This window comes from Clavibacter capsici (assembly GCF_001280205.1).
GTDB lineage: Bacteria > Actinomycetota > Actinomycetes > Actinomycetales > Microbacteriaceae > Clavibacter > Clavibacter capsici.
In genome coordinates, this window is the sequence record NZ_CP012575.1 from 55,002 (window position 1) to 112,672 (window position 57,671).

Below are 57,671 nucleotides of genomic sequence, written 5' to 3' on the forward strand. Positions count from 1 at the left end.
CTGCCAGAAGTCGGCGGTCGCGAGCGACTCCTCGCTGTCGATGCCGACCTTCCAGGTGTCTCCGTCGTTGGTCCACCACTCGGCGCCCGCCTGTGCCGCCTGGGCGGCGAAGAACTGGAACTCGCCCGGGTCGAAGCTGGAGATGTAGACCGTGGGGTCCGCGGCATGGATCTTCTCGGCCGCCTCGGCGTACTCGGCCCACGTGGTGGGGACTTCGACTCCGTACTGCTCGAAGAGGTCCTTGCGGTAGGTGAACATGGCGGGGCCGATGTCCTGCGGGACGCCGTAGACGCGGTCGTCAAAGGTCGTGAGGTCCCAGATGTTGTCCGCGACGTCACCCTTGGTGTCGGCGACGTCGTCGGTGATGTCTTTCACGACGCCGGCCACGACGAGTGACGGCAGGGCCCGATACTCGACCTGGACGATATCCGGGGTCTTGTCGGCCCGGTCAGCGGCGAGCAACTTCGAGGAGGTGTCGGCGGTACCGCCGACCTCGGAGAGCTTGACGGTCACGTCGGGGTTGAGCTCGTTGTACCGGTCGACGATGGCCTGCGCTTTGGGGTCGTTGCCCTTGACGGAATAGGTCCAGAAGTCCAAGATCACCGGGCCATCGGCGGCGGTGTCTCCGCTAGCGCCAGCGGAGCAGGCGGACAGCGAGAGGGTAAGAGCCCCAGCCATGGCGAGTGCTGTAACGAGGGGGCGGCGTCGACGGGCCTTCGGGGCCGATCGGCGTGCGTAGGGGCGCGGTGCTGACATGTCACATCTCCTTCGACGTGTGCGGAGCGAAGGCAATGCTCGGCCTCCGAGTGCGTGTTCCCATGATCATGAAAACGTTGCCATACTGTCAAGTGTTCACGTTGTCATCGTCACGTATACGCCGATCAGCGGCGCTTGGAGTCATCCATGAGCACGTTCCACAATCCCGTCCTCCCAGGCATGAACCCCGACCCCTCGATCTGTGCAGTGAGGGAGGAGTACTTCCTCGTGACATCGTCATTTGCCTACTGGCCCGCGATTCCCGTCCATCGCAGCCGGGACCTCGTCCGCTGGGAGCCGATCGGCCATGTGCTGGATCGGGCCGAGCAGATAGATCTGAACGGTCTCGAGATGTCCGACGGGATCTGGGCGCCGACCATACGCCACCACGAGGGCATCTTCTACGTGGTCTTCACCGTCGCCCGAGACCGGCGGGGCAGCGTGAACTTCGTCACTACAGCGACCGATGCCGCCGGCCCGTGGACGCAGCCCGTGATCCTCGACGCCGAGGGCATCGACCCCTCGCTGTTCTTCGACGACGACGGCCGCTGCTGGTTCACCGCATGCCGCGACGCAGAGGACCCCACCCTGCGCGGCCCTGCTGAGCTATACCTTCAGGAGCTCGATCTGCATGACCTGCGGTTGATCGGTCAGGTTCACGTGCTCTGGAATGGCGCCCTCTCAGGCGCTTGGGTGGAGGCCCCGCACATTTACAAGCGCGAAGGCATCTACCACCTGATCGCGGCCGAAGGCGGGACCGAACGGAACCATGCCGTCACGGCCGCCCGATCCACCTCGGTTACGGGCCCCTATCGGACCGATCCCCGGAGCCCACTTCTGACGCACCGTCACCTCGGCGAGAGCGCGACCATCCAGAACGTCGGTCACGCCGACCTAGTGGACACGCCTGCCGGGGAGACCTGGGCGCTAGTGCTGGGTACCCGGCCGATAGATGGTGCGCACACCCTCGGCCGGGAGGTGTTCCTCGTGCCCGCCACATGGACCGACGATGGTCTCGTGCTGGCGCCAGGGAAAGGCCGCGTCACGGAGGTTGAGCGCAGGCCCCTCGGGCCGTACGCCGAGGAGGCACGACTCGGGTCAGCGCTGCCGGAGCGTGAGCGATTCGCGAATGCCGGGCTCCCGTGTGAGTGGCGGAGCCTTCGCGGTCCAGTTCGGGAGCATTCAGGTGCCCCCGGCGAGGGCCTATCCTTGATCGCATCCGTCGACGCGCTCTCGAGCAGCGGGACACCGACCTTCGTCGCCCGCCGGCAAGAGCACCATCGGTTCGAAGCGAAGACATGCGTGTCGTTCCAGCCGGAGACCGCCTCGGAGGAGGCAGGACTTGCGGTCTTCCAGGATTCAGGCCACTACGCCACGCTCGCCGTGAGCCGGGATGAGTATGGGAAGCGGATCGTGCGGTTCCGCCGGTCCGACGTGTCAGGAACAAGCGGCGAGGTCGCACTCTCGCACGACGGTGACGCAGTCCTCCGGGTCATCGGTGACGACGACGCCTATGTATTTTCCTGCTGGCACGACCGCGAATGTGATTGGCTCACGCTCGGCAAGATACCCCGCGCCTGGTTCAGCACGGAGCATGCCGGAGGCTTCGTCGGCGTGCACGTCGGCGTACACGCGACCGGTGCCTCGGAGAAAGGGTCCCGCCCAGCACGCTTCTCATGGTTCGAGTACGCGCCCCGGTTCGATAGTGCGAAGGCGGCGTCTCACTCCGTGATAGCCGCCAACTAGGAGCGTAAGGGCGAGGCTGTCTTACCCTCGGCGCGGAGCGGCGGTGCTCTTCCGCACCACGAGAGTGGGCGCTATCTGCCGGCGCGCGGGCGCCTGCCCTGTCATGGTCGAAATGAGCGTCGCGATGGCGGTGCTGCCCAGTGTCACGAAATCCTGACGCACGGTGGTGAGGGCCGGGACGAAATGATCCGCTCCTGCGATGTCGTCGAAGCCCACAAGGGAGATGTCTCTGGGAACGGATATGCCCAGTTCCGCGAGTGCCGACAAGGCGCCGAGTGCCATGAGGTCATTCCCTGCGAAGATCGCTGTCGGGAGACCGCTAGGGCCCGCCGCTAGTTCGGTGGTAAGCCGATACCCGCTGGCCGCGGTGAAGTCACCCTGCAGCATTTCTTGCGGCGCCCCGGGCGATAACTCCAGCTCGTCCCGCCAGCCCTGGACTCGTGCAACCGCATCGTACGTCTCGGCGTTTCCGGCGAGGTGCACGATGCGCTCATGGCCAAGATCGAGCAAATGCCGCACGGCAAGGCGTGCGCCAAGCTCCTGGTCGAGCTCGACGAAGCTGATCCTGGGGTTCGGTGCGCTACCGGACATGACTACGCTCATCGGGATGTCCGCAACGATGTCGGACAACGCATCGACGGCGACCTGACGTGCGGCGATGACAGCCACACCCTCCACGGACTGGTCAGTGAGGCGACGGACCATCTCCGCCAGGTCAGCGGCCGCGCCTCCCTGCCAGCTCGCCAGGTTGATCTCATATCCGGCAGCTCGTGCGGTCGTCTCGATGCCGAGTAGTACGCGGGGCAATTCATAGAGGCCAGACCCCGCCATGACCACGCCGATCGTGGACGACCGTTTGCTCTTCAGTGCTCGTGCGACGGTGTTGCGCCGGTACCCGAGCTGAGCGATCGCCGCCTCGACGCGCGCGCGTGTCTCCGGGCGCACGGACGGATGCCCGTTTAGTACGCGGCTCACTGTGACGTGCGAGACGCCGGCGAGTTTCGCAACGTCAACCATCCCCGGTGCTCGACCCATGACCTGGACTCCCGCTCTGGACGTTTTCTTGGCGTTGTGCTGATGATCCCACAGCCTCGGGTAGGCGTGCGCGGCGTCAGGGGACAACCCGGTTGCCTCGACGTCCCGTCGACCAAGCCTTCCCCGTCGCCGATGGACTTCACCGCAGAGACGTAGCTCGTGCTTTATGTCTGGTCGGACGAGTGCGACCTTACGGCGCGGGCGCACGGAGTGCTTAGCGGGTCCGCTGAGATGCTGGTCGTCCAGGGCGGCATCGAAGATAGATACCTCATCGCCCTACGGCGACTGATGCCGCGCGCTGTTGCTCGGACTGAGCTAATGGAGAAGAGGCCCTGTTCCGCGTCTCGGGCAGGGCCTCTTGCCGTTTTTGATTAGTGAGATCTAGCGGCATAAGGGTATGCCTGCATACGATATCTCATCTATTACTCGAATGCCGATGGTTTACGCGCACTGTATATACGAGCAGGGGTTATCGGGATTGAACCACGACGAAGGCGCTTCATATGCGGCCATGTCATGTTGCGGCTGAGCGTGTGACTGAATCGGTAGATTTAGCATGCCAAAGGCTATGGCCGAGGTGGCGCTGATTAAGCATGATACTATCACCACAGTCGCGTATGCGATTGATTTATGTATGATATATACTTTCCCGAACATCACAATTACACGTGCCAAAATCGGAGGGAGGGGAAGGCGACTGGATACTTGGCGTCAAAGCTTGATGTGTATTTGTAAATGTAGTTCGTCACCATGGAATCGCAAGGGTCGCCGTTTACGTATCCTATTTCCCTTGCAAACTCCTCACATGTCATCATATAGCGTCGCTCCCGCACATGCGAGGAGCTATAAGCGGCACCATAGTAGGTGCTCATGAAATTGAGCTTTTTTGCACATGTGTCACCGCTATCTTTCTCGACTTTTGTAACGAGACCAGTGCCCACGCGGTCTGAATCGGTGCTTGAGTTGTACGCAACGCATACGCGGTACCCAGATTGCGCATGTGCTGCAGGCGTGACTCCTGCCAGAACCAGGGCCACGGTGAACAGCGCGGCCAGTGGTATCCGTACGATGCGAGTCGCGTAAGTGAACATTCGGCTCTCCTCTCTCCTTCATGTCGTTTCGAAAAGACGCGGCAGTGTGTCCGACTGTTAGAACGCTACCTAGCTGCCGTCTACCGACTGAATTTTGTTCACAGGTGTCCCCTGGCTTAGCAGAGGGGCCGTGTCGGCTCTCCTTGGAGGCGTCCCGCTCCGATCGCATCGTCACGGCGGATCCGACGGGGGAGCGTCCCCCGCGACGCGAGCTCCGCGCGGAGGACCTCGAGATCCCGCACGGTGACCTCCGCCCCGTGCACGCGGACGGATGATCCTCGGGAACGCCGACACGACGGTGTCGCCGACGGCCGTGAGCATGGTCTCGCCGGGTCGAGCGATCCGGCGGAGAGGATCAGCATGGACTTCGCATCGATCAGGATCATCACGGACGACGTCGACCGGCTCGCGCGCTTCTACGAGGAGGTGCTGGGAGTCGTCGCCGCGCGACCGGCCCCCGTCTTCGCGGAGCTGAGGACCGGAGGCGGTGCCGTCGCGATCGGCAGCCGGGCCACCGTCGCCATGCTGGGGGAGGCGACGCCGCAGCCGACGAGCGCAGCTACTGCGGCCCTGAGTCGATGTGGGATCGCCTCGAGTGTCTTGCACCAACCCGACTCGTAGCTTGGACAGGAGTAGTTGAGCGCGCCGTCTGCCTCGTTATGGCACCCAGCATCTGCAGTCGATACGCATCTGCACCCGACGTGGTACTCAATTTCCAGCCCTCCGGTAGTTTGCGGGCCATGGCCATGGCCATGGGCACGGCCCCGCGGTGGTATGACAAGGGAGCACGCGAATAACAATCTACCCTGATGTGTAAGGAGTGCTCTGAGTTGGCGGTAGTGCCCGCCGTTGTCGGTCAGCCCATCTGCCGGAGATAGTCTCTCGGGTTCGCGTCCCACCACTCACGACTGTGAACGATGCGCGTCGGGAATGTTGCGAGCTTTTTCTGGCGGTTGCAGGAACTACCGATTGCGATTGCCGCTGATTGCCCGTTAAGCGGAACGCTGTTCCATCCATAGTGCACGGGAATGCAGAGTGTCGGTGCGGGTCCTTCCGTCGTGTAAACCATGACGGCGTGAACCTTTGGATTTGTGACACTCAGCATGATGGCGTTGTCCCGAGGCGCCGCGTGAGTGGGGTTGGGCAGCTCCGCTGCGTTCGCCGCAACAGTGCCACCTAGTGCGATCGCAGTGCTGAGGATGATAGACAGGGTGCTAGTGCGCAAGGCGCGGTTTTGGACAAAGGTCATGGTCGTCTTTCTATCTGGGGTCATGGGTGGGTACCTACCCTAGGAGCTATCCTGTAATGCAACTCCACTTATACACAGGGTCAGGCGCGGTCCCGAGCTCGGCAGCACTCAGCAGTACTTGACTTCGGCCGCGCGGCTACAACTGCGGCTGAATCGGCGCTGATGATCGTGATGGCGGTACACAAACAGACTGCGCTTGGATCGCTTGAGATCGCAACACGACTTTGCGTGGAATAGTCTCCAATGAACGAGATCGTAGTCGTCCTGTACCGAAACTACAGGTTCCGACGTGCGGAGTTATCCAGCAAAGAAACAGCAGCTGAAGCGGCTGCTGGCTGAGTTTGCATCTGACATAGGTCAGGCTTCCCAAGGGCCGGCCCCTTTCGGTTTGTGCCCGTCAGTCCGTGGTCGACGTAGATCCGTTCAGCCGTAACGCCGAGGGCCGCTACCGCGTCCTGCTGCGCGGTGACGCCCTGTGCGTCCAGCGAGACGGGGGCGATGAGTTGTCCTGTCACACATTGCTCGTCCGATATGGCCTCCACGTTCCTGGTGCTGTGGAACGAGATGCTCTTGGATGTCAGCCTGCCGACCCTCATCGCCGATCTCGCCATCGCCCCGTCAGCAGGCCAGTGGCTGAACACTGGTACCCCTTGACCCTCGCGGACCTGATCTCCGCGACGAGGTTCGTCATGCGGCGCTTCCACCTGTGGGCGATCTTCCGCACCGCCCTATAGGTGTTCGTCGTCGGTACGGCCGTCCCCACCGTCGCACCGGGCTTCGGGGTCCTCCTCTTCGGTCGGATCATCCAGGCCGTCGGGACGGCGGTGGTTCTGCCCCTGCTGATGACCACGGCGATCCGGCTGATCCCGTAGTCGCGTCGCGGCCGCATCGTGGCGCTGGTGATCGCGGTGCCGGCCACAGCCCTCCGGCTGTGGGGCCCGTGGTGTCAGGGCTTGGCCTGACGTTCCTGCCGTGGCGGTTCCTGTTCATCCTTGTACTGCCGCTCGCGGTCATCGCCTGATCGCCGGTGCGCTGGAGCTGAAGAACGTCTTGATCCCGGAGCACGCGCCGCTGGACCTGCTATCCCTCGCGCTGTCCGCTTCGGGGCCCTGGCGCTGGGGTTGTCCCTCATCGGGGAGTCCGCCTCGGGGCACGCTGCGGTGCCGCCGCTGGTGCCCATCGCCATCGGCGTCGTCGGTGTGGTGGCGTTCGTCATGTGCCAGGTGGCGCTGCAGCGACAGGGGGAGGCGTTCCTGGACATGCGCATCTTCCGCAGCAGGAAGTTGTGATTGCGGTGCTGACCACGTCCTCCGATGCCATGAACGGCTTCGGGGTCGCGCTCGTCCTGACGGGTGCGCTGGGGCTCAGGACGCTCGCGATCAGTCTGTTCCTGCTCCCGGGAGGTGTCGTTATCTCGGTCGTGTCCGCGCTCGGCGGGCACGTCTGCGACCGCTTCGGCCCTGTGCCTCTGACTATTCCGGGAGGCGTGATCCGGGCCGCGAGCATCTGGTTCCTCAGCACTCTGGACGACACCAGCAGCTTGGGAGCGCACCTGGGCGGGTATCTCAACATGACGGCGCGCCAGGGGATGATCTGGGGCCCTGTCACCACGCTCGCCCTGCTGTCGCTGCGCTCAGAAATGTATCCCTACGGCACGGAGGCCGGCACCACCGTCCAGCAGCTTGCCGGCACCGTCGGGGGCGCCCGCATCGGTACATCTGATGCGCGATGACTCACGTATCAGCGCTGTGAGTGATGGCGACAGTCTTGTCCTCCTGCCTCGTAGCATCGCGGGCATCGCTATCAACAAGCCAACGGGCCATGGAGGACAGGAGCTTCGACCTGCAGCCTCCGCGGCATCGAGAGGAGACATGTCTATGGTCCGCAAGACGGGTTCAACGCGCGGTAGCGCCTTCAGCCGACGAGGGTTTCTTGCCGCCGCCGCGACGTCGATCGGCGCCGTCGTCGTTCGGGAACCGGGAGCCGGTCCGGCCAACGCTTCCGCTCGCGTGGACGAGTCGAGCGCGGACATCGCGCGCATCCTGCTGGGCATGTCGTTGGAGCAGAAAGTCGGGCAGCTGTTCGTGATCGCCGTGTCCGGTGGAACACCCGCGACCACGGACGCAGCGGCCATCAGTGCAAACCGGTCCGCCTACGGTGTCGGCACCCCGGCGGAGGTAGTGGCGACGCACCGGCCGGGTGGCATCATCTACTTCGCAGGGGATAGGGGCAACCTCGTCCTCCCGCCTCAGATCTCCCAGCTCTCCGACGGCCTGCAGCGCGCCGCTGAGAACGCCGGCGCCGTCCCGCTGCTGATCTCCACCGATCAAGAGCAGGGTGGGTACGTCGTGCGAGCACCGGGGACGCTCCTCCCCGGCCAGATGGGACTCGCATCCAGCCCCACGACCTCATCGGACGTCTCTTCGGCCGCGGCGATCACTCGAGACGAGCTGCGCGCCATGGGCATCAACCAGGCGTTCGCGCCTGTGGTGGACGTGGCGTCCAATCCCGCCAACCCCGTCATCCATGTCCGCTCCTTCGGCGACGAGCCCGGTCGCGTCGCATCGCTGGCCACGACGCAGATTCGCACATTCCAGAAGCGGGGCGGGATCGTGGCCGCGGCCAAGCACTTCCCTGGGCACGGCGATACCGACACCGACAGTCACACCGGACTCCCGGTCATCGGCCGTAGTCGCGCGGAGCTCGAGCGCATCGACCTTCCGCCGTTCGCCGCGGCTGTCCGGGCGGACGTGGGCGTCATTATGACGGCGCACATCGTTGTACCGGCGCTCGATCCCAGCGGTGATCCGGCGACACTGTCCCAGCCGATACTCACGGGGCTGCTTCGCGAGGAGCTCGGGTACGACGGTGTCGTGATCACCGATGCCCTCGATATGGCCGGCGTCCGCCAGCGATACACCGACGCCCGCGTCCCCGTCCTTGCGCTGAAGGCCGGTGCGGATCAGCTTCTCATGCCCCCGGACTTCGCGGCCGCTCGCGACGGGGTGCTCGCGGCCATCCGCGACGGGGAACTGACAGAGCAGCGCATCGACGAATCGGTCACTCGGATTTTGCGCCTCAAGCAGCGCTTCGGGCTCCTCACCGCTCCGCGAGCCCGGGCGGAGGTATCTGTCGTAGGAAGCCCCACGCATCTAGCCATGGGTGTCGCCATCACCGATCGGACCATCACGCTCCTCAAGGACGACCTCCGCCTCATCCCGCTGAGACGAGGTCCGCAAAAAATCCTCGTCACCGGGTGGGGTGACGTCACGACTCGAAAGCTTGGAGATGTGCTCACCTCGCACGGCGCCTCGGTCGCCGTCTTCGCTACGGGCCTCTCGCCAGACGCGACAGCTGTGCAGGATGCTCTGGCGCGTGCACAAGATGTTGACCTCGTAGTCGTGTGTACTCGAAACCTAGGCGTCCCAGGTAGCCAGGGGCAGGTAGATCTCGTGGCCGCCCTAGGCGAGTCTGACACCCCGCTCATCTCCGTCGCGGTGCTCGAGCCCTACGACATCGCCCATGTACCCAAGGTGAGCACGCATCTCCTGACGTACTCATATGCCTTGAATGCGCTGGAGGCGTTGGGCCGCGTCCTTTACGGGGATGTGGTGCCGACGAGCAGGCTGCCCTTGGATATCCCGCGGAGCGACGGCACGGGCGTGCTCTACGCGCGCGGATCGCACGTGAGGCTGCACCGCTCGTGATGTTCCGCTCATGCTCCACTCGGAGTGCCTAGCTCGTTTCAGCGACTCAGCTGGCCTTTTGGATCGCGGACATCCGTCAGGCCGCGCAGTCGGCGGCCCTTGCGACGGTCGTGCTCTCGCAGAGCGCGGAGGAGGGCGCCTCGTTCGCCATCCAGTTGGTGGCGCAGCTCGAGACCTCGCTCGACATGACGAGGAAATTTATCGCCTGCGAGTTGCTCGGGACGATCCGGCTCGTTCGTCGCCGCGGAGTGGCGGGCGATATGAGGGGCGCCTTCGCGCAAGCCTACGACCGCGCGGAATCTACGTTCGAGGCCGACGACGCGGACGCAGATCTACGTCCCGACCTCGATCGCCTTGCCGCTCTGGTTTAGTGGATCGCTGATGTGGCGTCCGACTGAACCCTGCTGCACCGCGCGTGGCGCCGTGGCAGGCCTGCCTCCTGACACCGTGGCTTGGGCAGCGCCTGTCTGGCTGCTTGGCTTCTTCAGCCCCACAACTCTTTATGTGACATAACGCAGATTATCAGTGGTAGAACCGGCTCGGCCGTTGTCCCGCGAGCGTCTGTATTGAGGGCTCCGCAGGCGCCCGAAGGACTTGAGCTTCGAACGGCCGTCGTGCTGGTTCGCCGTTGTACGTCATTCTTCGCCTCGAGGTCGCGCTGCGCTCCGGGCTGGCGCATGTATCGGGTGACGACAAGCGGGCTGGCGAACTCATCCGAAGGCGGCTTCCTCCGGGTCTTGGTAGCCGCGCAACGTGCCCCGATGTGGTCTCGTGGGCGACTTGCTTTCCGCGCGGGCGCACAGCTTCGCGCCTGGGAAGTCCTTGACCCGCAATCTTTCTGAAAGCGCTTGCACAAATGGCCCAGCATGTGCATGATCCCTGATAGCGCTTTCACACAGACGTGACGGCCGGACGAAGTACGAAGGAGTACAGACGTTGTCGATCTTCACCTGGTTCCCCGCTCGGAAGGCGCTACTCAGCTGCACCGCTGCCGCAGGCGTGCTCGCACTCGGCCTGACCGGCACGGAGTTCATCGCCGCGCCACAGTCCGCTTCAGCCGCTACGAGCCGTGTCGTCGTCGACTTCGGGACGACGACCGGTTCGTTCCGCGGCGGTGCCACGGGCACGCTCTACGGCCTCGGTGACGACGGGTCCCCGTCGCCGGCCGTGCTCGAGGGGGCGCGAGTGACCAACACCTCGCAGAAGCCGCCGCAGGGCGCGCAGCACCCGAACGGCGATGCTCTCGACGTCGAGCAGGACTTCTTCGCCGCTGGCGGCCAGGACCTCTACGTCTACGCGCAGGACATGTACCCGGACTGGGCCTACAACGGCGGGCAGCGACCGGGCGACGCGAACCGCGACGGCGAGTGGGACTACCTGCCCATCCTCCGACAGGTCGTCGACTCCATCGCCACCAACTCCGAGCACCCCGACAAGTACGTCTTCATCCCCTTCAACGAGCCGGACGCCGGCAACTGGTACCCGAACTGGAGCACGCAGAAGACGCAGTTCCTCGCCGACTGGTCCGCCGCATACGTCGAGATCCAGAAGATCTACGCTGCACACGGCCTCGGCAAGGCCAAGGTAGGCGGCCCCGGCGACTCCGCATGGCACGCCGACCGTAGCCGCGACTTCCTCGTCTACGCCAAGGAGAAGTCCCAGCTGCCCGACGTGTTCATCTGGCACGAGCTCGGCACCCAGAACCTCGCCACCTTCCGCAGCCACAACGCCGAGTACCGCGGATTCCTCCGCGAGCTCGGCATCCCGGACATCCCCGTCAACATCACCGAGTACGGCATGCTCCGCGACATGGGCGTCCCCGGACAGCTCATCCAGTGGTTCTCCATGTTCGAGGAGCAGAAGGTCGACGCACAGACCGCCTACTGGAACTACGCCGGCAACCTCTCGGACAACAGCGCCCGCAGCAATGGTGCCAACGGCGGCTGGTGGATGTTCAAGTGGTACGGCGACCTCGCCGGCAGCCGCACCGTCAAGGTCACTCCCCCGCAGGCGAACGTCGCCGACACCGTCCAGGCCATCGCCGCCCGGGATGACGCCGACGGCGAGGCGACCGTGCTCGTCGGCGGCGGAGCCTCCGACATCGCCCTGGACCTGTCGGGACTCGACTCGGCGACCTTCGGTACGAGCGTCGACGTCGTCGTGCGTGCCGCACGCCTGAATGGCGCTGAGGGCCTCTCGGGGCAGCCGCCCGTCGTACTGTCGAGCCGTATCTCCCTGGCTTCCGGCGCCGCCTCTGTCACGATCCCGAACTCCGACCGCTATGCCGCGTACGAGGTGCAGATCACCAAGCCGCTCGCGCAGCGACCGGTAGTCGACACGTCCCTCGTCAGCAGCGTCGAGGCAGAGTCCGCCGCCTTGCAGAGTGCTAGCGCATTCACCCAGGACCCCGCCCGCGAATGGTCGTTCATGGCCTCGGCCGGCCGCGATGTCGGCGGCTTCAACCAGGTCGGCTCTTCCGCGACCTGGAACGTGACCGTGCCTCGGGACGGCACCTATCGGCTCTCGGTCCTCGCCGGTGCGAACCAGGCGCCTGGGCAGCATGCCCTGTTCGTCGACGGATCCTTCAACCAGCTCGTGAAGTACTCCGCGGACCTGTCCTACACCTACCGCGGCAGCACGGATGTCCTCGTACCCCTGACCGCCGGCACCCACTCGCTCTCGCTGCGCGCCAGCCGCGACGGCCAGAACAAGCTCCCCGGCAGCGACATCACCCTCGACCGGTTCGAGCTCCGCGACGCCACCAACGGCGAGCCCACCACCTACCCCGCCACAGAGGCACGCCTCGCGTCCGGCGCGCAGCTGGTCTGGGGCCAGTCCCGCACTGCCAGCAACGGTGGAGCGCGCCTCACCGGCTCCGGTACGGCATCGTTCTTCGTGACCGCGGCGGAGAGCGGCTACCACGACGTCGCCGTCCGCTACACGACCACCGGGGCCTCCTCGCTTGGGGTGACGGTCGCCGACCGGAGCGTTCCGGCCGGTAGCGTCACCGCGGCCGGAGCGTGGACGACCATTGTCCGCGTGTGGCTGACGCAGGGCGTCAACGACATCGGCATCTCCTCGAACACGGGCGCCGTCGTCACCGACGTCACCACCACCCGCGGATCCGCGCAGCGCGCCGCGGACACCGCATCCGGCAACGCAGTGCGGGTCGAGGCGGAGCAGCTCACCCGTGCCGGCGGGACCATCGTCCGGACGCTCCCCGCGAGCAGCGGATCCAACGGCTCCGCAGATGCGCAGGGCGCCGTCACCGTCCTCGGCAACCTCGGAGCAGGGGCCGGTAACACCGCGACCATGGCCCGCCCCGCAGGCCTGGGCGCCGGCGACTACGTGCTGACCCTGTCGGCATCCAACGCCGACAAGACGCCCGCGATCAACTACAACCCCCAGGTCATCAGCCGCTTCGTCGACGTCACCGAAGCAGGCGGGACGCAGACGCGCGTGACCGCCCGGCACAACTACTCCTGGAGCAGCTTCTGGGACTACGCGCAGCCCATCACCCTCACCACGCCGAGCGGCGCACTCACCTTCGGCAACGCGACCGCGTGGGCACCGGACATCGACACCGTGACCCTCGCCAAGCGTGCCGTCGGCACACCCACCACCACCTCCCGCTGAGCTCGCCCACCTCCGAGCTACCCACGCCGGCCGGTGACCCACCCGTCGCCGGCCGGCTCCTCGCCCGCATCGCGGGCACGAAAGGACCCCCCCATGACCCTCGACCGCCTCCTCGCCTCCCCGGACGACGCGTCGACCTCCGCCCTGCCTGCCGTCATCCGGTGGAGCGCGCCTGGACTGACCCTCAAGTTCGCGCACGGCGACGGCCCTGTGCGACTCATCCGGGCCACCACCACCGGCGTCGACGTGCACATCCCCGGATCGATCCCCGCAACCGACGTCATCGCCGCCGGACACGGTCGCACCCTCGTCGGATCACGCCTCGTGCAGTCCCGCCTCGGCGCCTCCCTCCGGCTCGCCGCCGTCCTACCCACCAGGGACGGCGGCCTCGACCTCGTCTCCGACTCCCCTGACGGGCTGCGGATCACCCTGCACCTGCGCACCGCCGGACAAGCGGCCTTCACCGCCACCACGACCATCGAGAACACCGGCGACACCGTCATCGACCTGCACGCCGTCACATCCTGGGCCAGCGCCCTCGGCTCCCGAGCCGACACCGGACACGGAGTCGCGGACTGGGACCTCCTCCAGGGGCGCAGCGACTGGCTGGGCGAGGGCCGCTGGTCCACGAGCCAGCTGCGCAGCGTCCTGCCCTCGCTGAACCAGGCCATGACCGGTCACACTCCCCGTTCCGCGAACCGGCGCAGCTCCCAGGGCACCTGGTCCACGGGCGGATCCATGCCCCTCGGCGGAGCCGTGTCCACCGCCCGCGGCATCACCTGGCTGTGGCAGGTCGAGAACAACGGACCGTGGCGGTGGGAGATCGGCGAGCACGTCGACGACGTGTTCATCGCCCTCGCCGGCCCCACCGACATCGACCATCAGTGGCAGCAGCCGCTCGCACCCGGAGAGTCCTTCACGACCGTTCCGGCGACGATCGCGCTCGGCGCCGACCTCGACTCAGCGGCCGCGGCGCTGACGCGGCACCGCCGCCTCACCCGCCGCCCGCACCCGGACAACACGCGTCCCGCCATCGTCTTCAACGACTACATGAACACCCTCAACGGCGACCCCACCACGCAGAAGCTGCTGCCCCTCGTCGACGCGGCAGCCGCGGTCGGGGCGGAGGTGTTCTGCATCGACGCCGGCTGGTACGACGACGGCGGCGACTGGTGGCCCAGCGTCGGCGCCTGGCAGCCCTCCAACGTCCGCTTCTCCGGCGGACTCGCCGAAGTGACCGACCGGATCCGTTCCCACGGGATGGTGCCCGGACTCTGGCTCGAGCCGGAGTCCGTCGGGGTCCTCAGCCCGATCGCCTCATCGCTGCCCCCGGAGGCCTTCCTGCAACGCGCCGGGCAGCGGATCCTCGAACAGGACCGCCTCCACCTCGACCTCCGGCACCCTGCCGCCCGCGCCCACCTCGATGAGGTCGTCGACCGCCTGGTACAGGATTTCGGCGTGGGCTACTTCAAGCTCGACTACAACACCGACCCGGGAGCGGGGACCGACGTCGACTCACCCAGTCCCGGAGCGGGGCTCCTGGGCCATTCCCGCGCCGTGCTCGACTGGCTCGACGGGGTCCTCGACCGCCACCCCGACCTCATCCTCGAGGCCTGCTCGTCCGGGGCCATGCGCGCCGACCAGGCGATCCTCTCCCGTGTGCAGGCGCAGTCCACCTCCGACCAGCAGGACTACCTCCTGTACCCACCCATCGCCGCGGCGGCGCCGCTCTCGATGCTCCCCGAGCAGGCGGCCAGTTGGGCGTACCCGCAGTCATCCATGACGGACGAGCAATCCGCGTTCTGCCTCGTCACCAGTCTCCTCGGCAGGTTCTTCCTCTCCGGCTACCTCAACACCATGGACGACACCCAGATGGCTCTCGTCCGCGAGGCCGTCACGGCGGCCCACGAGATCCGCGGCGATCTGGTCCGCTCCGCACCGAGCTGGCCCTCCGGGTTGCCTGCCTGGGAGGACCGGTTCGTCAGCGTCGCCCTCGTCACCGAAGCCCGCTTCCTGGTGTCCGTCTGGGACCGCGGTGAACCGTCCGACGAGCACACCCTCGAGTTCCCCTCGCTGCGGGGCACGGACGTCGACATCGACGTCGTCTTCCCGCAGCACCTCACCCCCTGGCAGGCCAGCTGGAACGCCGCCACGGGCACCCTGACCGTCCGTTCGACCGCCGACACCGTCGGCGCGCGCACGTTCGCCCTCACGCCGCTCGCGTCGTGAACACCCTCCCCTCCCACCGCACCGCACCCCGAAGGACCGACCGATGAAGCTCACCTGGAAGACCGGCGCGACGGCCGTCGCCGTGGCCGCCGCCCTCACCCTGACCGCCTGCAGCGACCCCGGAGCCGGAGGCGGCAGCTCCGGCCCCGTCACGTGGCCCGCGCAAGACGCCGATCTCACCGGCACCACCCTCACCATCTGGGCCGCCCAGAACAGCTCGAAGACCGCGGACAGCGTCATCGACGGCTTCGAGGCGGCGACCGGTGCGAAGGTGGAGGTGCAGACGATCCCGGATCCCTACGAGCAGGGCATCCAGACCAAGGTCGCCACCGGCGACATGCCCGACCTCGCGTTCTGGCAGCCGACCGCCTCCAGCCTCACCGCTCTCAACGCGAAGCAGAACCTGCAGCCGCTGGACGGTGCTCCCTGGCTCGACACCTACGACGCCAACTACGCGGACATCACCGGACTGCTCGACGACACCCGCTACGCCGCGCTCGTCACCACCCCGGCGGTCGAGGGCGTCTACTACAACAAGCAGGTCCTCGCCGACGCCGGCATCACCGAGATCCCCACCGACTGGGACTCCTTCCTCACCACCGCCCGCGAGCTCAAGGCACAGGGCAAGACCCCCTTCTACGAGATGGGCGCCGACAAGTGGGCCACCCAGTGGTGGGTCTCCGTCATGCTCGCCGACGCCGCGAAGGACGGTCTCTGGGACCGCGTCAACCAGAACGAGGAGAAGTTCACCGACGCCACCATCCAGGGTGCCATCGACGACTACAAGGGACTCATCGACGAAGGCCTGTTCAACGCCGACATCAAGACCGCCACCTTCGAGGACCAGGGCGACGCGCTCCTCGCCGGCGACGCCGCGATGGTCGTGCAGGTCAACTCGTTCTTCGGACAGCTGCAGGCCAAGGCCGACACCGCGGAGCTCGACGAGAAGATCGGCTTCTTCCCCATCTCCCCCACCGGCAACGTCGCCACCTTCATCCCCGACCAGAGCAACGCGCTCGTCGCGTTCGCTACCGGAGACGCCAAGCAGGAGGAGGCGTCGCGCCAGTTCCTGTCCTACTGGCTCGGTGACGGGTACCAGGCGTTCGTCGACGCGCAGCAGACCGTGCCGCTGATCTCAGGCATCGAGACCCCGGCCGGTGTCCCCGAGGCGCTCCGCGCCGCGTCGGCCTCCGTCCCGGACGCCGTCGGCTCCATGCAGGTGTCCGCCATCGCCAACCCCGACCTCTACATCAACCTCGCGGACATGATCCAGGGCACCAAGACGCCCGCCGAGGCCGCCGAGGCCACCCAGCAGCAGTTCGCGGAGCTCGCCAAGGCACAGGGCGCCACCGGCTTCTGACCCGGCACCCGCACGCGCACCACCGGGCGGGGTGCCTGACCGTCACCCCGCCCGCACCATCGACAGGAGACAGCATGACCGCCCCGCACACCGCCCTCCGCGCCCCCTCGGCGCAGACGGTCGACTCCAGGAGGGCGCAGCACGGCCGCAAGCAGGACCACCCCGCCTGGTTCCTCATCCCGGCGCTCATCGTGCTGGTCGTGTTCTTCTTCGTGCCGACCGTCTTCAACTTCGTCTACGCCTTCACCGACTGGTCCAGCTTCAAATCCAGCATCGCGTTCGTCGGCACGGACAACTTCACCTCACTGTTCTCCAACGGCACCCTGGTATCCGGACTCCGGGTCACACTCGTCTACGCCGTGCTCGTGGCGATCTTCCAGAACCTGTTCGGCCTGATCCTCGCCCTGGTGCTCGAAGCCGACACCCGCGTGAACCGCCTAGCTCGTGTCGCGTTCTTCGTCCCCGTCGTGATGTCCGCCCTCGCCGTCGGCTACATCTTCCAAGCGCTGCTCAAGCCCGACGGCGCATTGAACGCGATCCTCAGCGCCGTCACCGGCACCGAGGTCACCACCGCGTGGCTCGGCAGCACCTCCTGGACCATCGTCGTCGTGGCCCTCATCCACGCCTGGAAATGGATGGGCCTGTCGATGCTCATCTACCTCGCGGGACTGAAGACCATCAGCGGCGACGTCCTCGAAGCCGCCCGTCTCGACGGTGCCAGCTGGTGGCAGACCTTCCGCACCATCCGCTTCCCCCTACTCGCCCCCGCCGTCACCTTCAACGTCGCAACCTCGCTGCTGGGCTCGATGAACGGATTCGACGTCGTGCAGGCCACCACCGAGGGCGGTCCCGGCGGCACCACAGAGCTGCTCAACATCTTCATCTTCCGCACCTTCGGCCAGGGCCTGTTCGCGCAGGCCACGACCATGAGCCTCGTGCTCTTCCTCACGGTCGCCCTCCTCGCCTTCCCCGTCATCCGCATCCTCCGCAAGAGAGAGGACGTCCTCTCATGAGCGTCTCCGCCCCCACGCGTCGCCCCACGGTCGACGCGCACTCGTCGTCTACCGGCTCGGCCGCCCCACGAAGCGGCCGTCCCGCCCGCGGCCGCGCATCGCGCCGTCGCCTCATCCAGCCGGCCATCGCTCTCGCCCTGGTGGTCCTGCTCCTCGGGGTGCCGTTCTGGATGGTGGTCGTCACTGCCGGCAAAGACCAGGCCGAGGCCCTGCAGCCGAACCTCGCGCTGCCATCCCGATGGCAGTTGCTCGACAACGTCGCATCCGTCTTCGCCGACGGGCGCATGCTCCCCGCGTTCTTCGGCAGCATGCTGATCATGGTCCCGTCCGTCGTGGGCGTTCTGCTCCTCGGCGCCATGGCCTCATGGGTGCTCGCCCGCCGGACCAGCCGCGGCATGGCCGTGATCTACGCCCTCGCGATCAGCGGCATCGTCCTCCCGCCCGCCGTGGTCACGATCGTGCTCCTGCTGCGCCAGATCGGCCTCGCCGGAACGCCGCTCGGCATGATCGGCGTCTACATGGGGATGTACTTGTCCACCGTCGTCTTCTTCGTCACCGGTTTCGTGCGGACGATCCCCGTCGAGCTCGAGGAGGCGGCTCGCGTCGACGGCGCCGGCCCGGTGCGCGTCTTCTTCCGCATCATCATGCCGCTGCTCGGCCCGACCCTCGCCACAGCGACGATCCTCATCTGCCTCTACGTCTGGAACGACGTGTTCTACGCCCTCTTCGTCATCGGCGGACGCCTCGACACGCTGCCTCTCAACCTGTACCAGGTGGCGTCCAGCGGTCTCTACCTGCAGAACTGGCACCTGATCTTCGCGTACATCATCGTCATGAGCCTCCCGCTGTTGCTCACTTTCATGGTCATGCAACGGAAGATCATCTCCGGCATCACCAGCGGCGCCGTCAAGTGACCGCACTGGTCGTCCCGCCATATGGTGAGACGATCATGCCCACCGCACCCGCCGACCGACCCGCGAACCTCGACGACGTCGCCCGCGCGGCCGGCGTCTCCGCACCCACCGTGTCCCGGGTCATCACCGGCGCGGCTCGCGTGAGCGCGGACAAGACGGAGCGGGTCAAGAAGGCCATCCAGGAGCTCGGCTACCGGCCCAACCCGGCAGCCCGAGCCCTGGCCAACGGAAGATCGCAGGTGATCGCCGTCTTGGCCGGCGACACCTCGCGTTACGGCTACGCCGAGACCCTACGCGGGGTCGAAGTCAGCGCCCGCGCCTCCGGATACCTCGTCAGCATCGCGGTCATCGACTCCGTGGACCCGGCAGAGGTCGGCACGGCCGTCGACTTCGCGCTGCAGCAGGCCGTCGCCGGGGTCGTCGTCCTCAAGTTCGACCCGCAGGGCGTCGCAGCCCTCACCGCCGTCCCACCCTCCCTGCCGACCGTCGCCATCTCGGGCGAGATCGCCGGCACCGTCCCCCAGGCCGTCATCGACGAGGCCGCAGGCTCAGCCGCGCTCACCCGGCACATGCTCGAGCTAGGACACGACACCGTCCACTACGTCCGCGTGCCCCCGTCCGGCAAAGAGGACGGCCGCACAACAGGATGGCGAAGGACCCTCGCGGAGCACGGCATCACCGAGCCGCCCATCCGCGACGCCACATGGGAGCCGTCATCCGGCCGTGTTATCGGACGACAGCTGGCTCAGGACGGGGTGACTGCCGTCCTCTGCGGCAACGATGAGATCGCGATGGGCGTCATCCGCGGCCTGGCCGACGAGGGGCTCTCGGTTCCCGACAATGTCAGCGTCGCAGGATTCGACGACCACCCCATCGCGCAGCTCTTCTCTCCCGCCCTCACCACAGCACGCCAGGACTTTGCCGCTCTCGGCACCCGGGCCTTCGGCCAACTTGAATCTTTGATAGCGGGCGAGGAGACCGAGTTGCTCACGTCAGCCGAAGCGATCGTGGTCGCACGCGAAAGCACGGGGCCGGCTCCGAGGCGCCCTTCAGGATGGAATACACTCGCGCCCTGAGTAACAGAATGAATGCCATCGGCGTTCTTCTGAGCGAGAGGGCCCCACGCGGAGTCGCGCGCAACGTGCGAGTACGTCGAGGCGTGGTTGCAAAGCGAGAAGACGTCGCGCACATGCTGTTCGTAGACTTGGGAGATATGGGACATTACGCTGATGACCTCCGACGGCCAGGAGCATGAGGGGGAACCGTTTTCTCCCTCTGACGTGCACCGCTGCCCCAGTCTGCAGCAAGTCCTGACTCGCATGGCGGCGATAGGCTACAGGCCGAAGCGCATCTCCTATAACAAGGTCAAGAGCATTGCTACAGGTCGGACGTCGTGCCCGTCTAGACCCTCGCGGCCATCCGCGCCTGGCGAGCGATCGAGCAGAGTGCCTCGACCCCTGTTCCAGGGATGCTTACCTAGAACGAATCGTGAGCGGCGCCTAAGTAGTTCGAGGCATGGTGAACAAGCCGATGAACGCATCATTGGTTCCCTGACGCTCAGCTGACGGGAAAGAACGAAGACGGGATTGGGCTACACGGGCTCCGGGCGTCCCACGTTATGGACGTGCTCACGGGTCTCGCCGATCTATGCTCGCCGCAACACCGAGACCTCGTGCTCCTAAGGGCCGGACAGCGCCGCACCCACGCCGCGCGAGAGATCGACGTGGATTCGATCCACATCCTCATCCCCATCCCCAATCCCGTCCACGTCATCGACGGGGACGAATCACCGTCGAGCGGATCGTGTAGGAGGTCATCGAGAACGACCAGGGCCAGGCGCTCACCGATGCGGAGCACACGATCGCGTTCAAGCAGCTGCAGTTGCCGCCGGTGATGCTGCGTAGGCTCGTCCTGCTCGCGGGTCGTGTGGACACTCTGCATGCAAAGGGGGTGCCCGCACCTACCTTCAGACCAACGAACAGTCGGCGTCTTCACTGCGTGCTATTGCCCGCAGTCACTCAGCCTTGCGAAGCACAAGGCTACTGCTCATTAGGTCTACTCGTTTGGAGCTTCCATGATCACCATCAATACCGCAGTTCATTCGTCTTTGCGCCTGTCAGGTGCTGGCTGCCTGGTTCTCGGCATATCATTCGTCATGCTCGTCTCGGCCGTACTCATAGTTAACGCTCCGCAAACCGCTCATGCGACGACACGGCCGGGAGAGACCGCCTCGAGTGATGTGAACACCGGTAGCGTTCCAGTGTCTGTCGGAATGAGGGCCAACAGCCCGCTTGACAAGCGACCAGGATCCGATCAGCTGATCTATGCGTCCACGCCCGTTCCGCCGGTGACTTCGGGTGAGGTAGACCAGTATATTCGAGATAACAAGAGCTGGAAGTCATTCCATCGGTGGTTGAACCACAAGTTCCATCCCGTCATTCATCTCAACGGGATTGCTGTTCGGACGATTTTGGGAACGGTGATCGGAGTCGTCACGACCGCGACCTGTTCGCAACTGTATCTCACTCCTGTCACCTGCACTGTAATAGGAGGCCTGCTCGGCGGCGTGTTCGCGGTCATTGCCTCCAGCAAATGCGGCCAAAAGGGCATTTATATTCCCATTCCGGACTACTGGCATGACTGGTGCGGATGAAGACGGCCGCAGTCGCATCGCGGAGCTATGACGCGCGAGGGTCCTCGGCCTGAGGATGCTCGGCTACTCGCCGGTCTCCGGCTTCACGTAGCCCCCTCGTCACTTGCTTGGGTGAGGATGACTGATCCATTAGATGTGCCGGTGGATCGGTTTCATGCCGTGCCAGTTGCCGCTCGGATCTTCGGGAGGGCCCGCTATCACGCCTCAACGCACGGTCCGACGGAATTCAGGTCGGCACCATCAGCTCGCTTCCGACCTCAGGGAAAGCCGTCGTCTCCTGGATCGTGCCCCATGACAGCGAGGAACATGCCGTCAACAAGAACGCCGACACCTTCGTCGGTTAATGCTCGTGATGGATGCGCAGCTCTACGGGCGCTCAAGGGATCTCCGCCAACTCACCTTGACTACCGCGCGGGCTTTCTGTTCCTTCGGGATCTCCGACATCGACAGCCCGTGCAGCGTGCAGCGACCGGGGGTCGGTGATGTGTCCGCGGACGGGGTCAACGTTGGCGGCCAGGCCTTCGACGTCTACGCCTTCGAAGGCCCCCCACCACAGTTCACCCGAAGACAATCAAGCTCCTAGGCGCCCTCGCGCCTGTCATGCCCGACGCATCCGGCGTCGAACAATCCGACTACCGCGCGACCGCTGGCACGAGTCTCGACCTCCCGATGAAGCAGTTCGCCGACACCTACAACCACCCGACGCACCGGTGAAGCTCACCGATTGCTGCCCTGCCATCTCGAGGGGATTCCCATGCCGACCTCCGAACTGCACCGTCTGGCGATCCTCGGTGCTCTACCGCATGCGCCGCCAACTCTGGTGACGCCGCCGTGGTGCGGTACTACTCCGATGGGATTACGTGGTACCCGTGGAAGATCACGCTGGTGAGGGGCGGCGCCTAGGCGATTGCCTGCGTCGGCGTGCTGCGCTGATCACGATCAGCATGCGCGGAGCTGGGGCGGTCATAGATCGCGCGTCCCTCGTGCCCGCAATAATTTGGACGGCGACGCTCGACACGATCGCGTCGCACATCCTCTTCGAGCCGGCCCTCTTCTGGATTCACCTCGGCGGCATCGTCATCCTCAGGGTCACATTCCTACTTAGCGGGGACGGCGGGAAGTGGGTCTTAGCCGGCGCGGCTGTACTCCTCGTGGTGCAGGGCGTCGGAGAGATGATCCGCCGGCTCTCAGCCGAAGCTCACATGCCCGAGGGGACGTTCCTCGCAGTGGCCGCTGGTGCGGTCATCGGCGTCGCCATACTCGCTTTCGGGAGCAGACGATGACGCCCCGTAGCCGCTTCCTGTTTGTCGGCGTCGCCGTGCTCCCGAGCGCGTGCGGCGTCGCCGGCAGTTGGTGCGGCATGGCCTGCACTACAGGCAGGAGCCGGCCGACGTCGCGACGCGGCCACGGCCGAGCCGGCCGATGTCGCGGTCGCGAGTGGCGCCGTGGTCGACGTCCTCACGACCGCCGCTCTCGTGCGCGGGGGAGTGGTCGACGCGGTCGCGGTGCGGCGGTCGTCGACAAGTTGGCGACACACACGCACGCGCGGACGCCGGTCTACGACCGGGCGGCCTACGGTCCGTCCTGGGCGGACGCCGACCACAACGGGTGCGACCAGCGGATCGACGTCCTGGCTCGCGACCTCACGGCGGTCACATACACGAGGCGGATTCCGGCTGCACGGTGGATATGGGGCATCTGGCCGACGTCGAAACGGGCCGGAGCATTGACTTCACCCGTGGGAGGGCGACGAGCGCGGCGGTGCAGATCGACCACCTCGTGTCCCATGGGTGGGCGTGGCAGCACGTCGCCGCCGGCTAGATGGGGGAGCGTCGCGAGCAGCTGGCGACCGACTTCACTAACTTCCAGGCCGCCGAGGGGCCGAGGAACGAGGCGAAGTCGGGCCGGGGGTCGGCGACATGGGTCCCGCAGGCCGCGGGCTATGACTGCCTGTACCTCACCCGGTTCGCGGACCTTCCGGGCACCCATGGGCTCATGATCGACGACGCGGACCGTGACGCTATGGCGACGCCCTCGACGGCTGCTCCTTATCCAACGCCTGATAGGTGATCGGCGACGTGGCCGCCGAGTCAAGCGACTCCTCACGCCTGCGCCCGATCCGCTGCCCGAGCTCGTTGCGGGCGCCGCGTAGACCTCGAAGGTGAACGGGTCCCCGAGCTCCGCGCGGTGCCGCATCACGTACCCCAGGCCGGGCCGGTCCTCGACCTTGATCGGCCGGTAGCCGCCCTCGAAGGGGACGAGTGTACGCGACGGCTTCGCGCACCAGGCCGTGGCCGTTGCTCCGAACTGGTGCATCATGCGTATTGCCTCTAGGGCTTCACAGGCTTGCGCACGCTGCATTGCAAACGATCGAGTTGTTGATAAAGCGCATGGATTGCTAATCAGCAACGCAAGAATCGACATCGGGAGGTGACACGCGTATCCCAGGTCCATGCGCGTGCCCACCCAAAGCAAGTACCTACTATTCGCTACATGTTTAAGGAACCAAATGAAGAAGATAAACCTCAAGCGGAGGCATGCGGCGTCTATGGCGGCACTGTCCATCGGGATCGGACTGGCTCTGGCCTCCGGGTCCCATGGCGTCGGTGGTGAAAGTGCTCGAGCCTAAGCTTGGTCTCAGGATCTGAAAGCGGTCCGTTTGACACGGACAAAAGCTTTTCGGATGTAGATGCCGCAGAATCTAAAAACTACTGGACTCCAGGGAGAATGTCGGCGGCAGTGTCCGCTGATGGGGCGTCGGCTACGCCCCAAAAACCGAGTCCGGCCATCGGTGCTATTGCGGCCACGAGCGCCTTCGAAGCCGTGTATTGGATCGGGCGACTTCATTACACTGCGGGTGGCAAAGACTATTCTTGTATGGCGGCGTCTATCAAGTCAGACTCGAAGCTGGTTATAGCAACCGCCGAGCACTGTCTTTATCACAAGGGCGACTTCAGTACTAACCTTCGCTTCATTCCCGCCTGGGACGGGGCTAATAAACCCCTTTCGACGTGGGGCGCCAACGAATATCAGGTCCCGCGGGCTTGGCGGTACCAGGAGGACCAGCAGCACGATGCAGGACCCGTCCAGCTGAAGCCTTAGCGATCTTGGCTCGGTGCTAAGCAATACCTGGCCGAGCAGGCCGGCGCGACGGATGTCAATGTCAGTCTTGCCAAGACGGGGTTTAATTACCAAGCATTTGGCTACGAACAGGTACCAGGATTTACGTCGCATCCTCTTCTAACGTCTCGCCAGCCGCGACCGTCGCGGCATGAACGCTCCATTGAAGGACTTTCCGCCATGCTCGTACTCGTCTCTGCCCGACGGCACCAGCTCCTCATGAGAGCTTGGGCGGCCGTGCTCGTCGCCCTCCTCGCTATCGCAGGCACAGCCTCCGATTCCGCTACCTCGGCCCACGCTGCAGGACTCCCCCCGCAGGGGTCATCCATCTCAAGCGTGCCGGCGTTCCCCGCACCCACGTCAGTCAAGCCGCCACGAGCGACCCCGTACGAGGTGCCTGCCGGTCAAACTGTCGACTACGCCAATGCGCAGCTCAACGGGTCAACGTCCGGGCGTGGCGAGTTCCAGCAACCGGTCATCCTCGTCCACCCGCTAGGAACCGTGAAGAACGTGATCATCGGGTTGCTCGCTGCCGACGGCATCCACTGCGAAGCCTCTTGCACGATCGTGAACATGTGGTCAAGCCACGTCGGGGAAGACGCCGTGACCCTACTTGACGGATCTCCCGCATCCTCCGTCGTCACCATTCAAGGCGGAGGCGTGCAGCACGCGTACGACAAGGTCGTCCAGATGGATGGCGCGGGGACGGTCCGGATCTCGCACTTCGCCGCCTCCGACATCGGCTCCCTCGTCCGCTCCTGCGGTGACTGCCCGCACCAATATCCCCGGCACATCGTGGTCAGCGACGTCTTCATCGACGGTGGCCGCTACAAAGTCACCGGCGTCAACCAGAACTTCGGCGACACAGCCAAGCTCGATCATGTCACCATCCGCGGAACGCGGATGCAAGTCTGTGACTGGACTATTGGGGGTCGCGGCAGTCCGGCGAAGGAAGTGCCCGGAGGGAGCGGAGGCCCGTACCCGGGTGTGTGCGACTTCAGCTACGCCACCATCCTGTTCGAGCACGGACAAGGTGCGAGCATCGACTTACGAAAATTGTGGGTTACAAGACGCAGGCAGCGCTGAAGCTGCGCTCCGTGCTCTCTGAAGCTCCAAAAGGAACTAAGAAGATAATGACCTAGGGAGGATGCGTGCGGACTTCCGGAAGCGAGCGCCTTCCGAACAGGGTTGCGGGCGTTCTACCACCTGCTACTAGCCGCCTGTGCACTCCATGCGCGGCTACTGCGGCGCTGTACCTAAGGTTTGCTCGCCCTCGGAGGTGATCCGCACTAGTGCCGTACCCCTGTGGCTTGCGATCGCCCACCTCCACCTATCGGTCACTCCGTGGGTCGGGCTAAATGGACGCGCTCAGCGCGGCACGCGAGATCGCGGTGCCTGTGCTGTATGCACGAGATGAAGGATTCACATGCACTTGCCTCTTCGCTCCCGACGCCGACTCGAACGCTCTACCGCTCGCTTACTACTCCTGGCCTGCGTCGGGGTCGCTGCGGTGGGAGGTGTCAGCTTCAGCGGCACTGGACCTCCGGCCGCTCACGCGTCACCCTCGTCGTCCCAGCGCCTCGCCGGAACTTCAACGGACGCCGATCGGGTCACGGGCAAGAGCTTCTCGTACGACGATGACGCTGCGTCGGCCGAGTACTGGACGCCCGAACGCATCCAGAAGGCAGATGCGGCTTCGGGAGACAGCCACACGGGCGACGCGAACCTGGTTCAGTCCAGTGGATTGACGCACTACGAGCCCGTCTATTGGATCGGGCGGCTGTACTTTACCCGCGGGGGACGAGAAGGGTCCTGCACCGGATCCGTCGTCAAGTCCGACTCGCGGCTCGTCGTTGCCACTGCAGCTCACTGCCTGTACTTTGATGGCGACTTTGCAACGAATGTGCGTTTCATCCCCGCCTGGGACGGGGCCAACAAGCCGCTTCTTACGTGGGGTGCGGACTTCTATCAGGTCACGACCTCCTGGCATGCGTCGATGGACGCTCAGCACGACACCGCCTTCATCAAAATGAAGCCCCGAGAAAACTGGGGCGGGTCGAAGACGTACTTGGCGGATGTCGCCGGTGCCTCTCGGGTGGACTTTGCCCTCGCGGCTCCGCGCCTGCATTACGAGATGTTTGGATACTCCCAGGTCTCCGGCTACACGCCGGCCCCGCTCGTGACCTGCTCCGGGGAGGGTGACCGCTTCATCGGATCTCCCCGGCGGATCGGCCTCATGCCGTGCCAATTCCCGCCTGGATCTTCGGGCGGGCCCGTGTATCACGCCTCCACGCGGGGTCCGAACGGAACACAGGTCGGCAACACGAGCTCTGTCCAGACCTTGGGAAACACTGTCATTTCCTGGTTTGTACCTTGGGGTAGCGAGGAGCACGCCGTCTATAAGAACGTCGACACCTTCGTCGGCTGATGCTTGTGCTGAACGCGCAGCATTTAAGGTGCTCGAGGGGTTCTCCTTCAAGTACCTTGACCTTCGCGTCTCAGCGCCGTGAGGGAAGGGCCGGGTCGCGTATGCGCGCCACCCCGTTCCACGTTCAGGTCGCACCCGTCCGGCGTCTGTCCTCAATCGGACCGTTCCTTCTCGCACGTTAGTACTTGGGAGAAGAGATCATGCAGCGTCAGCGTCAGCGTCAGCGTCAGCGTCAGCGTCAGCGTCAGCGTCAGCGTCAGCGTCAGCGACATCGCCGGGCCGAGCTGTGGTCCGTCAGGCGGGTGGTTGCTCGCTATGTCCTATGGGTAGTCCGGGCGCTGCGTTCGCTGGCATGTCGAGGTGCTAGCCCAAGCCTTCCGGCCGAGCGTGAACGCGAACGCGCGCACCGGGGTTCTCGCCGTCGACCGTAACGACCGTGGAGACGACATCACCAGTGTCGTCGGCGCATCACCGGTCCTGTTCAACCAGAGCGCTACCCGTGCCGCATCGGCGTAAGGCTATCCGGCTGGTCGTCGCCCCAACAGGGAGCACCTCGAGCGCTGCCGGGGAGTCGGACAAGCCGTATCAACGGAGCAAATCTCCCTCCCCTGTGACATGAACGAGGGTGTCTCCGGTGGCCCCCTCTTTGCCGGTGATGACGCGAATGCTCCGCAGTTGGCCAATGTCGCCGAGCGCTATGGCGACTACTCACACGTCCTCGGGCCGATCTGGCAGGGCACGGAGAAGTCGGTGTACGACACCGTCGCAGTTATCACCGGGTGACCGATGGGCTCTGAACGCTCACTTCGTCATGAAAGGACGTGGCCGGCTCTGATCATTAAGCCGGCCATGCCCGCTCAACGAGCGAATTCAAATCCCATGGCTTTCGAGACATGCGTACTCAGCCTTCGAGGTCAGCGGCGTGCTGGCGTCCTCGGATGGCGAGGATCGTTCCGCCGACGACCGCGGAGGTAAGGGAGCCGACGAGTACGCCGACCTTGACGACGTCGTCCTGTTTGCTGCCAGTGCCGTAAGCGAGCTCGCCGACGAGAAGCGAGACGGTGAAGCCGATACCGGCGACGAAGGAGAGTCCGATGACGTCGGGCCAGCGCAGCGTCGGGTCGAGCCGGACCCCGGGCAGGCGCGTCACGAGGAGCGATGCGCCCGTGATCCCGGCGGCCTTGCCGACCACGAGCGCGGCGATGATGCCAATGGCCACCGTGTCGGAGAGCGACTCACGCAGCCCGTCGAGGCCGCCGACGGCGACGCCAGCGGAGAAGAACGCGAAGACCGGTACCGCGACGCCGGAGGAGAGGGGGGACCAGCGCTCGGCGAAGTGGTGCGTAAGCGCGTGGCGCTCCTCGTGTCCGGCGGCGTCGCGGTGCGTGACGCCTGCGCGGGTACTCGAAATGGCGGGGACGAGGAGACCGAGCGCGACTCCGGCGATGGTGGCATGAATCCCGGACGCGTGAACCAGCGCCCACGCGCCGACGCCGAGCGGGAAAAGGACGTACCAGGCGCGCACCCCGCGATGGACGAGGATCCCGAATGCGGCGAGCGGTACCAGCGCGAGCAGGAGGGGCATGAATGCGATCCCGGCCGTGTAGAAGACGGCGATGATCGTGATCGCGAGCAGGTCATCAACCACAACGAGGGTCAGCAGGAACGTGCGCAGCGCCGGAGGGAGACGCTTGCCGACTACCGCGACCACAGCGACTGCGAACGCGATGTCGGTCGCTGCGGGGATGGCCCATCCCTGGAGTGCGTCAGGACCGGCGCCTAGGTTGATGAGCGTGAAGATGCCGGCAGGTAGGGCGACGCCGCCGACGGCGGCAGCGATGGGGAGCGCGGCGACGCGAGGGTCACGGAGGGACCCGGCGACGAATTCCTGCTTCAGTTCGAGACCGACGACGAAGAAGAAGATTGCGAGAAGCCCATCCGCCGCCCACGCGCCGACGCTGAGGTCGAGATGCAGCGCCTCGGGCCCGAACGTGAAGCCACGCACGCGCTCGTACAGATCCGCGGCGGGGCTGTTGGCTATGACGAGCGCGAGCAGGGTCGCGATCAGCAGCAGGATCCCGCCGGTGGTGTCGTGGCTAAGGAACCGGGAGAGGCGGGCGCCGCGGCCGGGCGAGGTCCGGGCGTGAGGAGAGGTAGGTAGAGCAGGGATGGGAGTGGTCATGGGTTTCTTCCGTCGCCGAGCGCGAGTAGGGGGCGTTTCCGCTCCGGCGTCGTAGTCGACGGGAGCAGGCCTAGCTGGCCGGCGGCGGGCAGCCGGCGATCTCGCCGTGCGCGTTCGTGCCCCACGAGCTCATCCACCCATTCGTACCGGAGGCGCGCTTGGTCAGCAGGCGATTCTTGGGGAAGGCCGCATCGGCTCGAGCGCGGGCGCGCGAGACGGTGACAGTGGGGAATGGCACTCGACCACGGTACTTCACGAGCGCGCGTGCCCGTCAGCGTCGAGGCGCCTGAGGGACTATGGCCGCGTCGGGCGGCCGGGCGGCCGGGCGGCCGGGCGGTCGCGGCGTGGGCGCGAAGATGGAGGCGCGATGCGTGAGCTGGCAGCGGCATGTGTCGGTGCTATTAGAGCGACCGCGGCCCGGGGGGGCTACACTCCCTCCTTCCTCACAGCACTGGCTAGTTCCCGCTGAGCACGCTGCTCACCAACATCAGCGGTTCCTTCGCCCTCGCAGTCCTGGTCGCGGTCCGGCATGGCCTGTCGAAGAACGGCAACGACCACGTGCACGTGCACGTGCACGTCCCCGTCTCCCTGGTCCGCGAGGACGCTACGACGGCCAGCACGCACCTCGACTACGCCCGTGCCCAAAAGGCCATGCGGGAGCTTGAACGTGCGTTCGGGTTGAAGCTGCTGCACGACTCCGAGCGCGCCGTTGCACTACGCGGCGAGCAGCCGGGGGAGCGTGAGTCCGCGGCCCGGGGCGGCGCCAATGAAGTTGACGCCAGGCCCCTCGAACGAACTGTCCGCGCCGCCGCTGGTGCATTCCTCGATGAGGGCGAGTTCGTGCGCCGCGTGCGCCGCGACGGCGTACTGATCCGCCCCGCTACGCGACCGGGCGTGACGTGGTGGCCGGCTACTCAGGGCGCTACGGCCCGAGAAGGGCAAGCCTGTCGTCTGGCGCGGCGGAGGCCGGCTTGCGCGCGACCTCACCCTCCTGGAGCTTCGGAAGGGCTGGCCCGACGGCCCCGAGTGGGCCACCGCGGCCGTCGCCGAGTGGTAGGCCACGGCGAGGAGCGCTTGGGCATATAAGCCCGCTGCGCCCGGTCGCGAGGAGTCCGAGATGCGGTCGGAGATGTTGAAGATGTACGCCGACGACATGACGCGGCTGCACCACTACCTCGCCCGTCTCGACCCCAACGAGCACGCCTCATGGGCGCACGTCGCGAAGGACACCGCGGGCGCCTGCGCCGCCTGGTTCCGTCGCCTGGAGTCGACCCCGGGCCACTCGCCGACGCCGCACGCACCCTCTCGCCCACGCGTCGCAGATCCGCGCCTACGAGAGTAAGCCGCGCCCGCCGTAGATGCCGTCGATGACGTGCACCACGGCGCTCATCCTCGCGCAGGCAAGGAAGGGCAAGAATGCCGCGGCAGAGGCGATGCTGCTCGGCCAGCTCTCGCAGACCTCGCTTCACGTCTACCGGGCCGTGAAGGCAACCGGCAACGCTCGCACACCGCAGGCCACGGCCGAGTTTATGAAGCGGCGCCTCACCCATATCCGCGACCGCTACACCGCGCAGATCGACCGCAACACACTTGCGGCGCTCCCGGCAAAAACGCGCCAGGCGGTACAGCGCCAGCAGATCACCACCGGCACCGGATCGCCCGTGCCGACCAAGCTCACGCCGCAGGCGATGCCCATCGATGTCCCGACTACATGCGCACCATCCTCGCCGGAGCGTGACGGCATCGAACAGTAGAAGGGGGCACCACCATCACCGACGAAGGAGATATGGAATCGACGACGAGCTCTCCAGCGCAGCACGAGTCGCGATCACCGTGGTGACGTAGATGGCCGACCGGCTCGCACGCGGACGCGAGGAGGCTGCCCGCACCGCGCAGGGCCGCTCCGAGAACGAGGTGAAGCAGCTCCAGGAGCGGTTCAGCGCCGAGCGCGACGTCGCGGTGGCGAGGGTCTCCGTCGTCGACCGCCCTAAATACTGGGAGCGCTCGTCTCTCCTGAACCAGGCGTCTATGCACGAGACCGCGCAGCAGTGGAAGGACGTCGACCTGCGCGCGTAGGCGGCCTCGGAGACCACCGGTCGGGAGCTGCGCGAGCGGTACGGAATCGACGTCACCAACCCGCAGGCGGGTCCCGACGCCGTGCGCGCTGCCCTCATCCTTCGGGAGCGTGCCGACGCGGAGGCAGCACAGAACGCCCCGTCCGCGGAGGAGTCGGGCCGCGGTGAGGCGACGTCGAGACGGCCCTCGCCCGTGCCGCGCTCGACGACGCCGCACGCCTTGACGCGCGCGCCGCGTCAGAGCGCAACGACGGCCAGACCATCGCCGCGGAGCCGAACGCCGACGTCGACAGGAGCTACACTCACTGCGTCGCGGAGCTCGAGCTATAGGGGCGCGAGTACGACTTCGAAGCCGGCGCCGGCGGCACCCCCGAGCACACCCCTGACGAGCTGCGTGAGCTCGCAGAGGACGCCCGTGCGCAGGCGCAGCTCCACCTGGAGCCAGTAGAGGTCGGCGCCGCGCAGAGCGCCCCGCAGCAGCCCGCGCAGGCCGGCGCCGAGACGACCGCCGCCAGCGACCAGGGCCGCGCGAACGCCGAGCGCAGCATGGGGGAGGCTCACTACTATAGCGCGGAGCGTCGGACGGCGATGGCCGCCGAGCTCGGCCGGCAGGGCGTGCCCCAGCAGACCGTCGACGTCCGCATGCGCGCCGAGGTCTCCCACGGGCGGCCGGCGTCCGAGGCGCCCGCGCAAGGGCACCGGGTAAAGGTGCCGCAGACGACAGGCGGCTGCGGCGCTAAGGGAGCTGCCGAGCGTACCCAGCAGGACCGCTAGCGGCGCAGGAGAGTCCGAGAACCGAACTCACGGCACTGATCATCGTTAGATCCGCTGGTAGTCCATAGGTCAGGTACCGTTCTTATCGGTGATGAGAGGAAGGTGCGTCAGGTGAGTGGCTGGGATGACGGCGCCGTCGCCACCTTCGCGGCGGCGCTAGTTGCCGGTCTCGTCGGCCTCGCAGCCATAGTTGTGACCGTCACCGACGGGATCTCGACGCGTCGCGTGACGAGGAACTTCACGTCTCGCGAGTAGAGCTGGACGCGATGGTCATGGACGATCGAGAAGGCCCTGAGCGACGACCCCTCGGAACGTGAGATGGGGCTGGCAATGATGGACGCACTCAGTGACATGCCGTGGTTGACAGAGGATGATGAGCGCATCGCCCTAGCAGTCGCTCAGGCCGTGCTCACACGCAACCAGCGCGATGAGCCTCGAGCTCGGAAGCGGCGCGGACGGATGAGAAGGAGGTCCTGAATGAGCAAGGACACTGATCGAGCCCTCGCGCACGCGCGCTCGATCCAAGAGAAGATGACCAAGCGACTGAACGGCCGCGGGTCTGCTGATCGGTCCGCGATCACCGGGCGCTTCGTGAGCAACGGCGCCGCTGTTCGGCATTCACGGACCACAATCCGCGAAGGCGTCACCCGAAGCCGCAGAAGCGACTCTGACGAGTAGGAGCGGTCGGCACGGGGACCCGAAGGGGTCCGATCTCATTACGAGTGAGATCGGGCCCCCTCGTCTTGTCTCTCTACTTGCCGCGCTCGGTGAGGCTGGTGTTCGGGTGCCGTGCGGCGGCGGCATCCGAGATGAACCGGCCCGAAATCGAGCTGCGATGCTGGGTTCCCGAACCGGAGTTGCCACCGGTCTCCCGCACGGTGGTGCGAGGGTGTCGGGCGGCGGCGGCGTTGGAGATGTAGCGACCTGAGATCGCACTGCGGTTTGCCATGAGGCTGTCCTTTCCGTGGTGCACACTTTGTGCAGCACTGCTTGACAGAGTACGCATGCGTTCTCCATAGCGCAAGGCTTGCTCGATGAAGCATCGTGCTCGATACTGAGACCATGAAGAAGTCAGGCCTGTCTACTGCCCGTGCCGTCACCTCCTCGATCCCTTGGGGACTGATAGCCGCCGCGGTCGTCGGTATCGCCACGTCCCCGCGCAGTAAGTCGCCGGAGACACTGGGCGACCACCTCAGGTCGACGCGACGCACAGCAGGGTTGACTCTTCGGGACGTCGAGGCGGAGACGAAGATCTCGAACGGATACCTGTCACAGATCGAGAGCAACCGAGTGACCAGTCCGTCCCCGAACATGCTGCACAAGCTCGCATCGGTCTACGGCCTGGACTATACCGACCTGCTCGTGCGGGCCGGTCACCACGTCCCAACGACTAACCCGGAGCACGACCAAGTGCGGAAGCTCGCCGGCATCCCGCTTCGGGCACTGGAAGAGCTCGATGAGGCCGAGGCGGCGGAACTACGGAACTACCTGGCCTTCCTCCGACAGAAGCGTCGCGATCGGCAGACAACATGACCGACGCCCTCGACGTGGCGGTCGAGGACATTCGCCTACATGCCAGGAGGGTCTTGCGGGAGGCGGGCGTTGGAGACCAACTCCCTGTCCCTATTGACGCGATTGCGGCGGCTGTTGACCTCGAGAAGGGAGAGCTGTTCGCGCTGGAAGACGATGTGCCACCCGAACTGCAGGTGGTTGTAGCCAAGCTCAAGGGCACTGTCCTCGGAGCGTTGTCCGTAGACGAGCGACGCTACTTCGTCGATCCCAGCCTGCCGGTTGAGAGGCGTCGCTTCACGGAGGCGCACGAAATCGGTCACGATGCCCTTCCGTGGCACGCTCAGGCCTACTTCGCGGAGGACCACACCACCCTCACGTCCAACACTCGCGTCCTGTTGGAGGCCGAGGCCAACCAATTTGCAGCGGAAATCCTCTTCTCCGCCGACCGCTTCAACGATGAGGCCGATGGTCATGCGCCGTCTATCGACGTGCCGCTACGCATGAACGGGGCCTATCAGACCTCTGCCGCTGCGGCGTTGCGCCGCTACGTTACGAATAGTCGCAGACCCCTTGCCTTGCTCGCTACAGGGCTTAAGCAGAGCCGGCTAGGCCATTTGCCGATCTACGAGGCGAGCTGTCAGTCGGTGAGCTTTCAGGCTAAGTTCGGCGCTGTGAGGTCGCTCTATAGCAAGTGGCTTGGACCGGAGCAATACCCGATGGTGCGAACCTTGAGCCCCTTATATCGGGGCACGATTGCTGAAGCGGACATCAGCCTCCAGACCACTCGAGGTCACGTTCGACTCATCGCGGAGGGGTTCGGCAACGGCCACAATGGGTTCGTCCTGCTGAGGGAGCGCAGCGGCAAGTAGGCAATGCTACGCGAGTCGAGCGCCATAGCAGCACGCATGAGGAGCGCGCAGCCGGACATGAAGTGGACTATCCCCGACGCATATCCATCGCTCGCCCGTCATGCCCCGCAGCTCAGTCGGCGCACCTAGGTCCCAGGTGCCTATGCGTCACCCGATGTAGCCATCACGACGTCAGCGGCGACGGTCCGCCCATCCGGAGGATCGATAACGTGGACACACGCCGGTAATTAACACGCCCTTGTTCGAGTGGAGGCTCTTACGTCCATATCGTAATAAATCCGTCCACACGCCTCGACGTTCTACGACACGGCCGGCACGACGACCTCGGACACCTGCGCCGTCGGCTGCCCGTCGCCACATTTCCTGCCGCGGATCCGAAATCCGCGCAAGCGGCAAAAGACACTCTCGCGTACTCGGTTGCCCTTGACCTCAAGTGCTTACGTGATGCGAGAGTGACGCCTGTAATGAGCGCGCGTGCGTGGGCTTCGGGAATATGCTGGCTGTCTCGACATTTCCCGACCTGGAAACGCCCGAGGGTAGTTCCGCTACGCCTCTGTGTAGAGCGCACGTGGTGCAGTCTAGAAAAGATGCGGCGGATCAGGGTGGAAGTCGCCGCCGTGATCACGGTTGAACCAGCTTTCGGCGGCGAGCAAGTCAATGTCATCCGTGATTTCACTGGTTGAAGATGTCTGATAAGGCTCATGCGCGCCTCGGATGAGGGCGGTTGAAGATGTCTGCGCGAGCCTGGGTAAGGCTTGTGGCGTTGACGCGACGATCATAACTCCGACCCCGATTAGCATGAGACCGCCCATGCGACGAATGCCAAAATCAAAATTCAACATGTTGTACCCGTTTCGTTTCGTTTACATGTCCGATCACACCATAGGCAGTCGTTCCGTAACGCACTAGTTCTCTCCACAGGTGCACGTGCCTCGCGTCATTCGGTGTTCTACCGCTGGGCGCTATAAGCGGACCTATCTTCGCTGCCTAGTCGCAACGAAGCATGGAGAGAGGACAGAGAGCGCCTGTGACTCTGACCATGCCGTCGGCCACGCTCCTCTGTGCATGAGGCCGGCAGGCAGGGCCACCTCAACATTCGGGCACGCGGCACGCGCCACGAGTTGCATACGTGCCTGACGCGACCTCACAACCAGCATCAAGCTGGCCCGAGTTCGATAAGCAGGTTGCTGCGTCGAGTAGTGCACGGGGGGCGAGCGGTTCGAGGAAAGGCAGCGTGTGCTCCCCGGGTGGTGCAGTAGGCGACGGCCGTCCCGGGGTCGCATGCCTACCACCTTGAGACGTCTCGCGAACGGCACGCGCGCATGCCCCGATGCGACCGCACGACGTGCCGAGCGGAGTCCGCTTTGGCCGAGCACGTCGCCAATACGACAAGGGTACAGCGGCAATGCAGGGGGATGCCCTCGAAGTGCTACGAAACAACTTATATCGGCCCCGTAGTCGAAATAAGAAGTGGCCACGTAGTTGATCAACGCATGTGATCAACTACGTGGCCAACGAAGGCGCTTGCTGTGGTAATCGGGTTCGGCTTCTGTGAAGTGGAGATGCGGGGAATCGAACCCCGGTCCGCCGCTACACCATTACGCATTCTACGAGCGTATCCCTAATGCGTTCTACTTGGCCCCGACCCTTTTCAGGGCTTGTTAGGTCGACAGGCCCATCTTCACTGCGTGTCCCATGCATCCGCGAAGAGTTGATGCATGGCTATTCCTATTAATTACGCCGCATCTAGTCCTAGGAAGGGGCTAGGGCGACGGATCACTTAAGCTCTCAGTTATGCAACGAGAACGTGATCAGTGCGCTTCAATTCGGCACTTATAATTTGCGGAGAACGTTTACGAGATGACTCCGCGTTCTCGACTCGCTTCTCGTAACAGTGGTCACGGCGTCGAAACCGATCATCCCCTCACTTGAGGTACTCCAACTGCCAAGTTGGTACCCCTCGGCTCGAACCTCGATGTGAATTTAACAAGCACCATCTACACCCACCGCGCTTGAAGCTGCTGTGGCAGGTGCAGTAGGCGACTGTACGCGAACCCGCATCCACTGGTGCGGGTTTGTCCACAGGCCTCGGCACGGGGTCTACGAACGGCACGGTCAAGCCTGCGACCGGGGCCGGTGATCGACCGAGCACGTACGAGAGGGCGCGCTCGATGCTGGCGGTGATTGGCGCGGAGCGACCTGGGAGGGTGGCTTCCCACCGACCGGGGACCTGAAGTCGACCGGTTCGAGCTCGTTAAGAGAGGACGGGCACGTGCAACTGCGCTTCACCGGGCTGCACGTGCCCGGTCGGACTCTCTTTAGGTGCAGTTGTGCCCTCCAGCCCAAGAGGATCGCGTTGCTGCCGCGGCCCACTAGATCGAGGACGCGCGCCGTCTACCTTGCGGAGTCCGATGGCGCCGCCGTCGCGGCAGAGCTCGGCTCGGGTGCTTGGCGGCCTATCAGGATCATGTGTTCCGCGCAGCGGCCGGGGGAGAGGCACTCGTGGGTGCGGCTAGGGGGTCCCGACTGATGTGACGGCGGTGGCCAACCGAGCACCGCTCAAGCGCCAAGCCCACTGCCCGTGAAATGGATGACCGAGGAGGTGCTGCTTCGTGAGGAGCCACATCATGTAGAAGGGCAGTCTGCACCTTGGAGTACCCGCGACAAGTTTACGTTCAATTGTAGGCGTGACGTGGCAGGATGACGAGGTCCCCGTCTGGCTTGCGGCCAGACCGAGATCGGTCTAGTGATTCTGCTTATTGTCCGCCATGCGATTCCGAGCGTATCTCGAGGAGGAGTGGATGGTTGCGGCTACCGCATTTGTCGACGCCGACCGGGGCTCAATATGTCGCGGCGCCGACTCCACGCCCGTAACCATCGACGAGATCGATCCTCAGTCACGGAGGAAGACCGTGTGCTTTATTGTCGGGGGAGCACGGTGACAAAAATAATGCTTCAGAAACTCGACCTCCCACCGATCGATGACGGATATGGTGCTGGTGACCTCCTAGCGCGTGAAGGGGGGGGCACGACGCTGTGACATTATCCTGTGTTAGGGCCCCTTTTCGGCGTGCTACGAAGTGGGGGCCTTCGAACTCGTCGTTGCCTGTCAGGAACAGATCCACAAAGGCGGAGAACCGCACCGCCTGCACAGGGGGGGCTCCAGACCTGCAATCATGGCCGAACGGGACTCTACAAGCCACGACGTTTTGTTACCCAGTGTGATACGGCTTGCGCCGCAAGCTACGCTATCCGATTGTAGCGTCTCAGACTTACCGACGACGGCTCTACCGTCATTAGATTGGCCAACTACCCGTAGCCGTCGCGTTGTAGTTTGTATCTAGCTACCCATGTCGGTCGCGACACCGGGCTGTAATTGACCATGCGTTTACTGACTGCAGTCGAGTCGCCCGATGGCGCAGAGCCTATGCCTATCATTAGTAGTCACCCCGCAGAGTCACAGACACGTGTGCGTCGAAGTAGCGAGGCCCGCGTGGTATTGATCAACGGACGCTCTAGGCAGCGGAGAGCCAGCCATGCAAAACCACTGATAAGCAGAGTACCCAGACCTGCAGCTATCTGAAGCGTTTCCGTATCGAAATTGTCCGCCAGGAGCGCTGCGGCCTGATAGCCGAGTGGCATGGCCGCCAAAGAAATGAATGCATCGACAGCAAGTGCTGAGCCAAGCTTTCCCTGAGGGATACGGATTTGAATCTCGTTGTAGTAGTGGACTGCCCATGCTCCGACTGCAAAGCCGGCCAACGCGGCGCTTGGCGCTGTCAAGAACACCCCGCCGGAGGCGTAGAGTCCCAGTGCGATGATTGGAGCGGCCCTACCGCTAAGGAACAAAAAAGGCGTCGAGCCTGCTGCCTTCAGTTTTTTACGTCGATGACGGAGTACGCCCACGAGGTTGCCTAGACCAAACCCTCCGAGGATGAATGCCCACGCGTTGCTGCCCAGTACTGGGTCGGCTGAAACGATGCGTGGACCACTTAGCTGATAAAAACCTGCAGATAAGGCGATCAATAGAATGGAGGAAAGCTGTGTGGTTGCAAACCAGGGCGATAAGAGAGGGTGCGACTTCAGGGCTTGTCGTTGGTGTGATCTGCGCTCGGAGAGGTGCTTAAGTTGCGGCAGCTGAGTAAGGAATACTGTGCTGAATATGTTTAAAATGGCAAGAGCTACCAGGAGGGTCTGATACGGCCATTGGCTTATCCAAAATGCCGAGATCATTGGTGCGAGTACCGCCACAGGCGTGAGTACGGCTCTCAATGAGGAAAGGGATGCCTGGAGGTGCTCGTGTTTGACTAACTGAGGAATTATGCTTTGTGTACTTGGGCCGTTGAGTCCAGCCAGTCCGCCCATAATCACGGCTACCATAACGTACATTGTGTCATTTGGTGGCTGGAGTGTGAAACTCACTCCGAAGAGCGCATATGCCACGGCGGTTGCGCACTGGACGAGAATGATGTACGCGCGCCTGTTTAGGCGATCTAACGCTACTCCTCCGACCGGGAGCATGGCGAGCTGCGCAATGACTAGGGCGGAGAGCGCTTGGGCAAGTGCGTCGGCATTTAAACCACCTTCTCGGGGCCCAAGGGTGAGGATTATGGGAACGGCCGTCTGCGAGATGGCAGCAACGACTCGACTGCTAGCAAGGGCCACAAAGCTACAATCCGCGAACTGAGGGGGGCGTAAAGACATGAATATACCTCAAGTGTGTGTTGTGCTGCGAATATCATCACTTACGGTTCGTCATAGAAGGATAAACGTGGTGCGCGCTCTCGGCAGCGTGTCTGTTCTTGCAATTCGTCGTGGCGATGGGCGCCACTTGGTGACATATTCAGATCCGCTATAAGGCGCCGTCTTTATTGCGTCGGAACCGCGACGCCAGTAATGGGAGCACCAACTTAGATGACCAGCGCTAGACGGCGCTCGAGTTATTAACAGGAATGGTCGCTGTATGTCAGCCCATGCTCCTCAAGCGTGCCGAAGCATCATGTTCGTCGTCTGCGGACGCTGCATGGCGAGCTCGCCATGCAGTACCTCGGAGACCCGCCCCCACAGGCGGATCGTCAGTCGGACTGATCGCTGCCCTGCCCCTCGGAGCATGCATGACGGGTGCCGCCGGCACCGGCTCCTAGCCGACATGGTGGACGTCCCTGACCCTCGGCCAACATCCACTCGATGCCAGCTTTGTAAGACCTCGTGTGCAAGGTTCGATCTACGAAGAACCTCAACGAGGACCTCACCCAGCTCGCCTTCGCCGGGGCGTCTGAGAGTCCAAGATCATTTCAAAAAGTCCGTGATGCCGACGAGCTTCAAGACGCCGCGACGGGGAACGGTCGGACCCTTCCACGGGACCCCCGCGTCTACGGCCATCGCGACCTGGCGAGGGTCTTGCCGCCTGGACGTGTGAGCAAGGGCCACCGTAGAGAAGTGACACGGGCACGTCAGTCACCGCTCCGCGAGCCGCACGGCCCCATGGACGTCGCCGTATCCGCGACGTGCGTCCTCCTCGGCATCACCACTGCCGCGCGGACCGCCACCTTCGCTCACGCCACCAACGACAGCACATCCGCCCATGAGCACTCGGCCTTGCCGGTCAGCCGCACTATCATCCCCGCCACGGACGGCCCCGGCTTTGGCGCCTTCACCCTCTCCGCGCCGCAGGACGCCGGCGAGAGTGCCCTCGTCGCAGTTGTCATCGCATCCTCGCCCAAGAGCTTGCGGTGCCACCTAAAGCGGCTGAGCGCCGACCTCCTCGGACAGGGCTTCATCGTGGTCGACATCGATACCGCGGTGGCTACGGCCTCCCGAACCGGCGCTCCTCGGAGACGCTCGCCGCGGCCAAGCCCCTCGCAACCGCCAGTCCGTCAAGGACCAGGTCTGGTGGGCAAATACCAGCATCGTCGGGTATTTACTCGCCGGCGGCGGCGCGCTCCCGTCCGCCGTGCACCAGCACTGCCTCGAGATGGGTCGCACGCGACCATGGCGCAGTTGCCGGCCAACTACCCGTTCGCGCTAGGAGGACTTGAGGGGCAAGGCAGCTCCCGGGTTGCTCGCACTTTCACGAGCTGCGTGCAAGACCCGGGTCATCACCAGCACCGTCCCCGAGCTCGGCGACGACCACGCCGCGGCTCTCACCTCCATGCGCTTCTTGCGCGGGAAGGCGTTCTCGTCCTGCGGCGACCGCGCTCCGAGACTTGCACTCACGAGCCGAGCTGGACCGGGTGCTCACTGTGGAGCGCACCGATAACACCTACGCCACCCTCCATCGAGCGCTTGGTCGCGTCGTCACCCCGGTCGACGGCCCGACGGCGGAGAGGGCGTGGGCGAACGTCTATGGGATGCAAGTGTGTTCCCAGGGGCGCAAACGCTGCGATGACCAATGAGCTCCGTGGATGGGACTCATGGGAACGGGCGTGGCCAGTCGACGACGATACCGCCCTAGGTCCCGCCCCTCCACCCGCTACCCGCGAGGGAGACAACCACGCGAGAGTAGATCGACGCTAGCTTCGGCTCGCTCAACATCGCGACGATCGCTGCCGGAGGCGCCCGCTAGTACCCCAATCGGACGGCGGTCGTCGCGGTCATGCCCGAGAAGAATCGACACGTGCACCCGGTCCTCGCGCGCTCATGCTGATACCGGTTCGCCGTCGACCGGGATGCCCGGATCACCGCCCCGGTGATCGGGTTGATCCAAGCCAACGGCGGCGATCCCTGCCGGCGCAGCATCCAGGAGATTGTCCGGGCCAGGACCGACGTCACCGGCGCCAACCGGGCCGGACCTGCCCGTAACCGGGACCGCGCCTCCAGCACGACGCGTTCCCGCTCCGGGGTCGTTTTGGTCAGCATCGAACTAGGCCTGGACGACCGATCCGACAGCCCTCGCAGCCACTCGGCACAGAACCGTTTCACCCACCGATGCGTGGAATGGCGCGACACCCCGAGCTCGCGCACGACAGACGTCACCGGCGAGCGATCATACACCTCCGGCCGCACGAGGAGAACCACCCCCGTAAACCGTCAAACGAGCATCACCGTGGGACATCGAGGCAACCTGACGATGGTTCATATCAGTAGCTCGGTCAAGCCAGGAGACCTCCCCACTCGCCCCGAACTGTCGCCAACGTCGTGGCCGAGTACAACTAGGAGGCGGCCACGGTTCTCGCAGCCGCCTTCGGTAGCCGGCCGCACAGATCTTGTCCGTCCCCGTGCCGTCGCGGGGCACGTGCGTGACGTCTACGACCGTGATCCTTATCGGTGAGCACGTCCTCCCATCGGGTTTTCTCCGGCTCAGGCCGACGTCGGCTGCCCCCCCCCCCCGACGGCTGAAGGGCCGGCCCGTGGCGGGCCAGCCTCCTCCTCCCTGCAGCTCGCTCTAGCTGTTCGCGCGGTACTCCTCGAGTAGGTGCACGGAGATGCGTCCGCGCTCGGAGACCTTGTGGCCGCGCTTGCGCAGCCACTCGCGTGCAGCGCCGAGGTCTTGCTTCGGTGTCAAACCTGCGGAGCCGTGCGGTGCCGCCGTACCGGCGGCCGCGCGGCCGAGGCGGTGGCCCTTATCGATGTAGTCCTCGAGCGCGGTTCGCAACTTAGCGGCGTTGTCATCGCTGAGGTCGATCTCGTAGTTGACGCCATCGAGCGCGAACGAGATGCTCTCGCCCTGGCCCTCCTCGATGGGCATACCGTGGATGTCGTCAACGAGCGTGGTCAGCACTTTGCGGGCCATGTGATTTCCTCCCCATACGGATTCAGCACGGTAACGATGTGCTAAATCATACGATACATGGCCAGCTGGCGCAGCGCACTTATCACGGTCGTACTTTGTCCACCGCACTCATCCTTGGGTCAGGGGAGCGAGGGCCCCGGCGGCTGTCGTTTAGGCTGTTCGCGCCCGAGATATCTCGTAGTGCTCGAGGTCGTGCGCGACCTGAAGTGACTCACGGTCAAGAAGCCTAATCAGATCATCCGTCGGCAAGTGATGGCCGAGCGGGTTGCCCTGTTCGTCCGGTATGGGGCGTGCCTGCATGCGATCGTGAACCCCGCCCGGCGCTACGTGCGTGTTTTGGCGTCGCCGTCGGGAGGCGTCACTTGTCCGGGTCGCCTTCCTTCGCGGTCGGATCCGCGCAGGTAAAGGCGCTTCCCGACAGCACCATCTCGATCTCAATTGCGGCGTCGGGCTGGTATAGGAAGTATGACGGCCTTCCGGTCTAAGTCCAGCCCCACTCTCAGTAGCCCACGCCCAACCAAGGCCGCTAACGCAACCTGTGCATAGAAATCGTGCGGTTTGCTTAGTTCTGCAAAAATATGGTCCGACAGTAATCCGTGGACAAGGCCTTGGTGGGCACCAACCGTTGACGAGCGTGACTCACGGATTACCCGAGCATACTCACTGCTATATGTAAATAAATTGCATCACAACCTGACATTGGAGAATTGCTTGCTTGATTTACATACATCCTTTACGGCTCGTTTGTTTCGCTTGGGTATCGCGGCCGCACTCGCGCTACTGATATGCGCAACTCCTCTGATCGCAATACCATCTTCCGCGCAGGCGGCGGGAGCGTCTCGTACGTCGCTTCCCATTGTTGCGGGCACTAAGCTTACTTTCAGCCAGCCACCACATCCGGGTACCTACGCTGCGGACTCATATTGTACCGCCGGCGCAGTCTTCAAGTCCACCACATATTTATCGAGGCTTCTTCCGTACTCCGCGGCATCACGGTATGTACTTACTGCCAAGCACTGCGGACAGGTGGGAGCCGATGTCAGCGTGGGGGAGGATGCTGTGGGGAAAGTTATCTGGGCGTCACCGGATCGAGATCTCGAACTGATTAAGGTGGATCCGGAAGCGCATCGTAATACGCATTGCGGCCCCACCTACGGAGGTGCAAGTAGATGTAGTGTAATCCAGACCTTCACACCGAGAGCCGTCGGGAAGATCATCCTCGATTTACCGTATACGCTTAACTTTGAGCGAGCAATACCCATTGCGGGAGTAGGCACTCCAACTAATACAACTCGAATATGTACATCTGGTTACCGCACGGGACCGAATTGCACCTTTCGTCTGGTAAACCTTCCACCACGAGAAGAAGAACAAGCCAAAGCCCGGGGTCAAAAAGTGATGCGTAGCGAATCCGCTGGTACGGATCAGGGAGATTCCGGTGGACCGGTCAGTGACCCGAGTGGTGTCCTCTTTGGTATCCATCACGGCTCTGCCGACCCTACTCGCTTCGCGAACGTCGGTATATACACACCTATCTCCGAGTTTTTGACAGAGCAGCCCAACTATGCACTTGCACCTGCAAGTTAGGCGATTAGCAAAACTCGGCATCACGGTACTCGCTGCTGTCGTTTTAACATGCATCTTCTCCTCTGCCTCGAACTAGCCCACTTTGCAGTGATCGGGATCACAATACAGTCCACTTCTTATGACAATTTGAAAAGCTATTCTTGGTCGGCCGCTGCGTTCGCGGGTGCTGCCATCAGCGTGGCACCGCCCGTTTGCAGCTAACGCGTTGCCCGTAGACAACGCCGAGTACTCGAAGCGTCAACCTACCTAATCGATGTCATCGAGGTTTCTCGGTGCGCCTGTGTCCTATATTAATAGCGCTTGGGGGCGTAGCGAGGACTCTGTGCCTATCACGAACACCCAGAAATCGCCTGCTTCGCGCGGGCGGAGTCTGACGGGACCAATGCGACGTCCCCCGGCGCCTACGAATCGGTGATGGCCACCATGGGGCGTGGCATGCCTGCGGATACGCCAAACGTGGTACATAGACCATGTCGCCAACGCGATGGTTGCGTGCACGCTGCTGCGAGAGGACGGGTGCCTACAGGCCGATGAGCTCAGCGGATTCCTGCGGGGCATGCCTTTCGGGACAGTCGTCGGGCCGTCCAAGTTGACGCTGGGCGTGCTCCCAAACAGCTTTAGCGCTATCGTCCCCCGCAGTGCTGACGTGTGCGCACGCCTCGACCTCCCCGAACTCGCGCTCCGAGACGCGCTTCCGGCGGATGTGCCACCGCGACTACTATTAGTACTTGATCTTGCCCTGCCAGGCAGGACGGGCGCGGCTCGCAAACATTCCAGTGCGAGTCCCGGTTGAAGTCAGCGATGATGCCGGTCATGCTGATTCAGCCGACGCCGTTGCAGTTGGGAATTGCGGTTGGCGTACTGGACACGGCCTTAATGCTTCACGCGACGCTGAACACGGAGCTGCTCCCTCCAGACCATGCAATGCAACTCTGTCTCAGGAAAGGCGCGATTAAGTTGTGCCATTCGACCACGAACACCCGCATGCCCGCGGGACACTGGTAGCGAGGATATGGCTGATGGGTCCCGGCGCACTTGGATGTAGTCACACTCGTGCAAAAACTGCGTCGGCAGGCTATCTGAGGTGTCAATGTCGATTACAGGCGGGGGTAGGAGTCGCCATTGTCAGCCGGCGACCCCGTCCGTGTCCCCTGTGTGGAACAGCGATAGAAGCGGTTGAAATACCGGGAGTGCTGGCTGTTGAGGAGTGCAAAGTCATCCTTTCAGGAGTCCTCAGCGGCGTACAACCAAAGTCGGCGGCTCCCTAGCCGCTGAGGGCCCGCAGATACGGCGGCTGCCGGTCGCTTGTCACAACTACTCCACAGGAATCTGCCCGGCGTAGCGAGGGTTCGGGTAGGTATGCCTCCCCGAACCACCCAGTTGTAGTCAGGTCTGGGCGTTTCGCCCTATCGGCTAGCCCATCTGCCTGAGGTAGTCGCGCGGGTTGGCGTCCCACCATTCGCGGCTGTGGACGATGCGGGTGGGGAAGGTCTTAAGTTTTTCCTGGCGGTTGCAGGAGCTGCCGATCGCAATCGCGGCCGTTTGCCCGTTGAGCGGGATGCTGTTCCAGCCGTAGTGGATCGGGATGCACAGGTCTGGTACCGAGCCGTCCAGCGGGTAGACCATGATGGCGTGGACCTTCGGGTTCGTGACGCTGAGCATGATGGCGTTGTCTCGAGGCGCCGCGTGGGTGGGGTTAGGCAGATCCGCCGCGTCCGCAGCGGCACCGCCGCCCAGGGCGATTGCTGCGCTTAGGAGGATGGACGCGGCCGTGGTGATGAGCGGGCGGGCGTGGGGGAGGGTCATGGTCGTCCTTCGCAAGCAGGTGATGAGGTGGTCCCCACCATACGAAGGACGTCGACGCCCCGGATTGGCGTGTCCACATCCGCGGCTGACGCTCGGTGCCAGCAAGGCCTCGACTACTAAGACAGAAGGAGAGTCACCTACGCTGCGAGCCGGCTACGAGGGCGTGAACGGCCGTGGAGCACCCGAAGTCCTCAGTAGGCTTAGACCATGACCGGCGTGCACCTCCGAGCCGCACACGATGCACCGCGGCAACGTCTTGAAGGCCACGATCATCTCCGACGGCACCTATGGAGTGCGTGGCTTCCACGGCGACACCTCCAGCGTTGACGACATTGACGACTGTTACCTCCCGCACGTAACCACCTGAGACAAGGCGGCCACTCCGGCAACCACGTTGTGGTTTCGGAACACGGAGATCCGGTAGGCGAGGGTGCACCCGCTGCTCATCTCGTAAGGGCGGGAGTGTGCCCAGACCGTCAGATGGAACAAGGGCGTCTCGCACATCGCAGGCGACGTCAACGAGAAGGCCATCCGCCGTATGCCGGTCGTTCCGAGGTCTGGGTGCTGTACCAGCGCAACTTTATGATTGACACCCCGAACGGCCTTTTGTCCCCGAAGGTCTGGCATCGTGTCGAGCGGCAGCGCGCCGGCCTCGCACTGAACCGGGCCACCGAGGCATCCGGCGTGAAGAACGCCGCGACTTACAAGTACCTCGCATAGGACTCGCTCTGGTACTGGCCCCCTGGCGCCACAATCGAGAAGACCGCCACATGCGCGCGAGCATGGTCACGCCGGAGGCCGGCCGTACTTCTCCGTCGACGGGGAATGACCGGTCACAGTGCAGGGGTGGGGTGCCCTGCGGTATCCATGGAACCACGCCCACGGACTGACGAACGGCTGGCAGAAGCCGGCGCTGCGTGACACAGAGCGAATCAAGGGCGGCACGGTGCGATCCGCGCCTCGGGTTCATAGTCTCTCACTGGTGTCAGTCTCGCAGCTCAACCAGAAGCCCCTCGAGTGCACGGAGCGCCAAGTCGCCGCTGTCATAAAGGATGCCCTACAACTTGAGCTCAAGCAGCAAGCCAACAACGTCACCCTCGACACGGCGGCCGAGCGTCTCTCCCTGCTTGAAAAGGTTAGCGCGCTCCTGCGACCCTCAGCCCTTGTCGCGCATAGTGCGCGGCGTCCGGTGAACAAACGGCTACCAAAGTGATTTGAAGGGAGACGAGTAGGCGCCATTGCCCGACGTGCAGCTGATCGTGGTTCCATAGCCCGGCGTGTGCGTGTGGTCCTTGAGCGTTAATGTCACACACGAAGAGCCGGAGTCCTAGGACCCCGGCTCTTAGACGTGCTGACCGGCGGATGTGCCGCCGCGACGATTACTGCTTGATCTTGCCCTGCCAGATAGGCCGGGCGCGGTTCACGAAGTCCCAGTGCGAGTCCCGGTTGGAGCTGGGAGCAATGTCGGTCGTGTTGTTCCGCTTGACGCCCCTGCATCCGGGGATCGCAGTTGGCGTAATGGACACGCCCCCGACGCTCGCCGCGATGTCGAAGACGACGCTGCTTCCTCCAGAGAATGAGACGCAAGTCCGTCTTTGGGTGGGCTGAAGGAAATTGTATGACTCGATCATGAAAGCCCGCGTGCCGGCTGGGACGCTGGTAGCGAGGATGTGGCTGATGGGTCCAGTCGCTCCCGGATGCAGCTGGATTCGTGCAGGGGCGGCTTCGGCAGGCTGCATTGAGGTCGCGACTCCGATGACAGGTAGGGCAGCAGCCATGACGAGGGCCGAGATTGCCAGCAGGCGACGCCGTGCGTGTGCCTTGTGGGGCTCAGGGGTGAACTCGGTCGGAAGACCGAGAGTGCGAGTTACGGAGGTCTGCATCGTTGTCCCTTCAGGGTCCTCAGCGAGGCGTACGGCCGACATCGGCCGCGCCATAGCCGCTGATCGACTTAAGTTAGGGCGGCCGCCGGTCGCTTGTCGCAACTACTCCACAGGCGGACCCCGTCCGACGTCGCGAGGGTTCGGGTAGGGAGCCCTCGATGAGTTGCGATCCCAAGGCTCGGGTGTATGTCCTCCCCAGTGTCATCGCCATATAGGTGTGTGGCCAAGAGGTAGCACACAGGGGCGCTTTGTGGAGCAATGGTCATACAGGCATCGATATTACGCGCAGCGCCGGCAAGCACCTTATCCCCTGGCCCGACGCGCTGCATACGATCACGAACGCATTGCGGAGCTCCACGCGGATGAAGATGAACGAGGGCGGCCCGCGTAGTAAGCGGCGGTTCTTCGTTGGCCCGCAGCACGCGCAGTCGGATCGACTCATTGAAGTGCTTGTTGAGCTCAAGCCCGGCGGATTAGTGGTGTACCACGTGATGCCGCTTTGCTCGTACTGCCGAAAGCTGATGGAGGAGGAGAAGTGACACTCTCGAAGAAGGACCAGGGCCGCTAAGGCCGTATGGCGGCGACGGAGGAGACGTCGACGGGTGCGACGCTGCCCGGCGACAGTGCGCATGGCTCTAATGCGGTCGAGATCGGGGCGCAGCTGCTCCTCGATGCGCTCGGCAGGAAGGCGGCCGTCTCCAAGGCGATCGGCCGGCCGAAGCTGTGTGGCGCGGCGCCGGATGGCGAGCACTCGCCAACCATCCACGTCCGCCTCTCCCGGTATTGCAAGGACCGTCTGGAGCAGCGGCGAATCGTGCAGCGCCGTAAGTACGCCGCAGATCTGGTCCGGGACGCGATCGACGAGTACCGCGATTGACACAAGGGCGACTTACGCCGCGTTACGGGCTGAGAGACGCGGGCGGCCGCGTGAACAACCCCGGCCACGCCTGATGTCGAGTCGTCATCGAGGGGGTCGAGTCACGCATCGAGGTGCCGCGGCTTCGTTCCGCTGCGCTCCACGAATCCGCGCCCATGAACTGCATGGCGTGCGCTCACGAGGCAGCAGGTGCTGTGGCATCATGACCACCTGACCTCGCCTGATCATGACTACCGTGCTGACCGTGGCGAGCCGCGAAGGATGTGACGGGGTGTGCCCTGTGGTTCTCGTCCGGGTCCGGCCTGACGACTTCACCGACGACGACCTGGCATTGAAGGGAGTGAGGGCAGGTGGCGTGCGAACGTGGTTTGAGCAGGCGAAGGCGACGACCATCGGTGGTCGTGGGCTCGTGTGTTCCTGTGCTGCTTGATGGCGCTGCCTGTGACGTTTCCTGTAGCAGAGGTTGCGCTGCTCATCTGCGCGACAACGCTCTCGAGCGTCAGCGGTGTGATCACCTTCGCGCTAGGGCGTGTCTCCTAGGCACCTGGTACAGGCGATGACGGCGTTGAGGACGGCCGCGGCGCGGTGGACGATCGCGAGCTTGTTCTATCGGATCACCAGACCCCACCGCTTCATTAATCACGGGGTGCGTCAAGCGTCAACGAGTTAAAAGCTTATATCCTCGCTGCTCTTTGAAAAACTCATATAGCTTGATATATACCATCGTGCTGTCCTCCGTGAGGCGACGAGGGACTTGATCCGTCATTATCCCGTAAAGCATACCCGTATCCGGGTTGAAGACGGGCCCGCCGGAATCTCCTGCAAGTAGAAGGTCAGTCGTGGAAGACGCCGCTTGATCTCCGTTGTGAGGGGCTCTGAAGCCGGGCGGCCAAGCGCGAACGGATAGGTTCATCCAGTTGACCTGCACGCCAGTGGTGCTACCGCTCGTAGCGAACGTTTCGTTCGGCCCGGGGTCACTGTACCCGATCACAGGTTGGCCATATATGCTCCGTGTTCTGACCGATGCGGTAAGGACACGAGGAAGCGCGTTTGGCGTCCAGGTCGTCACCGGCAAGCAGTGGGGCGCGCCATGTGAGGAGCTTCCACACGTGTATGACACGTGAACAGTCGGTTCGATCTTGATTAACGCCAGATCGATGTCATCAGATCTCCAATAGACGGTTCCTACGGGGGCGGTATTGCCATGGCGAGATTCAATCTCGTTTCTGACATACACTTTCTCCCCTGTTCGTGCGACACAGTGGTTAGCGGTTACTACATATCTGGTGGCGCGCTCTTTTGCAACTAACAATGAGCTCCAAGTATTTTTTTGCACTACTGCGCCTGCAGTGCAATCGCCACCGAACTCGAATTCGAGCTGCGAACCGGCAACCACTGGTCGTGTCTGCCTCGCGCTTTCTACCGCGGACGCACTAGAAGCCGTAAACGCGACGGCCACTAGCCCGAGGCTAATGGACACGGTAAGGGCACAGCGGCGCCGACGATGTGTTCTTAGCATTTAATTGCACTCTCCAGATTCATTTGACATAAAAGTAGAACCACGTACACGCGGGATGCACAGGGCTTATTCACTGCTCAAGAAATACTAATTTTACAGAGGTGTTAATCTGAAGCGCTACCTTTGTCCACAGGTCGGGTGCTGACTGACAACGTGGAGACCAGCGATTGCAGATCGCAAAGTGATGACGCCCGTCGTCTCGACCTAGGGCGTTCGTCCTAATGGTTCGTGGTGATAGCTGCGAGCCTGGGAGGCAGGTCGCGATCCGAGTTGCCGCCGGACGATCAGCGGGCGTTGATCGCGCCGTTCCTGCCGGTCCGGGCGGGTCGGTTCAGGCGGCCGTCTTCGGATGCTCGCTCCATGGTCGAGAGCATCGTCTACCGGTATCGGATCGGGATCGCGTGGCGGGATCTGTGTAGGGTGTTTGGGCCGTGGCAGACGGTGTGGAAGTGGCGCCGCCGGATGGCTGGCGACGGCTCGTGGGACATGCTCCTGGCCGCGCTGACCGCGCATGCCGACCAGGTGGGCCTGGTCGAGTGGTCGCTGTCTGTGGACTCCACGGTCGCTCGTGCGCGTCAGCACGTGACGAACAGAACCCTTAACACAGGGGGGTCATCGAATCACACGAAGCCCAACGTCCAGGCGCCTGATCATGGTCTCGGCCGCTCCCGCCGCGGCCTGTCCACAAAGGTGCATCGGCTCGTCGACAGGCACGCGCTGCTGCTGGTGCCGATCGTCACGCCGGGCAGGCCGGTGACTCGCCCATGCTGCTGCCACCGCTCGTAGGGCTCCGCGTAGTCAGGCCAGTCGGCCGCTGCGCACGCGGCCGTATCGGCTAAGGGGCGACAAGGCGTAGTCGTCCCGGGCGATTCACCTCCATCTGCGTGGTCGCGGCATCCAGTCCGTTACGCCTGAGGCGCGGGATCAGCAGGGTCAGCGGGAATGACGCGGTTTCCGTGGAGGCAGGCCCGTCTTCTACGACCCGGTCGACTACAAGCAGCGCAACGCCATCGAGCGTGGTTTCTGCCGGGCTGGGGCTGGTAACCGGAAACGACAAGCTCGCGATCGTCTACCGCGCCGCGGCCGTCCTCAACGCCGTCATTGCCCGGACCAGGCGCCTAGGAGACACGCTCGAGCGCGTCCGCCACACCACATCCGTGTCCTTCGCGACGCGTGAAACCGTTTTATCGACTTGAGTGGATGAAAAGGGGCAGGGTACTTCGACGAAGTGCTTGCTTCAGTTGCCGCAGTGACTGTTTCCGAGGTCGGGGAACTTGATGTAGAGGTACTTAAAGTGCCTGGTGTTGCAGCTCAACGAGACTGATCCGAGGGTGATGAACGCGACGGCACCGATGCTGACAAAGATCGCGGATGCCAGCAGCCCGAACGCTCCCGCAACAACGGCTGCGATGCCCGTCGCCGTTCCGCCTCCGAGGAGGGCGCCTCCAGTGGGGGCGGTGATCCTGACGGTCGCCCAGTGGTGGAATAGGCGCTTGAACTTGTGCCAAAGCGATAGCTGCGTGCCGACCTGGGCGGCGGGCGCGGGGGATGCCGCCTGCTGCGGGACCTGGGCTCGCCCCTGGCTCCTGTCGCTGCCCAACTCTCCCCATGCGGCGATGCTGCCGGTACTGCGGAGCTCCTCCACTTCGGCTACCATGCTGCGGGCCATGGTCGTCCGGTCCAGAGCGGGGGCTCCTTGGGCGCGGCCGGCAACGCTCGCGTCGACGAGCTGGTCGACGGTGATGCGCCCATCGACCACATCCTGCAGGAACGACCCGTCCTGCACAGCGACGGCGATTGACTTCTCAGCAGCATTCGCTGCCGGGACACCCGTCACAAGCGACCCGACGATACCGAGCATCGCAACCGAGGAAACTATGGTCCAATTCCGATGACGGTGGCTTGAGATCGTCGAGGCAGGATTCGGTGAGACTGAGGGCTGCATGGAGGCCTGTTCGGTAGGGCGAAACCGGATCGTGAAGCCCATACGGTAACGCGTGCTGATGAGTCGTTGGGAGGTTTTGCACAGGTCGGCTGCTCGCTATGCCCCGCCTAGCCGTGCCGCCCATCGCACGGCTTGACCCGATCGAACGGCCGTGGCGCCGCGGGTAAGATGCCGAGGGTGGGGTGCACAATGGCCCTGCGCCTGAATAGCGCGCCTACCACGCACCTGGGACGCACGCGTTCGTGGTCGAAGCGCCATGTCGTGGGGATCCGGGTAGTGAGCTTAGGCGGACACGCGCGGAAGAAGCAGCGGCACCGTTCGTCAGGAAGCGCCCATGGGCGACTCGCTGCTGTAGATTGCGAGCAACCATGAAGCTGCGCAATCCGACAGGCGATGAGAGTACGCGAGCATGTCGACGGCGACAGCTCTTCCGGGCATAGCGACGTCTGCCACCCCATGGGACCAAGGGTGAGTGCCGATCGTGCATGCAGGTTGAGCGCGGTTTACCGGATTACGTGCTGCGTCCGCGGCGCCACGGCCCTGGCGGCTACTTCCTCGCGTAGTTGTCGAAGCAAGCAAGGGCAAGCTGCTCCGCCTTCCTCGGCAGGGTTTCGATCCATTGCACGTTAGACCATCGCGCGGCCGATCGAGCATAGGTCGTAGAGCTCGCTGATCAAGTGATCGCCAGCTCGGTACAGCGCGGCCAGGTGTCGTTCAGCGGCAGGGGATATCTTGTGCCTGCTGCCCTTAAGTTTCCCCTTTTTCGCAACGACTTTCATGCCCTCACGGGTGCGGGTGCGGACGGGGTCCGATTCAAGGGCGGCGAACATCGCGAGCATGTTGAGTAGGAGCCACCCGGTACGGTCGGTCGGGTCGTGCACGGAGCCGTCGATGCTGACCGCGACGGCATTAGCCGCGAGCTCGTTGGCGATCGTGCGGTCATCGCTGATCGAACGCGCGAGAGCCGGTCGAGAGTCGATTCTCGATCCCGCGAAAGAGGGCCGGGCGATCATCGCGGAAAGCGACTACCGCGGGATCAGATTCGCATACGTCCGGCGGTTCCTACGTCCCATCGTGGCGGACGAAGGCATTTTCGCTCAAAGACCTGTTCATTATCATGGAAGCGCGGGGGAGGGGAGTTGCCCGAGCGCTCTTGGAGTATCTCATCGCCGCGGTGCGCATGTATGCTCCTGTGGTGCTCCTGTGGTGCTCCTGTGGTGCTCCTGTGGTGCTCCGATGGGCGACCGTGCCTGGTAAGGGGCCAGCGCGAAAGATCTATGACAGCCACGGCGTCGTCGATATCTCTGTCACCTGCCACGTGATCGGCTGGGGTGCGACGCACTCGAGAGAGCTCAGGGGGGGCGTCGGAGGAGGAGCATGCCAATAACGCCTAAGCCGAGACGTGATCGTTGGGATCAGTGCCCAGGCGGATAGTGCGAACAAGCCTCGGTAATTAATAAACTGGTAGGCGAAAAGTATGTAGATTCGCTCGATTGAGTACTTGATCAATGGCGTATTCAACGACGCCAAGCGGATCTATTATACTGCGCAACGAGGCCCAAAAACGCGGTCATGATTTGCGCAAGCAACTATGTTGATATTGTACGCTGGCCTCATGGGGCGATAGGGGACAGGCTCATTAAGACGGCGCGGCCTGAGGCTGCGCCTGTGGAGAACGCGCGTCCTTCGCTCGCCTCGGGTACTAATGTCTGTTTACATGTTGCGCATTGGTAAGCGTTTGATACTCTCTTTCGTCATGGTTTTCAGCCTCGTTGGTAGCTGCGCAATCGCCGCACCAGTCCAGGCGGTCGACCGCGTGGCCCGTGGTTCGTTGCCTATACGGGCGGGTACCCATCTCATCTTTGGCGAAAGTCGAGGTTTTGCTTACACGAGGGACATTGACTGCACTGCTGGGGCTGTGTTGACAGGCTCTGGAATATTCTCACGAATCACCCCGTATCAACGTGCTGTCCGATACGTTGTGACAGCGAAGCATTGCGGCGGTCGTGGTGCGCATGTGCGCGTTAATGATGTGCAGATCGGGTCAGTAATTTGGGAATCGCCAGACGTCGACCTCTCGATCGTCCGGGTTGAGCCGGCGCAGACGACGAGAAGAAGTTGTTATCCGACATCAGCCGGCATCCGCTGTTCTCTCGTAAGTGACTACGAGCCTCGGGCAATTGGTGAGGTGTTCGCTGCGAGGAACCGATCTGGCCAGGAGTCGTCATTGCGAGTAGCCGGGACTAAGGTACCGGCTCCTCGAGAAATTTTTTGCACAACCGGGATGGTGACTGGAATCATGTGTAATTGGATTTCGATCCCGCCCCCGCCGGGACTGGAATTGGGCAATCAGCAAGTCTTGGCGGAGACGTTCTCAGCCTCAACGAGGCAAGGTGATTCGGGGGGGCCTGTTGTTAGCAGGGACATGAATATTATCGGCATTATTTGTGACGGCGGATTGCCGGGTTCAGGAGACGAAACTTACATGAGCTACGTACCGATCGCTGTTCTTTTCCGAGAACAACCGTTTTACGTGCTAGCAACCTCCTAAAAAGTTTACCTAAAGTGATGCGCGGAATAAGCCAGCCGCAGCGCGTACCTCCGTAGTCGCACGGAGTCACTGCGGGCAGGGCGCGATGCTCAGGGTGAATATCGTGCGCTTTCGGCCAGCGCGCCATCGCCCGCCTCGGCGGCGTCCTCGTGCTCATCGGCATGGGCGCGGAGCTCGCGTTCCCGAGCATCGTCGGCACGATCGTCGGGTTCGGCGTGGCCGGCTTCGGCGTCGCGACCCTCATCCCCTCCGCGATGCAGGCCGCAGACGATCTCCCCGGCTTCGCACCCGGTGCCGGCCTGACAATCATCGGCTGGCTCCTACGCGTCGGGTTTCTGCTGTCACCACCGGTCGTCGGCGCCATCGCGGACGCCTCGTCGCTGCGCTACGGCCTGATCCTCGTCCCCGCGGCCGGCCTCCTCGTGCTCCTGTTCGCCCGGGTCCTCAGCACCCGCGCGACGTCCGGGAAGGCTCCGGGCGCATGACGACGTCCGCTGTCGACCCGTTCGCGACGGCCGCCCGGCTGCGAGCGATCGCCGTCGCCATCCTGGTGATCGGCGGCGCCGGATTTGTCCTCGGCGTCGTCCTCCACGTCGCCGACCAGCCGACAGCCGGGGCATGGATGATCGGCTCGATCGCGGGCATCACGTTCGGCACCGGCTTCCTCGCCGTCGCCCACGACGCATACCTCCGAGCTCGGCTGCACGGTGCTGCGACACCAGCAGCTCAGGACCACGGCTCGAGCTGAGTGGCTGTCCGGGTAGCCATCGCCTACCGAACACCGCCCGCGAGGCGAGGTAGGCGTTCGTGGCAATCTGCGGGAACCCAATCGCGCCGCGAGGGTTGATCATCAGTCGCCCGCGCAGCCGCCCGTTGAGTGTGTGCCATGGTGAGCGCATGACGAAGAGACCGGGCAAAGTGCAAGACCCAACTGGGCAACAGCGCTTCTCCGGCCAACCGACGACGAGGCAAGGCCTCGTCGTCATCGCGGCCGCGGCCCTAATTGCTTCCTTCGGTTCCGGCTTCCTCGGCCTAGAGCTCTTGCCCCAGGCCGTCGTCGTCTTCCTCGGCACGATCGTGCTGGGCATCGTAGGGACCATGATCGTTCGACGATCTAACCGTCGGCGCCGCTAGAGCCTCAGGTCCCCGGTCTGCTCTGCATTCGATCCGTCCGGTAGGGGATCCTTCGCCGGACGCCGCTTCTCCTCAGCGGTGGTCGTCGTGGTCGATGCGACGATGAGGTCATGGCGCCTGATGACGAACCAACTCTGGTCCCCGAGCTGCTGGTCACCGATCTCGACAGGAGTCTCACCTTCTGGTGCGATCTCTGCGGATTCGCGGTGCGCTACTCGCGCCCAGAGGAACGATTCGCTTACGTGACCCTCGGCTCGGCTCACGTGATGCTCGAGGAAGCGGGCGCAGGCCGCAACTGGGTGACCGGTCCGCTGGACCCGCCCTTGGGGCGTGGGATCAACTTCCAGGTCACGGTCCCTGACTCTCGGCGTGTTGCGGCGGCTCTTGAAGAAGCCGAGGTAGCCCTCTTTATGCCGGTAGAGATGAAGTGGTATCGGGTCGACGACGACCAGGAGGCCGGCGTGCAGCAGTTCGTCGTGACCGATCCCGACGGGTACCTCCTCCGGTTCCAGTCGCCGCTAGGACGCCGAGCAGTCGTCCGGTAGGGGATCCCCTAACGGACAGGGCCGGTGGCATCTTGGACTCGGCCGGCTGCCAGACTCATCCGGGTGATCGTCCTGCTCTCCGCTCCCACGAACCTCGGCTTGGAGCCGCCGCGACCGGGGTCCGTGCCGGGTGCCGCGAAGGCGCCGGAGGCCCTGCGCGAGGCCGGCCTCTTCCGGCGTCTCGCCGAGCTCGGCGCGCGCGACGGGGGAGTCGTGCTGCCGGGCCGGTACGTCGACGACGACGCGGACCGGCCGACCCATCGCGTGCGCAACGAGCAGGCCATGGTCGAGCACGCCCGGCGCCTCGCCGACCGCGTCGCGGACGTGCTGCGCGCAGGTGGTTCGCCGCTGGTGGTCGGTGGCGACTGCAGCGTCCTCCTCGGCGCCGGCGTCGCGATGGCGCGTCGCGGGGGAGCGGGACTCGTGCACGTCGACGGGCACACCGACTTCCGGAACCCCGGCAACAGCGATCGGTGCGCGAGCGTGGCGGGAGAGGACTTGGCCGTGGCCGTGGGCCGGCATCGGCAGGCGATCGCGGACATCGACGGGTGCGGGCCCTACTTCGCGGCAGCGCATGCGGCGCACGTCGGCTGCCGGGACGACGACGCCGAGATCGTCGAGGTGCGGTCCCTGCTGGGGTGCGTCGTCCCCGCGAGCGAGTGGCGCATCCTGGGCACGCAGGCGGTCGCCGACGCGGTGCTGCGCGTCGCGGACGTGTCCGGGTACTGGCTGCAGGTCGACGTCGACGTGCTCGACCCGGAGGTCATGCCCGCGGTGGACAGCCCGGATCCCGGCGGCTGCACCGCAGGCGAGCTCGTCGAGCTCCTGCGTGCGCTCGCTCCGCGCGCGGTCGGGGCCTCGGTCACGGTCTTCGACCCGGACCTCGACCCCGACGGGCGGCACGCGCGCCTGGTGAGCGACGTGGTGGTCGACGGCCTCAGTGGGCTCGGCTCGGCGCTCTAACGTCACTGTCCGGAGGGGGATCCGCTGCCGGAACGCGCTCGATTCTGTCCGTCGATGCGACGCGTAGGCCATGCGGAGCGCGACATCCCTCTACCGCTCGACCGTCCAGACCTCATACATACGCGCCTCGGCGCCTTCGAGGTAAGCGCCGTCGATCTCGAGCGCGGAGCGAAGGGCATCGTTCGGCAGCCGCATGCGGCTGATCAACTCGCCGTCCTCATAGGCAGGGCCGACACTCAACCACACCAGGTCTCCATCTGATTCGCTCACGCGCCGAGACTACTTGCGCGCCGAACTGTCCGGTCATCGGTGATCGACGCCCTCGACGGTTGGCCACCCCCAACGTCGGTCGATCAGCGAGAGGTTTGGATCCTGCGGCGTTCGGTCACTGACCCTCTACCGGAACGCCTCCCACGGCGGACGGGAGCTCAGCTGGGTAAGAGATAGACATCAGGGGCACGCGGAGTAGGTTGCGAGCATGCCGTTGAAGTCATCCTCTGACGTCCGTCGCCTCGACCTGCTTGGCGCTGTCATCGCGCACGTGGACGCCGGTGAGCCGCATGCTACGCCGGGCGCGCTAATGCGTGATTCAAGTGATGAGGACGAACGGCGAGCTCTTTCGACGGATGTGCGGGTTCTTCGCGACCTGGGTTATATGGACCTAGAGGAGCGTATGGCCGGAATGTGGTTGGCTAGGCCCTCTCAGGCGGGCCGCGATGCATGGAATGAGTTCGACGGGCTGCGTGGGAATCGACTCGAACGACAAAAAGCCCTACGAAA

Annotated in this window: 41 protein-coding genes, 1 other RNA gene and 4 pseudogenes (2 of these 46 cut by a window edge); 30 read left to right on the forward strand and 16 right to left on the reverse strand. The window is 64.2% G+C overall.

Features of this window, described 5'->3' with window-relative positions:
- Nucleotides 1-756 carry the 5' portion of an ABC transporter substrate-binding protein gene (locus AES38_RS14980; protein ID WP_053775920.1) on the reverse strand. Its footprint begins 603 nt before the window's first position, so 756 of the gene's 1,359 nt are visible here — the first part of the coding sequence; its start codon is at nucleotides 754-756; the stop codon falls past the left edge of the window.
- A gap of 147 nt (nucleotides 757-903) precedes the next feature.
- Between AES38_RS14980 and AES38_RS14985 the strand changes: the two genes are divergently transcribed.
- Nucleotides 904-2,502, forward strand: coding sequence for a glycoside hydrolase family 43 protein (locus AES38_RS14985; RefSeq protein WP_053775921.1), 1,599 nt, complete (start codon nucleotides 904-906; stop codon nucleotides 2,500-2,502).
- 21 nt (nucleotides 2,503-2,523) lie between these two features.
- On the opposite strand, the gene AES38_RS14990 is transcribed toward AES38_RS14985, so the two are convergent.
- Complete coding sequence (locus tag AES38_RS14990) at nucleotides 2,524-3,519, reverse strand: LacI family DNA-binding transcriptional regulator (protein ID WP_072174723.1); 996 nt, start codon at nucleotides 3,517-3,519, stop codon at nucleotides 2,524-2,526.
- Nucleotides 3,520-4,988: 1,469 nt separating this feature from the next.
- Between AES38_RS14990 and AES38_RS16435 the strand changes: the two genes are divergently transcribed.
- The 14 genes from AES38_RS16435 to AES38_RS15940 all read left to right on the forward strand — a co-directional run bounded on the left by AES38_RS16435 (nucleotide 4,989) and on the right by AES38_RS15940 (nucleotide 26,937).
- Nucleotides 4,989-5,249 (forward strand): VOC family protein, encoded by a 261-nt coding sequence (locus AES38_RS16435; RefSeq protein WP_371259400.1) that lies wholly within the window; start codon nucleotides 4,989-4,991, stop codon nucleotides 5,247-5,249.
- A gap of 1,922 nt (nucleotides 5,250-7,171) precedes the next feature.
- A complete protein-coding gene (locus AES38_RS15000) occupies nucleotides 7,172-7,609 on the forward strand; it encodes an MFS transporter (protein ID WP_157883584.1) in 438 nt (145 codons plus the stop codon).
- A 277-nt stretch (nucleotides 7,610-7,886) separates the two neighbouring features.
- Nucleotides 7,887-9,584, forward strand: a complete 1,698-nt coding sequence (locus AES38_RS15005; RefSeq protein WP_053775924.1) for a glycoside hydrolase family 3 protein — start codon at nucleotides 7,887-7,889, stop codon at nucleotides 9,582-9,584.
- A 110-nt stretch (nucleotides 9,585-9,694) separates the two neighbouring features.
- Nucleotides 9,695-9,955 (forward strand): hypothetical protein, encoded by a 261-nt coding sequence (locus tag AES38_RS15010; protein WP_053775925.1) that lies wholly within the window; start codon nucleotides 9,695-9,697, stop codon nucleotides 9,953-9,955.
- Between the two features lie 565 nt (nucleotides 9,956-10,520).
- Entirely contained in the window at nucleotides 10,521-13,220 is a 2,700-nt protein-coding gene (locus AES38_RS15015) for a CBM35 domain-containing protein (RefSeq protein ID WP_053775926.1), read from the forward strand.
- A gap of 93 nt (nucleotides 13,221-13,313) precedes the next feature.
- Complete coding sequence (locus tag AES38_RS15020; RefSeq protein WP_053775927.1) at nucleotides 13,314-15,449, forward strand: glycoside hydrolase family 36 protein; 2,136 nt, start codon at nucleotides 13,314-13,316, stop codon at nucleotides 15,447-15,449.
- Nucleotides 15,450-15,492: 43 nt separating this feature from the next.
- Complete coding sequence (locus AES38_RS15025) at nucleotides 15,493-16,809, forward strand: ABC transporter substrate-binding protein (RefSeq protein ID WP_053775928.1); 1,317 nt, start codon at nucleotides 15,493-15,495, stop codon at nucleotides 16,807-16,809.
- A gap of 176 nt (nucleotides 16,810-16,985) precedes the next feature.
- Nucleotides 16,986-17,822 carry a carbohydrate ABC transporter permease gene (locus tag AES38_RS15030; protein WP_053775986.1) on the forward strand — a complete coding sequence of 279 codons (837 nt, stop codon included), beginning with the start codon at nucleotides 16,986-16,988 and terminating at the stop codon, nucleotides 17,820-17,822.
- On the forward strand, nucleotides 17,819-18,736 hold the full coding sequence (locus tag AES38_RS15035) for a carbohydrate ABC transporter permease (protein ID WP_081001942.1): 918 nt from the start codon (nucleotides 17,819-17,821) through the stop codon (nucleotides 18,734-18,736). Before AES38_RS15030 ends, AES38_RS15035 begins: the two co-directional genes overlap by 4 nt.
- A 35-nt stretch (nucleotides 18,737-18,771) precedes the next feature.
- Nucleotides 18,772-19,812 carry a LacI family DNA-binding transcriptional regulator gene (locus AES38_RS15040; RefSeq protein WP_053775929.1) on the forward strand — a complete coding sequence of 347 codons (1,041 nt, stop codon included), beginning with the start codon at nucleotides 18,772-18,774 and terminating at the stop codon, nucleotides 19,810-19,812.
- 998 nt (nucleotides 19,813-20,810) lie between these two features.
- Nucleotides 20,811-21,389 carry a hypothetical protein gene (locus AES38_RS15540; RefSeq protein WP_072174724.1) on the forward strand — a complete coding sequence of 193 codons (579 nt, stop codon included), beginning with the start codon at nucleotides 20,811-20,813 and terminating at the stop codon, nucleotides 21,387-21,389.
- Between the two features lie 944 nt (nucleotides 21,390-22,333).
- A complete protein-coding gene (locus AES38_RS15050) occupies nucleotides 22,334-22,672 on the forward strand; it encodes a hypothetical protein (protein ID WP_053775931.1) in 339 nt (112 codons plus the stop codon).
- 2,056 nt (nucleotides 22,673-24,728) lie between these two features.
- Nucleotides 24,729-25,595 carry a pectate lyase gene (locus tag AES38_RS15060; protein WP_244629302.1) on the forward strand — a complete coding sequence of 289 codons (867 nt, stop codon included), beginning with the start codon at nucleotides 24,729-24,731 and terminating at the stop codon, nucleotides 25,593-25,595.
- Nucleotides 25,596-26,019: 424 nt separating this feature from the next.
- Nucleotides 26,020-26,937 carry a trypsin-like serine peptidase gene (locus AES38_RS15940; protein WP_157883585.1) on the forward strand — a complete coding sequence of 306 codons (918 nt, stop codon included), beginning with the start codon at nucleotides 26,020-26,022 and terminating at the stop codon, nucleotides 26,935-26,937.
- Between the two features lie 901 nt (nucleotides 26,938-27,838).
- Here AES38_RS15940 and nhaA read toward each other — a convergent pair.
- Nucleotides 27,839-29,119 carry a Na+/H+ antiporter NhaA gene (gene nhaA / locus AES38_RS15070; RefSeq protein ID WP_053775934.1) on the reverse strand — a complete coding sequence of 427 codons (1,281 nt, stop codon included), beginning with the start codon at nucleotides 29,117-29,119 and terminating at the stop codon, nucleotides 27,839-27,841.
- Nucleotides 29,120-30,236: 1,117 nt separating this feature from the next.
- Here nhaA and AES38_RS15080 point away from each other — a divergent pair.
- The 3 genes from AES38_RS15080 (at nucleotide 30,237) to AES38_RS15090 (ending at nucleotide 31,195) form a co-directional block, all read left to right on the forward strand.
- The gene (locus AES38_RS15080) at nucleotides 30,237-30,461 is read left to right on the forward strand and encodes a hypothetical protein (RefSeq protein WP_053775936.1); all 225 of its coding nucleotides are present in this window, start codon (nucleotides 30,237-30,239) and stop codon (nucleotides 30,459-30,461) included.
- Nucleotides 30,462-30,486: 25 nt separating this feature from the next.
- Entirely contained in the window at nucleotides 30,487-30,873 is a 387-nt protein-coding gene (locus AES38_RS15085; protein WP_157883587.1) for a hypothetical protein, read from the forward strand.
- Nucleotides 30,874-30,964: 91 nt separating this feature from the next.
- The gene (locus AES38_RS15090; RefSeq protein WP_053775938.1) at nucleotides 30,965-31,195 is read left to right on the forward strand and encodes a hypothetical protein; all 231 of its coding nucleotides are present in this window, start codon (nucleotides 30,965-30,967) and stop codon (nucleotides 31,193-31,195) included.
- Nucleotides 31,196-31,518: 323 nt separating this feature from the next.
- Here the strand turns inward: AES38_RS15090 and AES38_RS15950 are convergent, their stop codons facing one another.
- Nucleotides 31,519-31,857: a hypothetical protein gene (locus tag AES38_RS15950; protein WP_162232643.1), complete on the reverse strand. Its 339-nt coding sequence runs from the start codon at nucleotides 31,855-31,857 to the stop codon at nucleotides 31,519-31,521.
- A gap of 862 nt (nucleotides 31,858-32,719) precedes the next feature.
- Nucleotides 32,720-32,917, reverse strand: a complete 198-nt coding sequence (locus AES38_RS15545; protein WP_072174725.1) for a hypothetical protein — start codon at nucleotides 32,915-32,917, stop codon at nucleotides 32,720-32,722.
- Nucleotides 32,918-33,030: 113 nt separating this feature from the next.
- Between AES38_RS15545 and AES38_RS15105 the strand changes: the two genes are divergently transcribed.
- The gene (locus AES38_RS15105; protein WP_157883589.1) at nucleotides 33,031-33,501 is read left to right on the forward strand and encodes a helix-turn-helix domain-containing protein; all 471 of its coding nucleotides are present in this window, start codon (nucleotides 33,031-33,033) and stop codon (nucleotides 33,499-33,501) included.
- The gene (locus AES38_RS15110; RefSeq protein ID WP_053775942.1) at nucleotides 33,498-34,349 is read left to right on the forward strand and encodes an ImmA/IrrE family metallo-endopeptidase; all 852 of its coding nucleotides are present in this window, start codon (nucleotides 33,498-33,500) and stop codon (nucleotides 34,347-34,349) included. Before AES38_RS15105 ends, AES38_RS15110 begins: the two co-directional genes overlap by 4 nt.
- 578 nt (nucleotides 34,350-34,927) lie before the next feature.
- Here the strand turns inward: AES38_RS15110 and AES38_RS15955 are convergent.
- From AES38_RS15955 to AES38_RS15125, 5 genes and pseudogenes are all read right to left on the reverse strand, one after another.
- Nucleotides 34,928-35,191, reverse strand: coding sequence for a hypothetical protein (locus AES38_RS15955; RefSeq protein ID WP_157883590.1), 264 nt, complete (start codon nucleotides 35,189-35,191; stop codon nucleotides 34,928-34,930).
- Between the two features lie 712 nt (nucleotides 35,192-35,903).
- Nucleotides 35,904-36,273: a transfer-messenger RNA gene (gene ssrA, locus AES38_RS15550) on the reverse strand.
- A gap of 1,520 nt (nucleotides 36,274-37,793) precedes the next feature.
- Entirely contained in the window at nucleotides 37,794-39,053 is a 1,260-nt protein-coding gene (locus AES38_RS15555) for an MFS transporter (RefSeq protein WP_081001943.1), read from the reverse strand.
- A gap of 1,932 nt (nucleotides 39,054-40,985) precedes the next feature.
- Nucleotides 40,986-41,403 (reverse strand): annotated as a pseudogene (locus tag AES38_RS15120) (leucine zipper domain-containing protein); the annotation flags it as partial.
- 330 nt (nucleotides 41,404-41,733) lie between these two features.
- On the reverse strand, nucleotides 41,734-42,081 hold the full coding sequence (locus tag AES38_RS15125; protein ID WP_053775945.1) for a histone-like nucleoid-structuring protein Lsr2: 348 nt from the start codon (nucleotides 42,079-42,081) through the stop codon (nucleotides 41,734-41,736).
- Nucleotides 42,082-42,834: 753 nt separating this feature from the next.
- Between AES38_RS15125 and AES38_RS15560 the strand changes: the two genes are divergently transcribed.
- The gene (locus AES38_RS15560) at nucleotides 42,835-43,668 is read left to right on the forward strand and encodes a trypsin-like serine protease (RefSeq protein ID WP_256998911.1); all 834 of its coding nucleotides are present in this window, start codon (nucleotides 42,835-42,837) and stop codon (nucleotides 43,666-43,668) included.
- Between the two features lie 1,413 nt (nucleotides 43,669-45,081).
- On the opposite strand, the gene AES38_RS15135 is transcribed toward AES38_RS15560, so the two are convergent.
- Nucleotides 45,082-45,474 (reverse strand): hypothetical protein, encoded by a 393-nt coding sequence (locus AES38_RS15135; RefSeq protein ID WP_053775947.1) that lies wholly within the window; start codon nucleotides 45,472-45,474, stop codon nucleotides 45,082-45,084.
- 2,457 nt (nucleotides 45,475-47,931) lie between these two features.
- On the opposite strand from AES38_RS15135, the gene AES38_RS15150 reads away from it, so the two are divergent.
- On the forward strand, nucleotides 47,932-48,234 hold the full coding sequence (locus AES38_RS15150; protein WP_053775950.1) for a hypothetical protein: 303 nt from the start codon (nucleotides 47,932-47,934) through the stop codon (nucleotides 48,232-48,234).
- Between the two features lie 522 nt (nucleotides 48,235-48,756).
- Here the strand turns inward: AES38_RS15150 and AES38_RS16575 are convergent.
- Nucleotides 48,757-48,873, reverse strand: a pseudogene (locus tag AES38_RS16575) (IS5/IS1182 family transposase); the annotation flags it as partial.
- 19 nt (nucleotides 48,874-48,892) lie between these two features.
- On the reverse strand, nucleotides 48,893-49,753 hold the full coding sequence (locus AES38_RS15565) for a trypsin-like peptidase domain-containing protein (RefSeq protein WP_072174729.1): 861 nt from the start codon (nucleotides 49,751-49,753) through the stop codon (nucleotides 48,893-48,895).
- A 246-nt stretch (nucleotides 49,754-49,999) separates the two neighbouring features.
- Here AES38_RS15565 and AES38_RS15965 point away from each other — a divergent pair.
- Nucleotides 50,000-50,886 (forward strand): annotated as a pseudogene (locus AES38_RS15965) (IS5 family transposase); the annotation flags it as partial.
- A 104-nt stretch (nucleotides 50,887-50,990) separates the two neighbouring features.
- Here AES38_RS15965 and AES38_RS15160 read toward each other — a convergent pair.
- Entirely contained in the window at nucleotides 50,991-51,698 is a 708-nt protein-coding gene (locus AES38_RS15160) for a hypothetical protein (RefSeq protein WP_256998903.1), read from the reverse strand.
- Between the two features lie 626 nt (nucleotides 51,699-52,324).
- Nucleotides 52,325-52,711 (reverse strand): recombinase family protein, encoded by a 387-nt coding sequence (locus AES38_RS15165; RefSeq protein ID WP_053775952.1) that lies wholly within the window; start codon nucleotides 52,709-52,711, stop codon nucleotides 52,325-52,327.
- 743 nt (nucleotides 52,712-53,454) lie between these two features.
- Here AES38_RS15165 and AES38_RS16580 point away from each other — a divergent pair.
- The 6 genes and pseudogenes from AES38_RS16580 (at nucleotide 53,455) to AES38_RS15190 (ending at nucleotide 56,891) form a co-directional block, all read left to right on the forward strand.
- Nucleotides 53,455-54,249 carry a trypsin-like peptidase domain-containing protein gene (locus tag AES38_RS16580; RefSeq protein ID WP_342343912.1) on the forward strand — a complete coding sequence of 265 codons (795 nt, stop codon included), beginning with the start codon at nucleotides 53,455-53,457 and terminating at the stop codon, nucleotides 54,247-54,249.
- Nucleotides 54,250-54,359: 110 nt separating this feature from the next.
- Nucleotides 54,360-54,734, forward strand: a pseudogene (locus AES38_RS15170) (MFS transporter); the annotation flags it as partial.
- Nucleotides 54,731-54,997: a hypothetical protein gene (locus AES38_RS15175; RefSeq protein WP_053775954.1), complete on the forward strand. Its 267-nt coding sequence runs from the start codon at nucleotides 54,731-54,733 to the stop codon at nucleotides 54,995-54,997. The pseudogene AES38_RS15170 and the gene AES38_RS15175, both read left to right, overlap by 4 nt.
- 149 nt (nucleotides 54,998-55,146) lie before the next feature.
- Nucleotides 55,147-55,383, forward strand: coding sequence for a hypothetical protein (locus tag AES38_RS15180; protein WP_157883592.1), 237 nt, complete (start codon nucleotides 55,147-55,149; stop codon nucleotides 55,381-55,383).
- Between the two features lie 110 nt (nucleotides 55,384-55,493).
- The gene (locus tag AES38_RS15185; RefSeq protein ID WP_053775956.1) at nucleotides 55,494-55,928 is read left to right on the forward strand and encodes a VOC family protein; all 435 of its coding nucleotides are present in this window, start codon (nucleotides 55,494-55,496) and stop codon (nucleotides 55,926-55,928) included.
- Nucleotides 55,929-55,991: 63 nt separating this feature from the next.
- A complete protein-coding gene (locus tag AES38_RS15190; RefSeq protein WP_081001944.1) occupies nucleotides 55,992-56,891 on the forward strand; it encodes an arginase family protein in 900 nt (299 codons plus the stop codon).
- 90 nt (nucleotides 56,892-56,981) lie between these two features.
- Here the strand turns inward: AES38_RS15190 and AES38_RS15970 are convergent, their stop codons facing one another.
- On the reverse strand, nucleotides 56,982-57,161 hold the full coding sequence (locus tag AES38_RS15970) for a hypothetical protein (protein WP_157883593.1): 180 nt from the start codon (nucleotides 57,159-57,161) through the stop codon (nucleotides 56,982-56,984).
- A 208-nt stretch (nucleotides 57,162-57,369) separates the two neighbouring features.
- Here AES38_RS15970 and AES38_RS15975 point away from each other — a divergent pair, with 208 nt between their 5' ends.
- A protein-coding gene (locus AES38_RS15975; protein ID WP_157883594.1) for a hypothetical protein crosses the window boundary here: on the forward strand, nucleotides 57,370-57,671 show its beginning. 604 nt of this gene lie beyond the right edge of the window; the window shows 302 of its 906 coding nt (coding positions 1-302); the start codon lies at nucleotides 57,370-57,372; its stop codon lies beyond the right edge, outside the window.

Coding starts and splice junctions, on each gene's coding strand:
- AES38_RS14985 (WP_053775921.1), top strand. CDS start 904: ATGAGCACGTTCCACAATCCCGTCCTCCCAGGCATGAACCCCGACCCC.
- AES38_RS14990 (WP_072174723.1), bottom strand. CDS start 3,519: ATGGTTGACGTTGCGAAACTCGCCGGCGTCTCGCACGTCACAGTGAGC.
- AES38_RS16435 (WP_371259400.1), top strand. CDS start 4,989: ATGGACTTCGCATCGATCAGGATCATCACGGACGACGTCGACCGGCTC.
- AES38_RS15020 (WP_053775927.1), top strand. CDS start 13,314: ATGACCCTCGACCGCCTCCTCGCCTCCCCGGACGACGCGTCGACCTCC.
- AES38_RS15025 (WP_053775928.1), top strand. CDS start 15,493: ATGAAGCTCACCTGGAAGACCGGCGCGACGGCCGTCGCCGTGGCCGCC.
- AES38_RS15035 (WP_081001942.1), top strand. CDS start 17,819: ATGAGCGTCTCCGCCCCCACGCGTCGCCCCACGGTCGACGCGCACTCG.
- AES38_RS15040 (WP_053775929.1), top strand. CDS start 18,772: ATGCCCACCGCACCCGCCGACCGACCCGCGAACCTCGACGACGTCGCC.
- AES38_RS15540 (WP_072174724.1), top strand. CDS start 20,811: ATGATCACCATCAATACCGCAGTTCATTCGTCTTTGCGCCTGTCAGGT.
- AES38_RS15050 (WP_053775931.1), top strand. CDS start 22,334: ATGCGCGGAGCTGGGGCGGTCATAGATCGCGCGTCCCTCGTGCCCGCA.
- AES38_RS15060 (WP_244629302.1), top strand. CDS start 24,729: ATGAGAGCTTGGGCGGCCGTGCTCGTCGCCCTCCTCGCTATCGCAGGC.
- nhaA (WP_053775934.1), bottom strand. CDS start 29,119: ATGACCACTCCCATCCCTGCTCTACCTACCTCTCCTCACGCCCGGACC.
- AES38_RS15080 (WP_053775936.1), top strand. CDS start 30,237: ATGCGGTCGGAGATGTTGAAGATGTACGCCGACGACATGACGCGGCTG.
- AES38_RS15085 (WP_157883587.1), top strand. CDS start 30,487: ATGACGTGCACCACGGCGCTCATCCTCGCGCAGGCAAGGAAGGGCAAG.
- AES38_RS15090 (WP_053775938.1), top strand. CDS start 30,965: ATGGCCGACCGGCTCGCACGCGGACGCGAGGAGGCTGCCCGCACCGCG.
- AES38_RS15545 (WP_072174725.1), bottom strand. CDS start 32,917: ATGGCAAACCGCAGTGCGATCTCAGGTCGCTACATCTCCAACGCCGCC.
- AES38_RS15105 (WP_157883589.1), top strand. CDS start 33,031: ATGAAGAAGTCAGGCCTGTCTACTGCCCGTGCCGTCACCTCCTCGATC.
- AES38_RS15110 (WP_053775942.1), top strand. CDS start 33,498: ATGACCGACGCCCTCGACGTGGCGGTCGAGGACATTCGCCTACATGCC.
- AES38_RS15955 (WP_157883590.1), bottom strand. CDS start 35,191: ATGTTGAATTTTGATTTTGGCATTCGTCGCATGGGCGGTCTCATGCTA.
- AES38_RS15555 (WP_081001943.1), bottom strand. CDS start 39,053: ATGTCTTTACGCCCCCCTCAGTTCGCGGATTGTAGCTTTGTGGCCCTT.
- AES38_RS15125 (WP_053775945.1), bottom strand. CDS start 42,081: ATGGCCCGCAAAGTGCTGACCACGCTCGTTGACGACATCCACGGTATG.
- AES38_RS15135 (WP_053775947.1), bottom strand. CDS start 45,474: ATGACCCTCCCCCACGCCCGCCCGCTCATCACCACGGCCGCGTCCATC.
- AES38_RS15150 (WP_053775950.1), top strand. CDS start 47,932: ATGGCGGCGACGGAGGAGACGTCGACGGGTGCGACGCTGCCCGGCGAC.
- AES38_RS15565 (WP_072174729.1), bottom strand. CDS start 49,753: ATGCTAAGAACACATCGTCGGCGCCGCTGTGCCCTTACCGTGTCCATT.
- AES38_RS15160 (WP_256998903.1), bottom strand. CDS start 51,698: ATGCAGCCCTCAGTCTCACCGAATCCTGCCTCGACGATCTCAAGCCAC.
- AES38_RS15165 (WP_053775952.1), bottom strand. CDS start 52,711: ATGATCGCCCGGCCCTCTTTCGCGGGATCGAGAATCGACTCTCGACCG.
- AES38_RS16580 (WP_342343912.1), top strand. CDS start 53,455: ATGGTTTTCAGCCTCGTTGGTAGCTGCGCAATCGCCGCACCAGTCCAG.
- AES38_RS15175 (WP_053775954.1), top strand. CDS start 54,731: ATGACGACGTCCGCTGTCGACCCGTTCGCGACGGCCGCCCGGCTGCGA.
- AES38_RS15180 (WP_157883592.1), top strand. CDS start 55,147: ATGACGAAGAGACCGGGCAAAGTGCAAGACCCAACTGGGCAACAGCGC.
- AES38_RS15185 (WP_053775956.1), top strand. CDS start 55,494: ATGGCGCCTGATGACGAACCAACTCTGGTCCCCGAGCTGCTGGTCACC.